The organism is Kitasatospora sp. NPDC088351 (assembly GCF_040685575.1).
Lineage (GTDB): Bacteria > Actinomycetota > Actinomycetes > Streptomycetales > Streptomycetaceae > Kitasatospora.
This window is the reverse complement of the sequence record NZ_JBFBIL010000001.1, coordinates 1-57,671: the sequence shown is the minus strand read 5'-3', so window position 1 is coordinate 57,671 and position 57,671 is coordinate 1. Positions and strand designations below refer to the sequence as shown.

Annotated in this window: 37 protein-coding genes, 1 tRNA gene and 2 pseudogenes; 20 read left to right on the top strand and 20 right to left on the bottom strand. The window is 69.3% G+C overall.

The window, feature by feature from the left end; translation table 11 throughout:
* Positions 1 to 36: 36 nt before the first annotated feature.
* On the bottom strand, positions 37 to 1,836 hold the full coding sequence (locus tag AB0P06_RS00200) for a hypothetical protein (protein WP_363603846.1): 1,800 nt from the start codon (positions 1,834 to 1,836) through the stop codon (positions 37 to 39).
* 353 nt (positions 1,837 to 2,189) lie between these two features.
* Between AB0P06_RS00200 and argS the strand changes: the two genes are divergently transcribed.
* A complete protein-coding gene (gene argS, locus AB0P06_RS00195) occupies positions 2,190 to 3,950 on the top strand; it encodes an arginine--tRNA ligase (RefSeq protein ID WP_363603844.1) in 1,761 nt (586 codons plus the stop codon).
* 412 nt (positions 3,951 to 4,362) lie between these two features.
* Here argS and drmC read toward each other — a convergent pair whose 3' ends face one another.
* The 10 genes and pseudogenes from drmC to AB0P06_RS00145 form a co-directional block, all read right to left on the bottom strand.
* Complete coding sequence (gene drmC, locus AB0P06_RS00190) at positions 4,363 to 5,208, bottom strand: DISARM system phospholipase D-like protein DrmC (RefSeq protein ID WP_363603843.1); 846 nt, start codon at positions 5,206 to 5,208, stop codon at positions 4,363 to 4,365.
* Positions 5,205 to 7,079, bottom strand: a complete 1,875-nt coding sequence (locus tag AB0P06_RS00185; protein WP_363603841.1) for a DUF1998 domain-containing protein — start codon at positions 7,077 to 7,079, stop codon at positions 5,205 to 5,207. Before AB0P06_RS00185 ends, drmC begins: the two co-directional genes overlap by 4 nt.
* Positions 7,076 to 10,537 carry a DISARM system helicase DrmA gene (gene drmA / locus AB0P06_RS00180; protein ID WP_363603840.1) on the bottom strand — a complete coding sequence of 1,154 codons (3,462 nt, stop codon included), beginning with the start codon at positions 10,535 to 10,537 and terminating at the stop codon, positions 7,076 to 7,078. Before drmA ends, AB0P06_RS00185 begins: the two co-directional genes overlap by 4 nt.
* 155 nt (positions 10,538 to 10,692) lie before the next feature.
* Positions 10,693 to 14,775: a DNA methyltransferase gene (locus AB0P06_RS00175; RefSeq protein ID WP_363603839.1), complete on the bottom strand. Its 4,083-nt coding sequence runs from the start codon at positions 14,773 to 14,775 to the stop codon at positions 10,693 to 10,695.
* Entirely contained in the window at positions 14,775 to 18,050 is a 3,276-nt protein-coding gene (drmD, locus tag AB0P06_RS00170; protein WP_363603838.1) for a DISARM system SNF2-like helicase DrmD, read from the bottom strand. The genes AB0P06_RS00175 and drmD overlap by 1 nt, the downstream gene beginning before the upstream one ends.
* Positions 18,051 to 18,234: 184 nt before the next feature.
* On the bottom strand, positions 18,235 to 19,407 hold the full coding sequence (locus tag AB0P06_RS00165) for a Wadjet anti-phage system protein JetD domain-containing protein (RefSeq protein WP_363603836.1): 1,173 nt from the start codon (positions 19,405 to 19,407) through the stop codon (positions 18,235 to 18,237).
* Positions 19,404 to 22,616, bottom strand: coding sequence for an SbcC/MukB-like Walker B domain-containing protein (locus tag AB0P06_RS00160; RefSeq protein WP_363604191.1), 3,213 nt, complete (start codon positions 22,614 to 22,616; stop codon positions 19,404 to 19,406). Before AB0P06_RS00160 ends, AB0P06_RS00165 begins: the two co-directional genes overlap by 4 nt.
* 3 nt (positions 22,617 to 22,619) lie before the next feature.
* Positions 22,620 to 22,832, bottom strand: a pseudogene (locus AB0P06_RS00155) (ATP-binding protein); the annotation flags it as partial.
* On the bottom strand, positions 22,829 to 23,413 hold the full coding sequence (locus tag AB0P06_RS00150) for a DUF4194 domain-containing protein (RefSeq protein ID WP_363603835.1): 585 nt from the start codon (positions 23,411 to 23,413) through the stop codon (positions 22,829 to 22,831). The pseudogene AB0P06_RS00155 and the gene AB0P06_RS00150, both read right to left, overlap by 4 nt.
* On the bottom strand, positions 23,410 to 24,894 hold the full coding sequence (locus tag AB0P06_RS00145; protein ID WP_363603833.1) for a DUF3375 domain-containing protein: 1,485 nt from the start codon (positions 24,892 to 24,894) through the stop codon (positions 23,410 to 23,412). Before AB0P06_RS00145 ends, AB0P06_RS00150 begins: the two co-directional genes overlap by 4 nt.
* Positions 24,895 to 25,180: 286 nt before the next feature.
* Between AB0P06_RS00145 and AB0P06_RS00140 the strand changes: the two genes are divergently transcribed.
* Positions 25,181 to 26,200: a GIY-YIG nuclease family protein gene (locus AB0P06_RS00140; RefSeq protein ID WP_363603831.1), complete on the top strand. Its 1,020-nt coding sequence runs from the start codon at positions 25,181 to 25,183 to the stop codon at positions 26,198 to 26,200.
* Between the two features lie 449 nt (positions 26,201 to 26,649).
* Entirely contained in the window at positions 26,650 to 27,555 is a 906-nt protein-coding gene (locus AB0P06_RS00135) for a site-specific integrase (RefSeq protein WP_363603829.1), read from the top strand.
* Between the two features lie 584 nt (positions 27,556 to 28,139).
* Here AB0P06_RS00135 and AB0P06_RS00130 read toward each other — a convergent pair.
* Positions 28,140 to 28,213: transfer RNA gene (locus tag AB0P06_RS00130), tRNA-Gly, on the bottom strand.
* A 279-nt stretch (positions 28,214 to 28,492) separates the two neighbouring features.
* On the opposite strand from AB0P06_RS00130, the gene AB0P06_RS00125 reads away from it, so the two are divergent.
* Together AB0P06_RS00125 and dcd are read left to right on the top strand one after the other, a co-directional pair.
* Complete coding sequence (locus AB0P06_RS00125) at positions 28,493 to 28,714, top strand: hypothetical protein (protein WP_363603827.1); 222 nt, start codon at positions 28,493 to 28,495, stop codon at positions 28,712 to 28,714.
* Positions 28,715 to 28,785: 71 nt separating this feature from the next.
* Positions 28,786 to 29,361, top strand: a complete 576-nt coding sequence (dcd, locus tag AB0P06_RS00120; RefSeq protein WP_363603826.1) for a dCTP deaminase — start codon at positions 28,786 to 28,788, stop codon at positions 29,359 to 29,361.
* A gap of 76 nt (positions 29,362 to 29,437) precedes the next feature.
* Here dcd and AB0P06_RS00115 read toward each other — a convergent pair whose 3' ends face one another.
* The 4 genes and pseudogenes from AB0P06_RS00115 to AB0P06_RS00100 all read right to left on the bottom strand — a co-directional run bounded on the left by AB0P06_RS00115 (position 29,438) and on the right by AB0P06_RS00100 (position 35,269).
* Positions 29,438 to 30,328, bottom strand: coding sequence for a metal-dependent hydrolase (locus tag AB0P06_RS00115; protein ID WP_363603825.1), 891 nt, complete (start codon positions 30,326 to 30,328; stop codon positions 29,438 to 29,440).
* A gap of 124 nt (positions 30,329 to 30,452) precedes the next feature.
* The gene (locus AB0P06_RS00110; RefSeq protein ID WP_363603824.1) at positions 30,453 to 31,457 is read right to left on the bottom strand and encodes a YIP1 family protein; all 1,005 of its coding nucleotides are present in this window, start codon (positions 31,455 to 31,457) and stop codon (positions 30,453 to 30,455) included.
* A gap of 192 nt (positions 31,458 to 31,649) precedes the next feature.
* Positions 31,650 to 32,723 (bottom strand): annotated as a pseudogene (locus AB0P06_RS00105) (NDP-sugar synthase); the annotation flags it as partial.
* Positions 32,724 to 33,049: 326 nt separating this feature from the next.
* Positions 33,050 to 35,269 carry a (Fe-S)-binding protein gene (locus tag AB0P06_RS00100; RefSeq protein ID WP_363603822.1) on the bottom strand — a complete coding sequence of 740 codons (2,220 nt, stop codon included), beginning with the start codon at positions 35,267 to 35,269 and terminating at the stop codon, positions 33,050 to 33,052.
* A gap of 316 nt (positions 35,270 to 35,585) precedes the next feature.
* Between AB0P06_RS00100 and dnaK the strand changes: the two genes are divergently transcribed.
* The 6 genes from dnaK (at position 35,586) to AB0P06_RS00070 (ending at position 42,195) form a co-directional block, all read left to right on the top strand.
* A complete protein-coding gene (dnaK, locus tag AB0P06_RS00095) occupies positions 35,586 to 37,424 on the top strand; it encodes a molecular chaperone DnaK (protein ID WP_363603821.1) in 1,839 nt (612 codons plus the stop codon).
* Positions 37,421 to 38,047, top strand: a complete 627-nt coding sequence (gene grpE / locus AB0P06_RS00090) for a nucleotide exchange factor GrpE (protein WP_363603820.1) — start codon at positions 37,421 to 37,423, stop codon at positions 38,045 to 38,047. Before dnaK ends, grpE begins: the two co-directional genes overlap by 4 nt.
* A 141-nt stretch (positions 38,048 to 38,188) precedes the next feature.
* Entirely contained in the window at positions 38,189 to 39,343 is a 1,155-nt protein-coding gene (dnaJ, locus tag AB0P06_RS00085) for a molecular chaperone DnaJ (RefSeq protein WP_363603818.1), read from the top strand.
* 7 nt (positions 39,344 to 39,350) lie between these two features.
* Positions 39,351 to 39,857 carry a helix-turn-helix domain-containing protein gene (locus AB0P06_RS00080; protein WP_363603817.1) on the top strand — a complete coding sequence of 169 codons (507 nt, stop codon included), beginning with the start codon at positions 39,351 to 39,353 and terminating at the stop codon, positions 39,855 to 39,857.
* 205 nt (positions 39,858 to 40,062) lie between these two features.
* Entirely contained in the window at positions 40,063 to 41,067 is a 1,005-nt protein-coding gene (locus tag AB0P06_RS00075; protein ID WP_363603815.1) for a hypothetical protein, read from the top strand.
* 501 nt (positions 41,068 to 41,568) lie between these two features.
* Positions 41,569 to 42,195, top strand: a complete 627-nt coding sequence (locus AB0P06_RS00070; RefSeq protein WP_363603814.1) for a hypothetical protein — start codon at positions 41,569 to 41,571, stop codon at positions 42,193 to 42,195.
* Between the two features lie 13 nt (positions 42,196 to 42,208).
* Here the strand turns inward: AB0P06_RS00070 and AB0P06_RS00065 are convergent, their stop codons facing one another.
* The 3 genes from AB0P06_RS00065 to AB0P06_RS00055 form a co-directional block, all read right to left on the bottom strand.
* The gene (locus tag AB0P06_RS00065) at positions 42,209 to 43,207 is read right to left on the bottom strand and encodes a LuxR C-terminal-related transcriptional regulator (protein ID WP_363603812.1); all 999 of its coding nucleotides are present in this window, start codon (positions 43,205 to 43,207) and stop codon (positions 42,209 to 42,211) included.
* The gene (locus AB0P06_RS00060) at positions 43,200 to 44,189 is read right to left on the bottom strand and encodes a LuxR C-terminal-related transcriptional regulator (protein ID WP_363603811.1); all 990 of its coding nucleotides are present in this window, start codon (positions 44,187 to 44,189) and stop codon (positions 43,200 to 43,202) included. The genes AB0P06_RS00065 and AB0P06_RS00060 overlap by 8 nt, the downstream gene beginning before the upstream one ends.
* Positions 44,190 to 44,901: 712 nt before the next feature.
* Complete coding sequence (locus tag AB0P06_RS00055; RefSeq protein ID WP_363603810.1) at positions 44,902 to 46,002, bottom strand: TDT family transporter; 1,101 nt, start codon at positions 46,000 to 46,002, stop codon at positions 44,902 to 44,904.
* Between the two features lie 71 nt (positions 46,003 to 46,073).
* On the opposite strand from AB0P06_RS00055, the gene AB0P06_RS00050 reads away from it, so the two are divergent.
* The 4 genes from AB0P06_RS00050 to AB0P06_RS00035 all read left to right on the top strand — a co-directional run bounded on the left by AB0P06_RS00050 (position 46,074) and on the right by AB0P06_RS00035 (position 51,900).
* Positions 46,074 to 47,078 carry a LysR family transcriptional regulator gene (locus AB0P06_RS00050; protein ID WP_363603808.1) on the top strand — a complete coding sequence of 335 codons (1,005 nt, stop codon included), beginning with the start codon at positions 46,074 to 46,076 and terminating at the stop codon, positions 47,076 to 47,078.
* 151 nt (positions 47,079 to 47,229) lie between these two features.
* Positions 47,230 to 49,836, top strand: coding sequence for an ATP-dependent chaperone ClpB (gene clpB, locus AB0P06_RS00045; RefSeq protein WP_363603807.1), 2,607 nt, complete (start codon positions 47,230 to 47,232; stop codon positions 49,834 to 49,836).
* 219 nt (positions 49,837 to 50,055) lie between these two features.
* Positions 50,056 to 50,616: a YbjN domain-containing protein gene (locus AB0P06_RS00040; protein ID WP_363603806.1), complete on the top strand. Its 561-nt coding sequence runs from the start codon at positions 50,056 to 50,058 to the stop codon at positions 50,614 to 50,616.
* Between the two features lie 123 nt (positions 50,617 to 50,739).
* The gene (locus tag AB0P06_RS00035) at positions 50,740 to 51,900 is read left to right on the top strand and encodes a pyridoxal phosphate-dependent aminotransferase (RefSeq protein WP_363603804.1); all 1,161 of its coding nucleotides are present in this window, start codon (positions 50,740 to 50,742) and stop codon (positions 51,898 to 51,900) included.
* Between the two features lie 365 nt (positions 51,901 to 52,265).
* Here the strand turns inward: AB0P06_RS00035 and AB0P06_RS00030 are convergent, their stop codons facing one another.
* Positions 52,266 to 52,697, bottom strand: a complete 432-nt coding sequence (locus AB0P06_RS00030) for an NUDIX domain-containing protein (protein ID WP_363603803.1) — start codon at positions 52,695 to 52,697, stop codon at positions 52,266 to 52,268.
* Positions 52,698 to 53,454: 757 nt separating this feature from the next.
* On the opposite strand from AB0P06_RS00030, the gene AB0P06_RS00025 reads away from it, so the two are divergent.
* From AB0P06_RS00025 to AB0P06_RS00005, 5 genes are all read left to right on the top strand, one after another.
* Positions 53,455 to 53,985 carry a DUF2617 family protein gene (locus AB0P06_RS00025; RefSeq protein ID WP_363603802.1) on the top strand — a complete coding sequence of 177 codons (531 nt, stop codon included), beginning with the start codon at positions 53,455 to 53,457 and terminating at the stop codon, positions 53,983 to 53,985.
* Positions 53,986 to 54,113: 128 nt separating this feature from the next.
* The gene (locus AB0P06_RS00020) at positions 54,114 to 55,748 is read left to right on the top strand and encodes a polyamine aminopropyltransferase (RefSeq protein ID WP_363603801.1); all 1,635 of its coding nucleotides are present in this window, start codon (positions 54,114 to 54,116) and stop codon (positions 55,746 to 55,748) included.
* 105 nt (positions 55,749 to 55,853) lie between these two features.
* On the top strand, positions 55,854 to 56,960 hold the full coding sequence (locus AB0P06_RS00015; RefSeq protein WP_363603800.1) for a hypothetical protein: 1,107 nt from the start codon (positions 55,854 to 55,856) through the stop codon (positions 56,958 to 56,960).
* 56 nt (positions 56,961 to 57,016) lie between these two features.
* A complete protein-coding gene (gene pyrE, locus AB0P06_RS00010; protein ID WP_363603798.1) occupies positions 57,017 to 57,553 on the top strand; it encodes an orotate phosphoribosyltransferase in 537 nt (178 codons plus the stop codon).
* 37 nt (positions 57,554 to 57,590) lie between these two features.
* On the top strand, positions 57,591 to 57,671 hold an 81-nt coding region (locus tag AB0P06_RS00005; protein ID WP_363604189.1), incomplete at its 3' end, for a hypothetical protein.

The following is a 57,671-nucleotide window of genomic DNA, read 5'->3' as shown; positions in this document are numbered from 1 at the left end:
AGGTGGAGATGGCGCGGATCGGGGCGGAACGGAAGATCACGGGAGTCGGGGACCAGGCAGCCCGAGTCGTTGGCGCAGCCGGTCCAGCCGTCCGGCGAGCCGGGAGCACTCGCGCTCCGCATCGCCGCCAGCCTGTTGAGACGGGTCGGCCGCCTCCCGCAGAGCGAACGTCTCGTGGACGAGGCCGCGCAGCTCGGCGGCCTCACGGTCGCCGATTAGCCCAGGCAGGACGGCCAGTTGCTGCCCCAGCGTCACCGGCCGCGGTGACAACGTCGGGGTGACGAAAACGAGGCGCGCCAGCGCGGCCCGGGACTCGAACCAGAGGTACTTGGCGGTGTCCTCGCGGCCCTGCACCTCGTACTGGCTCGGTCGGCCGAGTACCTCGGTGGAAGGGGTGGGCAGGAGGGCGGCGGTCCAGCCCGGGTCGTGGTGCGCGGAGCCGGGCCGCCGGAGCTCGCACCACTCGTGCAGATCCCGGCTCACCCGGCCGTCGGCGCTGACGAGATCGCGCTCGACCGGCCGCGCGGCGGACCCCTCCGCAGCCAGCCCGAGGCAGCCGAGCGCCTCGATCACCAGGTCCTCCGCCGGCCGATACCCGGTCGGGCACTCGGCGGAGCTCAGCTCGAAGTCGACGTCACTATTGAGACCCAGGACCCCCTGGGCACACGAACCGCGCAGGAGAAGATCCAGATCGTCGCGCCCCAGGACAGCAAGAACGACACGAGCGAGACGGCTGGTGAGCTCCTCGGCGACCTCGGCCCGCTCACAGGCCGCCGCCCACCCGCTCGTCGATGCCAACCCGGTCAGACGCCCCACGAGTTGTGGCAGCGGCTGCGCCCCACCCGGACGTTGGCTCTCGACGGCGGAGAACAGCGCAAGCATCCAGCCCCGCCGCAGCGCGTCCACGCGGGAGCCGGTCGGTCCAGAACGCTCCGCCAGAGTGTGCAGCTGCCCGAGCAGGACCGCGTAGGCGGTGTCCCCGTGCTGCTCCCGCAGCCGCGCGGTCAGCAGGGTGTGGAAGACACCGAGCCGCTGCGGAAGGACGTCCTCGGCGAGGTGGCCCAGGTCGGCCGCGCTGGCCGGTGCGGCTTCGGAAACCGGGAGCTCGCTGGCCAGCGTCGCCTCGATGCCGTGCCGGCGTACCTCTTGCTGCGACGTGGCCGCCGACATCCAGGTGGCCAGGACGGTCTCGAAACCGTCCAGCGCCGGCTCGTCCCGGGGCGCGGAAGCAGGGATGTGTTCCCTGAGTCGTAAGTCGTCCCCGAAGAGGTCCGACCAGGCGATATCCCACTTCATCAAGGTCAGCCGGTCAGGCGCGGCACAGGGTGGAACGAGGAGCGCGTCCTCCCAGTCGATCAGGACCGTCCGGCCGCCGTGGCAGAACATGTTCCGAGGGACGCACCCGGATGCTTCGACTCCACGAGCGAGCAGCGCCGTGAGGAGTTCTGCGACCGCCTCGGCGGACAGTCCCAGGCGTGTAGCCGACGGTGCGGAGAGTGGGGTGCCGAGATAGGGGGACACCAGCGCGGCTCTGCGGCCAGGCAGGTGGACCACCTCGGGTACGCACACCGTCACAGCTCCGAAGCCGGCGCTCATCAGCCCGCTGAGGCGACGGGCGGCCTCGGCGGCCAACCGCTGCTCGGAGATTGCCTCCTCCGCGGAGCGGATCTTCGCGACGACGTCGCGCCCCTGGTGGCGCAACCGACGCACCAGTCCGCTGACGTCGAAGAATCCAGGGTGCTCGAAAGCCCTCTCCCCGCCCTGTACGTCGAACGCCCGCTGGACCGACACCGCCAGGTTCCGCGAACCATCAGCACCACTCAACAAGCCGCTCACCCCGCTCCCCTCCCGAGCGCCGTACGCAGGCTTGCCACCGTAGTCGCTCGGTCACGTTGTGTTCGATCGAATTATCGGATTCACCGAACGGCCTTCGCCGGATGCCGCCGATGGGAAGCGGAATGGGCGGAGCTATTTGCTGATGATCAATCAAGGGCACTGTGGTGGATGCCCGTTCGGTTGGCGCTCGGCTAGGGTCGAGGGGCTCGGGGCCGGGGTTAATGAGTCCGCCGGCCGAGAGGGCGTGGGATACTCAAGGCGCGGCGCCGACCGTCCAGGGGGTGCCGCCACTGTTTGACTCCGTGCGGCTCAGTACACGGCTCCGCCTTCTCACAGAAGTGGTCCCTCCTTCTATGGCTACGGTCCTCTCCATCGCCGACGCAGTGCAGCAGCGCTTCACCAAGGCGCTGTCCACCGCGTTCCCCGACGCCGCGGACAGCGACCCCCAGCTGCGACGAAGCGACCGTGCGGACTTCCAGGCCAACGGCATCATGAGCCTCGCCAAACCCCTGCGGGCCAACCCGCGAGAGGTCGCCGCACGAGTCCTGGAGAACCTGGCCGCCGATGAAGTGATCGCCGACCTGGAGGTCTCAGGACCGGGCTTCATCAACGTCACCGTCACGGACACCGCGATCCTCGACCGGCTGGCCGCCCGCGCGGCGGACACCCGCCTCGGAGTGGGCAGCAACGCCGCACCCGGGGTCACGGTGATCGACTACAGCCAGCCGAACATCGCCAAGGAGATGCACGTCGGCCACCTGCGCTCGACGATCATCGGCGACGCCCTGGTGCGGACCCTGGAGTTCTCCGGCGAGAAGGTCATCAAGCGCAACCACCTCGGCGACTGGGGCACCCAGTTCGGCATGCTCATCCAGTACCTCGTCGAGCACCCGGGCGAGCTGGACGAGGGCACCGAGCCGGCCGAGTCCGGCCCTTCGATGTCCCGCCTGAACCGCCTCTACAAGGCCTCCCGCGTCCTGTTCGACAGCGACGCCGACTTCGCCGACCGCTCCCGCCGGCGTGTTGTCGAACTCCAGGCCGGCGACGCCGAGACCGTCGCCTCCTGGCAGCGCATGGTCGACGAGTCGAAGCTGTACTTCGAAGCCGTCTACGCCAACCTCGGCGTCCTCCTCGAAGACACCGACGCCATCGGCGAGAGCTACTACAACCACATGCTCGCCGACGTGTGCGCCGACCTCGAAGCCTCCGGCGTCGCGGTTCGCTCCGACGGCGCGCTGTGCGTCTTCTTCGACGACCTCAAGGGTCCCGACGGCGAGCCGACCCCGCTCATCGTCCAGAAGAGCGACGGCGGATTCGGCTACGCCACCACCGACCTCGCCGCCATCCGCGACCGCGTCGGCATGCTCGGCGCCGACCAGCTCCTCTACGTCGTCGACAGCCGGCAGGCCCTCCACTTCCAGATGGTCTTCGAGACCGCCCGGCGCGCCGGCTGGCTCCCCGAGAGCGTCCGCGCCCTGCACCTGCCGTTCGGCACCGTCCTCGGCAAGGACGGCAAGCCCTTCAAGACCCGCTCCGGCGAGACCGTCCGCCTCATGGACCTCCTCGACGAAGCCGTCGACCGGGCCCGCACCGTCGTCGCCGAGAAGAGCCCCCAGCTCGCCGCCGAAGAACTCGAAGACCGGGCACGACAGGTCGGCATCGGCGCGGTCAAGTACGCCGACCTCTCCACCTCCCGCACCCGCGACTACGTCTTCGACACCGACCGCATGGTCTCCCTCAACGGCGATACCGGCGCCTACCTCCAGTACGCCTACGCCCGCATCCAGTCGATCCTGCGCAAGGCCCCCGAAGGCGCCACGCCGACCGCACACCAGGGCCTGGCCCTGGAGCCGGCCGAGCGCGCCCTCGGCCTCCTCCTCGACGAGTTCGGCGCCACCATCAACCAGGTGACCACAACGTTCGAGCCCCACCGCCTCTGCGCCTACCTGCACAGCCTCGCGTCGGCGTACACCACCTTCTACGAGCACTGCCCCGTCCTCAAGGCGCCGACCCGTGAGGTCATGGAGACCAGGCTGCTGCTCTGCCAGCTCACCGGTCAGACCCTGCGACAGGGTATGGACCTCCTCGGCATCGGAACACCCGAGCGGCTTTAGATCATGCTGGCTGCGGGTAACGCCAACTTCAACACCCTTTCCAGCCCGTGCGGCTGGGCCGATTCAGCAGTGGTGAGGTCCGTGCGCACTGGATTGCTAATTCTCGGGTGCTGAGATGGACGAAGTAGGCGCCCTCGGGAGGGTGGCTGAGGTCGAGGTGATCGGGAGCCTGGAAATCTCGGGTCCAGGCTTCTTCAACCTCGCGATCTTAGATGCAGTGGCCCCTGAGGGGCTGGTCGTGCGATGACCCTCGCGGCCGAAGCCGTGTTTCTGCTGGCGGTGGGAACTATAGATCCCGCGTCGTCAAACGTGCGATCTCCAAGAGCAATGCCAGAAACATCATCGCCCGATCAGCTACATGGCCAGCATCTATCCAGTGCTGATGCTTAATCAGTTACCTAGCCGAGGATCCTCACTGGTGATTGGTCCAGGGGAGTCGAACCAAAGGGCCGCCCCCCGAATGCATCAGAGCCCTGAAGTGATCAACGAGGTGGGAAACTGCCTTGTTGTCACGGATAATCGCGCCAACCTCCAGGTTGTCGCTGTACGCGCTGTCGGTGAGATTGGCGCTTCCTATCAGAACGATGCTTTGGTCAGCGGCAATAACCTTGGCATGCATGCTGCCGCGTCTGCCACCGGGTCCGTGCCGCTCATCATTCGCCCATTGCCAGAGGCGAACATCTGGATGAAAGCGCAGCTCGTGGAGCGCAGTCCGCCCGTCAGTGCTCCCATGCAGTCTGCCGCCGGAAGTGTGTGCAGTCTCCAGGACCAGGTCCACACTGACGCCGCGATCTGCCGCGGCTTGGATCTCGCGGACAATCTCCCGGATGCCGAAGGCAGCGTAACTGGTGACCAGAAGCGTGCTGATGGCTGTCCGGATCACATCGATCGCCACGGATGCAGTGAGCCTAACCGGCACTGCGTCGCTCATGGGGCCCGAGACTGCGATCTCGACATGGTGCGTGGCAAGGTCCTGCTCGTACCGGATGCTGGCAGTTTGGAGGGCCAGGGCGAGTGCCGGCCCAGGCAATTGCGGATCCGTTGCTGTCCAGGAGGACAGCAGCAGGGCGGCGCGCGGCCCGAGGCCCGCGCCTGGGTGCGCGGCGATGAGACGTGCCTCGGTCCGTTCGTCGGGGGTGGCGAGGGTACGTAGGACGCCGATCCAGGCGGTGAGGTGCGTCGTCGGGAGGCTGGTGACGAGCTCGGAGAGTACTTCGGGCAGGACCGGTACGGTTCGGCCCGTGTCACGACCGGTCATGTTGTGAAGAATCCTCCTGGTCGGCCGCTGAACGTCTCGACAAGCAGTTCGCGGTCCAGGAAGTGGTTGCCTCGTTCGCATGATGTCTCCGCAGCGAACAGGCAGGCGTGGCAGGCTGCGCCGTGCAGACGGCCGTGGGCGACCGGGTTGTGGTCAGCGCACAAGGGGTCCGAGCCGCACAACCGCGCGGCCTCGAGGGCTTGGTCGATCAGCGCGCCGAGCCGATGCTGTCCCCCGAGAGTGACCAGGCCACCGAGGGTGCCTTCGCTATCGGGGGCTGCCGTGTAGAGCAGGATTCCGGCCATGGGATCACTGCCGGAGCGGGCGTAGATCCGCTCGCCGATTCCGGAAGCGCCGTAACCGCATTCCAGGGCGAACTCGCGGATCAGGACGTGGGCGAAGGTGTGAAGGAGGAGGTAGCGGATGCCAGGCCATTCCGCATCGGTCCGACGCTGGGCGCACCACTTCTGGTGCGCCGCCATCAGGGTGCCGGCACGTCTGATGACGTTCGGGTCCTGCTCCCAAGCCGCGACCTGCTGCTCGTCGAAACGCAGGAAGATGCCCTCCCCACGGGTTTCCGCACACGGCACCCAGCTCGGCACTGAGCTGGAGAGCGGTGCGCGGTTCTCCTCCAGCGCCAGGCCGCCGCTGGTCGCAGAACCCCATTCCGGTGCGTCGATCCGGCTGAACCCATAGAGGGCGGATACCTCGCGCAGCCGCTTGACGAGGCGTACCTGACTGAGCCAGTCGCGGTGCGAGGACGGTACGGCTTCGTTGCTGACACTGAAGTCGGGGTGGTTCTGCGGGCCGCCGGTGAAGGCAAGCCATTCCGGCCCAGCGATGTCCAACGCGTCAGCGGTCTCGACGACACCGCTCCGGTTCCCGGCCTGATGCCGCGCGATCGAGTTCAGAACTTCGTCCGCACCGAATCGCTCGAGCTGAGGCCACATCACCTGAGTCGGCAGGACCAAGCGCGCTGTCTCGTGCGGCAGTTGTGCCACGACCTGCAACCCGGCCCAGTGCTCTGCGACTGCACTGTCCACGGGGTTCTCAGCGTGCGGAAGGGAGAAGACCCGGAGCTGCATCGCAAACCAGCCGTTTGTGGCACCCAAGGCCATGGTTCGCGTCTGCTCGGAGCAAGGCTCGAAAGTCCCCAGATGCGGGTGCCGCCCTCGGCAGGCCGGCAGCACCATTTCACTGCGAGTGCCGATTGCCTCTGCCATGGACCGGGCCTTGACCCCGTCACAGGAGCATTCCACGAAGATGTTCGCAGCCTCACCCGTCGTGCCCCGCTCGACCAGCTTGAGCGTGTGGTCCGGTCCGTACGGCTCCCCGCGGTGGACGAAGTACATCCATGGGAAGTCGTCCACGTGGCCGGCGGGGCAGGCGGAGACGAATCGGGCCGGCACAGCGGTCGGCCGTTTGCGGCCGGTCTCGCGGCAGGAGTGGACGAACCGGGTCTGGTCGGGAGCCACGCTGTTGGGCAACAGATGAAAGAGCCCGGAGTCGGCTGGAGCCAACCGGTTGCAGCGGTTGTCGGTGCATCGCAACCAGCCAGGGAAGACCGCGACCGGGACGCCGATCCGCGACCACGCGCCGCTGAAGTCGTTCGGGTCCTCCGGGGTGTACGGCGGCATCCGCAGGTTCTGCACCTGGGGGCCGAGCTTACTGCGCACCGCGGCGAGCAGCCGCTCTTCCGGCACGATTGCTGCCTGCTCCAACTCCCACTCGTCGAGCCCGAGGATCATCACCGAGAGGTTCGGCAGGTCCGCGACTGCGCCGACGCCGTACGTGTGGAGCAGTTGGCTGGGCCTCAGCTCCCCGACCCGCAGGTCGGTCGTCGACCGCGATCCGCTTGCCACGCTCGTCATGAGAAGTCCCCTTCGTGTGCGGCGCCGCCGACGTCCGTGCTCGTGCGTGGGAGAAACGGATGCTGTTCATGGTCCTCGGCGCTGCCTGGCGCAGTTCGTAGAACCAGTCGGATGCCTGGCTCGACTTCGCGTAGCGATGTCGGACAAGTCGTGCGCTTCCACGGGCCGGAGTCTGGGCTATGGAGCAGGCTGACGATGTCGTCGGCCTTGCCCTTCGCGTCGAAAACCAGCCGAGTCGCCGGGCGTCGCTGCTCGCGGGCCCACAGATCCAGGATGTTGTCGAGTTCCTCCCGTACCCGGGCCGCGATGTTGCGATCGGTTGCTACCTCGCCGGCGCGGCGTTCCAGGTAGCGCACGATGTGGTCGGCCGTCCGGCTCCGTGTGTCGAAGGTCTGCGCGCCGAGGTTTCCGTTGTCACTGGCCTCCAGGTTGCGGGCCAGCGCTACCAGGACGCCGGTCAGGCCACGGTCTATGGCTCGCTCGGCGAACGGAGTAACTGACAGGGCTTCGACGTGCCGGTACACGGTGGCGTGAAAGTGCTCGAAGGTCTCGTAGTGGGAGAGGTCACGTGGCCGGGCCCAGTTGAAGACCGTGAAGACAAGACCGGGGGCGGCACGGCCGACGCGGCTCGTTGCCTGGATGTACTCGGCCGTGGACTTGGGCTGGTTGGCGACGACCATCACGCCAAGCCGGGAGACGTCGACTCCAACGGCGATCATATTGGTGGCGAGGAGAACGTCGATCGGCGTCAGCCTGTTTGCCCTGGGGAAGGTGTACTCGAGCTGTTGGAGAATATCCGGGATCTTCTCCGAAGTCAGGCGTGAGGTGAGTTCCTCGAGCCGCAGGTCGTAACGCCTGGACAGACCGCGTTCGTTGATGCGTTCAAGTCGGGTGGAGACGTCGTCCTCGACCGAGAGGCGCATGCCGCCGAGATCCCGCAGGCTGTTGAAGTAGCCAACCAGCGTCATGTACGGATCGGTCACCGGATTGTGTCCGTACTTCTTATGCACGGTCTGTGCAGCGGCGAGTACGGCGACATACACCCGGATCATCGTGGACTTCGTGCGCACCCCCTGCGCACAGATCCCGATGTAACGACGCCCGGGGTGAGACTCAGTAGGCCGCTGCCGAGCGAAGAAGCTGTCGCCAATCTCCAAGCCCTGCGGCGGGAAGACTTCGGTACGCCGGTCGAAGAGCGCATGGATCTGCCGCTCCGCGCGGCGGACAGTGGCCGTCGAAGCAATCACCTTGGGCCGCGCGGTCTTGCCCGGCGCATACTCCCAGGTGGCCAATCGGTCGACTGCTGCCTCGTACAGGCCGGTCAGTGAGCCAAGGGGGCCGGAGATCAGGTGCAACTCGTCCTGCACGATCAGGTCCGGCGGACGCACCCGCGGGGCTGCGGTGAGTTCTGCGGAGGGATGACGCCCCTCCGCGAGATGGCTGCTGGCTTCCCACTCCTCCTCCGCGATCTGAGCCGTGACGTACCCATGCCGGGAACAGAGCCGTGAGGCCCGCCCGAACAAGGCCTGTGTGCGCCCGTTCCACGCCAGCTGTGCGAACTTGTCGACTGTCGCGATGACCAGACTCGGCAGCACCCGATAGATCTCCTCGTCGACTACGACGACTGGCAGGCCTTCCCCATGCGGGTCCCAACGGCCGAAGGGACAGGAGAACATGTCCGGGCACCGCAGGTAGGTGCGGCGAAGGGTCATGTCGACATCGACGTCGCGCCCCTTCTCGATCTTCGTACCGCACCATGGGCAACTGGTGAGCTGGTAAGGCGTGCCCGAGTTCTGGTTGGGCCGTCCACTGGCCCGACGCACGTCTTTGACCCAGTCATTGGCCTTGTCGGTCGTGTTCGGGGAGACCTTCCCGCCGACCCACAGGCCGATTCGGAACGGCTCCGCTCCCCATCGCGTCTCGTCTGCTCGACGCAGGACCTCGCACGCGCAGATCAGTGCGGCAGCACGCTGGAACTGCTGGATTGTCAGCAGCCTCAGGGTGTAGCGCATGAGGACCGCAATCCCGTGGCCGGCGTCGAGGCCACCGAGGTTCGGTCGCAGCCTACGGATGGCGAGGGTGTAGGCGGTCAGGCCGAGGTACGCCTCCGTCTTGCCACCACCAGTGGGGAACCACAGTAGGTCTGCCACCGCCTCGGCCCCCGTGGCGCGCTCCGGGTGGGCCGGATCTGTCAGAGCGGGAAGGTTCAACAGCAGGAACGCGAGCTGGAAAGGACGCCAAGACCGGTTCTTCGGCTGGTCCTCCTCAACAAAAATCTCTTGTGCGTCGCGATGTTGATCACGACGCCGGGCCGCGGCGACCCGGGTGTGGATGCGCTGCAGGTGCATCGCGCTGTTCGCGAACCGGAACGCGGCCAAGGCGTCAGCATCCCTGAGAACCAGCTCGATACCCGCCTCAATTCGGTCAGCTGCTCGCTTTGCCTCCGTCAGCGCCTCACCGGCCTGGACCCTGTACTCGTCGAGATGCTGACCTTTCTGTCCAATCCGTTCCTCGGCCTGGCTGATCCACGCTCGATATCCGCCCACCAATGGCATCAGCCCCGCACGCAGCTCCTCCGTTCCGCCGGCGGCCAGCAACTTCATGTCGACCAACAGGTTGGCCAGCTCCGGCAGGTCTGGGTCTGCGTCAAGGGACGGGGCGTCGGTGTGCGCAATGTCGTACTCCGGCGCGGCCTTCGTTTGAACCGTGATGGCCGTCATGGGATCAGCGCTACTCGCTGTTGCGTGTACGCCGGTGGCGTGCCCCACGGCGAACTCCGGGCTGAAGCGGTACGCCATCGCCAGACGCCGCTGCTCACCCCGGTCGGCAGTGTCGCCACCGGAACCGGGTTCGTGCCGAGGCAGGAATACGGCCGCGCCATCCACCCCAGTCGCCGACAGTTCGGCCTGGAAGGCCCAGTGCAGCGCGGAGTTGGAGTCGGTCTCGGTGGTGTTGACCAGGAACAACGTGACCAGCCAGTCGCTCTGGAAGCGGCGGACGCGTCCGCGCAATACCATCTGCGCGTCCTCGGTGTCGAGTACGAGCCGCTCGACGGACCCCTCAACGAGCTTGATCGGCACGCTGCCGGAGTGCTGCTTGCGCCGCCAGATCAGCTTCTCGATGCTCGGGTCCGTCGAATGCGCGCGAATATAGCGTGCCCATGCGCCGGCCACCTCAAGGGACTCGACGTCACCTCGCACGCGCGCCGTGAACCCGATCGAGGAGGGGCTGAGGCTCGGCACGTTCGGCGCATCCGCGTCCGGTGATCCTTCATCAGCACCTGGCAGTCTGCTGTCACTGAGCGAGGCGTCCTGCTCCTCCGGAAGGATCGCGGTGCCGTTCGGCGCAAGCCGGCCGAGGACGTACCAATCGGTCGGTGAGTCCGCGACCTCCTCCACGTCGCCGCCCACCGGCCCGAGCAGGTCCCGGACCACCAGCTCGGCCAGCTCGTCCCGCACTACGCCAGGGGACGGGACAGTCAGGACCGGCTCGCTCGACGTCGTAGACGGCAACTTAGCGCTCATAGGTCACCACAATAGGACGCTGCAGTGACAGAGCGGGGCAGATCACAGCCGAGGTGTGAGCTGCACGTGACGTTGGGGGGTGGGCGCCGCTACCAGAGCCCCGCCCCGGGGTCTTGGGACGGCTTCGGGGCGGTGGTCTTCTTCGGCTTGGCAGGCCCCTTCTTGCTGTGGAGGCCACGGCGGACCTCGTCCTCATAGAGGGCGTGGTTCAGTTCGAGCAGACGGTCGTTCATCTCGATCTGTACATCGGGGTCAACGGTCCAGCGCAAGCCGTGGACGGTCTCGTGGAAGTCATGGTTCAGCGCGAGCGGCGTCCAGCCGAACTGCGCGGCGAGGGGGTGCGCGAGGTATGACTCGGCGACGGCCTCGTCGATCTCGACGTGGATCTCGCGTAGCCGCTGAATATCGGCGTCAAGATTCGCCGGGCGGTGCACCTCGTTGTAGAGGTCGGTCATGCCGAGTTGCGGGTTTCGCGTCAGCTGAACATGGCGACGGTAGATGTTCAGGTCATCGCCAGCTGCGCGGATGCGGGGAGTGAGGTCCGGTTGAGGGAAGGTGTCGAAGCCGTCAGAAGGGGTGTAGCGCGGGTCTGATTTCATCGTCGACTCGCCCTTGACGGTCCACCAGTTAAAGTGCCAGGCACTCGTCAGGAGCGCGAGCATGGATTCATGGTGAGGCGTATAGAAGACCACCAGCTGGTCAGAGAAGACCTGCCCGTTTGGGATGATGCTCGGCATTCCATATTTGCTCATACGTCCCATCACGAGTACACGACGATAGCTAGCGATGGCCTCGCGCAACTCAGGACGTCGACGGTGGTGCTGCCACCAACGGGAAGCGCTTTCCGTCCCGGACGTTAGACTCGGTTGAATTCGATGTTCGAGAAAGCTGAAAACCTCCGGGAAATCCCGAGCTCTCTCGATTGGCATGTCATTGAAGTCAATAGCCCAACGCGTTGCCGATGAATCGGGGCGGTTATTTACCTCATCGCCGGTGATGTATGGAAAGATCACTTGCATATTGCTGGTGTTCGCGGCAAGCATCTTCTGGGCCTGCGTGTCATCAATAACAAATGGTGAGCGAACCTGATATCCATTGGGGGCCTGGCCGGTGTAGGCGGCTAGCAAGCGGGGCGCCCCCGATACTCGGGACGGCTTAGTCAAATTCGAGCTGATGCTGGGGGAAGAAATTCCACCAAGAATAGCCTCTTCATTTTCTCCAGTATCACCGAGCCAGATTAGTGAGACATAAACGCTCGCCTCGCCAGGCCAGGGCTGAGATTTGATCGCACGGAAGATCTTCCTGTCATGAGTTGCTGCCCTCGCGAGGCCGACTTCCCTCGAATCACCCTGTGCGATGGTGTTTACGGCGATGAGTCCAGTCCGCCGCCCCTGGGCCAGTTGCAAGTTCCTCAGCAGGAAATAAGTGCAAAGGTCAGCACGTCCGCCAGCAGTAAATCCGTCAGAGACTACCTGCCCAATGTAACCGAGAACGTCCTTGCCAATTCGGCCGCTGATCTCGGTGCCACCGATGAACGGCGGGTTGCCCACCACCGCGTCGAAACGACGGTTTCCACGAAGGGGGTCGGCGATGATCTCCGGGAACTCCAGCGGCCAGTGTAGCGGGCGCAGGCGGGTGTTTCGCGGCCCGTCACTGGGGCCAAGTAGCCAGTCGTCGACGATGGCGCGTGCCTTGACGGTTGAGTCTTCGTCGCCCAGGAGCGCCCGCTCGACGAGGTCGGCAATGGAGGCGAGGCGATCGTTGTAGGCATCGTCGGACTTGGTAGTGGCGGTAGACAGTTTTGCACCGACCACGGTATCCGCGGCAAGCCGCAGTCTTTCGGTCAGCGACTCGGCCTTGGCGAGCTTCGCTGCCTTCGTCCGCGCATCTCGGATGTCGATCACCTCGTGCTCTTCGATGTCACGGCGCAGTTCCGCGGCCTGCGACAGCAAGGGGCCGATGACCTTGTCGAGCTCATCAGTGAGGCGGAGCTTCATCCGACCCTCGCTGGGCTTGAGGTGAAACGCCTCGATCTGATCGACCGTTAGGCAGCCAATGAGCGAATCCCCACACCGCAGAGCGTGATCAACAAAGTTGAAAGGTCGCCCCTTCGCGAGGGTCACCAGCCACAGCGAGAGCTTCGCGAGCTCAACCGCCATCTCGTCGATGTCGACACCGTACAGGCAGCGGTCGGCGACCATACGGCGAGCTTCGAGGAGCAGGGCGTCCCGGTCGTCACGCTGCTCACCCAAGCGCTCGGAGACTCCTGTCGGAATCTCGTCGCGCTCCCACGCCTCGACGACGCGCTCTGACAGGTACCGACAGGCGGAGACGAGGAATGCGCCAGAACCCATTGCAGGATCGAGGATCTTGAGCGCCAACAGTTCCGAGGCCGGCCGCACTCGCCACTCCGCTGGCTGGGTGCCGTCGGCAGGCCTCGGGATTCCCTCTGGTGAGCCGGGTGAGAAACAGAGCGGGTCGAGGGTGTGGAGGACAATCTCCTCGGCAAGGACGCGTGGGGTGTAGTGGGTGCCGGAGTCACGGCGGTCGCCGACCTGGGTGACGATGACCGTCCCCTCAGGGTGGACGATCGGCTCATCGCGAAGGTCGGAGCGCAGGAGGCCGAAGAACGGCCGGACGCGAGCTGCGAGCTCGGGGTTGTTGTCGCAGGCCGCGTCAAGTGTGCCGATCGCTGCGCCGGTCGGTTTGGTTGTCAGCGCAGAGGTGAATTGCTTTGCCGTCAGGTCGGCGAGCTTGGTGGTCTCGGCCTGAAGACGTCCGCTCGTTTGCCAGGCTTCGAGGTCGGCGAGCTTGACGTTGATGCTGGCCTTGCCCTTGAGCCCGAGATGGGTTTCGTTGAGCCGGACGGCGGAGTGTTCGAGCAGGCCTTCGTAGACGTGGCCGATCTGTTCGACATCAAGGCCCTTATAGGACAAGTGTTCCGTCGAAGTGACCTTGCCTGCCAGTGTAATGCGCTTGAGCTTGATCAGCGCGTCGAGCATGGCGAATACGACGCGATCGGTGACCTTCAACCGTTCCAGCCACGGAAACCGGTTCGGATCGAACAGTGATCCGCCGTATGCGGGGATCCACATGTCCGGGTGGCGCGCGCCACCGTGCACAGCACGGAAGGTGGCAAGCAGAGTAGGCCACGCAGCCTGCCAACGGTCCGCGATCGCGGCGTCGTCCTGGTCGAGACGATCGTAGAGCTTGGTGACCGCGTACGAGTCCGCATACAGCTCGTCGTCGGCAGGCAACAACCCCTGTTCTTCCGCATAGAGGAGGAAGACGATGCGCATCATCACCGTCAGGGCTGCACGGTAGACAGTTCGTGGAGCGACACCTTCCAGCACTGTGCCATCAGCCTCGCGGTCAAGCCGGGAGAGTTCCGCCACGAGGAGTTCCACGGCTGCCCGGACCTGCCGGCCGAGGGTCTTGGTGACGGTGGTGGTGTCGGCGGCGGTGCGGGTGAACAGGGCGGCGAGGGAATCGGTGTCGTTGCCATCGCGGTCCTTCGGCGCGATCGCGGCGCAGCGGGCGCCGAGGAGCGTGACGAAGGCGCGCAGGAGCAGCGGCTCATCGAACCAGATGTCGGCGTCGAAGATCGCGACAGAGGTCGGCACTGACGGGCGGGCGTGGACGAGGACCCACAGACGGCCGTTGCTAAGCAGTGCGAGGGGCACGGCCCGTCGCCGACAGAGCTCGGCGGCCTGTTCTGCCAATGACGGCAGGCCCTTCCGGGCGCGGGTGAGGGACTCGCCCCACGGGCGCCGGTAGATCAGGGCGCGTTCGGCAGCGCCGTGCAGGCCGCTGGTGGGGTCGGCCGGACCCATGAGCAGCGCGTCGGGGGCCGTGCCGGAACCGTCGGACAGCTCGCGCGGCAGCATCGAGCCCTGGCGCAGTACCTGGCCCCGGTAGTCGAGCAGCTCGTCCAGGACCAGATTCTGCCAGACGGAGCAGAGGGTCGCCGGGTCGGCTTCGAGCTCCGCCCACGCCTGTCGGGTGCGCGCGCGCAGCGGCGTTTCGACAACGCCGAGACCCTGAGGAAACGCCTCGGCAAGGATCTTCGCCGTGAGGAATGGGCCGTCCGGGCGCAGCAGGTTGAGCCACTCGGCATGTTGCTCGATCGGCTTCTGCTGGGGCGACTTCGGAGAGCGAGTACGGGGTGGCATCAGCGACCTGCCTGGTGTGCGGGAGTGCCTACGGTCAATGAGGCAGGGACGAGGAAGGTGACCGCGGCGGGGAATCGGCGGGCGACCGGATCGGCGTAGCGGTGGCGCAGGGCAGCAGCCTCGGATTCGCGCTGCCCGGGGATGGCGGTGAGGCGTGCATTCAGTTCGGCGTGGTCCTTCGTCAGCTGCTCGCGTTCCGGTTCGAGAGTGAGCAGTGAACCCTGGCGCCATTGCGGGTTCTCGTCGAGGGACTCCCGGATGTTGCGTTCCAGCTCGGTCAGGACCGTCTGCATCGCCTTGACGTCCTCCTCGCAGCGCTTTTCGAGGACCTTGCCCTGCTTGCGTGCGATCTTGTTCGACTCGGCTGCCAGGGCCTTGCGCAGCGGGGTTTCCAAGGCCCCCCACAGCCCGGTGAGTCGTTCGAGGACTTCGGCCGGTGGTGCGTCCTGTGAGGCGGCAGCGAGCCAGCGCTCCAAGACGTCAGGATTCTTCTCCACGGCCAGTTTGCCGTGCTCGATCAGGCCGCCGGCCAGAGCGATCTGCTCGTGCAGGCGCACACCGCGGTTCCCGGTCAGCACGACACGGCCGTGAGCAATGACTGCCGGGCTGCGCAGCAGATCACCGGGGACGACCCGGGCGGTGACACGGGATAGGTGTGCGCCGTATTCACCCTGGGACCACAGTTCGGCGCGCAGCAGGCGCAGGCACAGGTCGACCAGGCGGTGGTTCAGGTGCAACAGGACGACGTCGGTGCGTCCGGCATAGTCCTGTTCGAAGGTGACCGGGCGTTCCTTGCCGCTCACCGGATGCCGCAGGCCGTCGTTTCGGGCCTGGGCCCACCCCGCTTTCAGCTCCGGGAGCTTGAAGCAGCGTGCGTTGACCCCCTTGGGCGACGGGACGTCGATCAGGTCCTTATTGTGGGCCAGACGCAGTGCGGTACGCACCACACGCTCAATCGTCTGTGCGTTCAGATTCAGCTCGGTGCGGCTGCGGGTGAGCTGGTCCTGGGCCTGTTGCAGGTCGTGCGCCAGGTTCCGTTCGATCTTCAGCACGGCCTTGCCGGCCCGCCGCTGGATCTCCCTGTCGGTTGTCTGCCAGCTGGAGCGCTTGCCGAGCATCTTCTGTTCGACCTGACTGGCGATCACTTCGCCGGCGCTGCCGAGGTCGGTGCGGATCTGTTCGACCTTACGCACCGCGACGCCGAGGAATGCCATCGCGTCCTCAAGGGTGCCCTCGGTGAATCCGGTGTCCTCCTCGCGCTGGCGGTCCCAACCCTGAGGGACGAAGTGCACGATCTCGACCTTGTCGGCGGTCTGGCCGTGCCGGTCCACTCGACCGTTGCGCTGCTCAAGTCGGTTGGGATTCCATGGGATTTCCCAGTGCAGTACGCGATGGCAGTGGTTCTGCAGGTTGATGCCCTCGCTTGCCGAGTCGGTTGCGAGCAGGATCCGGACCGGGTCGACGTCGAGGTCGTCCTGGAAGACATTCTTGACGCGCTCGCGCTCGTCGAGGTCCTGGCCGCCGTAGAGCTGAGCAATGGCCTCGCTCGGAACTCCGGCGCTAATCAGCCGTTCATGCAACCAGCGTTGCGTGTCGCGGTATTCGGTGAAGACGATGACCCGCTCACCGTCCCAGCGGCCAGCCACGCCGTCGGCTCCGTCATGCTGCACGATTCCACGCAGCCAACCGAGGAAGGCGGTGAACTTACTATCGGCCTTGTCCGAGTTGGTCAGACCCCAGTCCCTTAGCCCCTCCAACAGGGCCTTCTCGGTGGCGGACAGCGGGGGGGAGAACTTGCGGGCAGTGGCGAGAGCGCTCCGGGCAGCAGCCTCGAATGCGGTGTCGTCCTCGGCTGTCTCCTCCAGCTGCTCGATCATCTTGGCGAGGACCTTCTCCAGCGCCGTATACGAGCTGTGGTCGTCATCACGTTCGGCCGTGTCCTGCCGCGCCCGGGCGAGCATCGTCCCCAGATGGGCCTCCACCGTGTTGGCAAACGCCTTCGGGCTGGACAGGAAGCGACGTTTGAGCAGTGTGACCACGAAGTCCGCCGCGCGGCTCGGTGCCATACCCTCCAACATCAGCTGTCCGGAGATCGCTTCTCGGCGGGACTGGGCGTACAGGTCGAGCTTCGCATAGGCATCACGTGTGGCAGCGTCGTAGGCGACCTCCAAAGGGTGGTCGAGGTCCCGTTCCGGAAAGCGTGGACGGCCGTCCCACATCGGCGGCAGGTCCCGCTTCAGTCGGCGCACCATCACCTGCGCCTTGGCCTCCTCCGAAGGCTCCAGGGTGCGGGCGAAGCGGTGACTGTCGAGCAGCGCCAGCAGCGCGGTGAAGGATTCCAGGTAGCCGTTGTGCGGGGTCGCCGATAGGAACAAGCGGTGCTCGGTGTGCGGAGCAAGAGTTTTGATCGCGTTGGTGCGTTGCGAGTCGACCGCGTACTTTCCAGAACCGGAGGGCGCACAGGTGTGCACTTCGTCGACCACGAGCAGATCGAAGGTGCGCGGGTACTGAGGCACCGACGGCAGGATCGAGCGCAGCAGCGCCAAGGGCCGATCCCGCTTGAGCCAGTCGATCGAGACGATCAAGCGCGGGTAGTGCGTCCACGGGTTCGCGTACAGGCTGCGTGACCTCCGCAACTCCTTCAGGAGCTCCGCATCTACGATCTTGAAAGGGAGCCCGAACTTGTCCCGCATCTCATCGCGCCATTGCAGAGTGAGCGAGGCAGGGCAGACGATCAGCATCGTCCGCGCGCGATGCCGCAGCATGAGTTCCTGCATTACAAGACCTGCCTCGATGGTCTTGCCAAGACCGACGTCATCCGCAATCAGCAGGTTCGTACGAGGCATCTGCAGCGCCCGTACCACCGGGTCGAGCTGGTAGTCCTCCGGCTTCACCCCGGAACGGAAAGGGGCCTGCAGCAGAGTCTTGTCCGCCGTGGCCACCGAGCCCCAGCGCACCGCGTCCAGGAAGGCATCCAACTTTGCCGGATCGTCGAACCCAGCCTCGGGAGACGGCAGGGTGTGCTGCTCGCGAGCTGTGGCGCCGGGCTCAAGCTCCCACAGGACGCGAAGCTCCTCGTTGCCGGCGTCGCCGTCCACGGAAACCAAGGAGACCAGGTGCTGTGCTTCGGCGAGCAGAGGACTGCCGGGCTGCTCGACTGTGATGGAGGACCGTTCCACAGCTGTAGCCACCCATGAGCGATTACGCACCGTGACAAGTTGGCCAACGGTCGGCACTGTCACGTCCTGCGCGAACAGGTCCGTCTCGTTAAGCACGTCGGCTCGGCCTTCCTGGTCTTCTGGTTGGTGCGCACCCTCTGGCACACAGACACCGAGGACTTCACCCCAGTCCCGCCGAGCCAGCGGAAGCATCCAGCAAGCTTATCGTTCGAGGCCAGTGTTCCGTGTGGTTAAGCCTCATGAAGGTGTTGGGTGCGTCCGGGCCAGAGCAGGGCCCTCTTCACGATGCGGTGAGGGCCCACAGGATTGTTCGGATCGGGATGCGTTCCTGCTCCAGGCGTAGGCGTGGCCGGTGGGTGCCGAGGCGTAGCTCGCGGTCCACCTCGGCTTCGTCCGGGGTGAGGTGGGCAGGTGTCTCGGCTGTCTGGGTCTTCTCCTCGCCCCAGTGTGCTCGGTGGGCGAGGAGGGTGTCGCGGTCCATGAGGAACGACCGGGTGTGGGGGAAGTGGCGGCGGACCTGGCTGAGGATGGCGAAGCCGTGGGTGTCGATGTCGCCCCAGTACCGAAGGTCGATGTCGGCGAGCCAGGGTAGGTAGCGCAGGAGTGCGGCGGCGTAGCCGGCGCCGAGGATGGCGATGGCGCCGGGGACGTCAGGCAGGGACAGGTAGGTGATTTCGTTTTCGAGGACGAAGACGGTGCGGATGCCCGGGGGTGGTGCGGTGAGCTCGTTCGCGCGGACGGTGATCTCGCTGAACGGGCCCAGCTGGTTGCCGAGGTAGCGCAGGCGTACGTAGGGTGGCTTGGTGAGGAAGCCGTAGCGCGCGGCGAAGTCGCCCTTCGGAGCGTTGGCGTGGATGCGGCCGGTGGGCAGGGCGTGGTCGAGGAGCTCGCCGAGAATGCCCTTGCTGCTTTCGATGAACTTGGTGTCGACGCCGGGGACGTCGACCTGTCGCAGGTAGATCGGGCCGCTTTCGTGGTCCCGGATCCAGTGCACGGTGTCGACGAGCTGCTGCCAGTGGGTGTGGGCCTGGAGCACTTTCATCGGGTGGGTGGCCATCCACTGGGCGAGGTGGGGGTTTTGCCGAGTGGTGCGGGCGTGGAGATCGTCGAACAGGCCGACTTGTGCGCCGACTCCGAGGAGGGACCAGAGGTCTTCGCGGGTGTCGACCCAGACCCGCTCGGGGATGGTGTTCGCTGCGGTGTTGTTGCGACCCCCGATGTTCTTCGTCTGGATCCGCAGCCGGGGGTGCCGGCCAGCTGCCCAGGATTCCGCCCACTCCCGGGCCTGTTCGTAGTGCTGGGTGGCGTCGGCCGCGAGGGGGCCCTTGAGTGGAATGCCGATGGGCTCGAAGGGAAGATTCTGCGCGGCCGCGGCGAGGTGGAGCCCGCTGGTCCACCTGCGGCGAAGTACTGCGACGACCTGGTCGGGACGGGTCCACTGCGGCGGGGTCACGACCGGGCCTCCGGCTGAGAAGCCGACTGGTGAATCGCCGCCTTCTGCTCGCGGTACTCCTCGATGGTGAGCGTGGCCAGCCGTGAGTGGATCTCGTCGGACTTGTAGACGTACCCGACGCGGCTGACGTGGGGTTCGATCACGTGGAGCTTCTGCAGCGGGGTGACGACGAGGAGCTGGAGCCCGAGCCGGTGGAACAGGCCCAGGCCGAAGTGGGCGGCGTCGTCGTCGCCGCGCCCGAACGCTTCGTCGATGACGACGAAACGGAACGTCTTGTCGTTCTTCGCCTCGGGGTCGATGCGGAACTGGTAGGCCAGGGAGGCCGCCAGGATGGTGTAGGCGAGCTTCTCCTTCTGGCCGCCGGACTTGCCGCTGGAGTCCGAGTAGACCTCGTACTCGGTGTCGTCGGCACGGCTGCACTCACTGGCGGAGAAGGTGAACCAGCGGCGGACGTCGGTCACGCGGGCGGTCCACTGCGCGTCCCTCTCGGTCTCGTCGGGGCGGCCCTTGAACCGGTCGATGAGGCGCTTGACCTGGAGGAACTTCTCCTCGGTGTACGCGTTGTCGGTCTCGGTGGCGAGTGCGTCGGTGGTGCATTCGAGCAGGTCGCGCCGGAAGTCCCGGATCTCGACGTTGGCGGTGGGCACGGCGTTGAGGCGGACGTAGCGGCCGGGGCCGTAGTCGATCTCCTTCAGCGATTCGTTGATGACGCCGATGCGTTCACGGATCTCCTGTTCCTGGACGCGCAGGCGGGCCTGGAACGAGGCGATGTCGCGGATGACGTTGGTGCGCAGGTAGTGCTGGAACTGCGCCTCGAACCTGGGAAGGTTGTCGCTGACCAGCTGGTCGTGGAGCGCGCGGTAGTTCTTGGCGGAGCCGAGGGTGTTGTCGAGGTCGTTCGCGTCCTGGCGGTATGTGGCGCGGAAGGACGTCATCAGCGCCGTGGCGTCGCTGGCGGCGTTCTGGAGGGCTCGCTGCTGGCTCTCGACGGTGCGGCTGATACTGGCGAACGCCTGGGCCTCCGCTGTCTGCAACAGTTCCAGGTGCCGCTCCTCCGGAGCTGAAGGCGGCAGGAAGGCCGCCAGCGCGCCCGTGTGGCCGGCCAGGGCGGCGAGGTCGGACTGTTCGAGGACCGCGGAGGTCGCCGAGAGCTGGGCCGTCACCTTGCTGCGCTCGTTGCGGATGCCGCCGAGCTTCTCGCCGCCGGCGCGGACGGCGTCTTGGCCGCTCTTGATCTTGGTGTTCGTTCGGTGGAGTTTCGCAGTGAGCTTGTCGAGGCCGATCTCGGCCTCGAGGTCGTTCTTCTGCTGCTCCACCTGTTCGAGCTCGGCAACGGACGTCCGCCAGTCGATGTCGTTGTAGGAGGAGACGTTCCCAAGGAGCGTCAAGGCCTCACCGATGCCGGCCCGTTCCTTCTTCCGCCGCGCGATCTCGCTGGTTCGCGTGGTGATGGCCGCGCTCTCCTTGGTGAGTTGGGCGGCCTTGGCGAGGAGCGCGTCCAGCTTCGCCTGGTTGGACCAGCCGAGAACCCAGGAGCTCCGGTCGTCGATGCGGGTGGCGTCATTCTTCTCGTGCCGGCCGCCGCCGCCCTTGATCAGGCCCTGCCACGTCACTGCGGGCCGGGCGGAGCGGGTGAAGGCGTCCAGGTCGGCCGCGCACACGTAGTCGGCGCGGGTCTTCAGCTGTGTGGCGAGCCAGTTGCGCGCCCAGCTGTCGTGCCGGAGTTCGAGCTTGCCGGTCAGCACGTCCCGGTCCTGCGGCAGCTCCGCGGCCGGTACCTGGGCGGGCACCTTGTAGTACACCAGGCGCAATCCGAGGTGCCGTCCGTTCACCCACTCCGAGACCCGGGAGTACTGGGCTTCGGGGACGAGAAGGGACAGCGCGAAGCCGCGCAGGACACGTTCGGCCGCGCCGGCCCAAACGGCTTCGTCGTCGCGGACCTGGATCAGTTCTCCCGCGAAGGGGAGCTCATCGACAGAGACGCCCGCCTCGGCCGCGAGGCTCTGCCGCAGCGCGAGGAGCTTGGCGGGGATGCTGGAACGCTGGCTCTGCAGGCTGGTGATCTCCTGCCGGATTTCGCCCGTCTCCTTGTCGTTGTTGTGGCGACCCACTGCCAGCGTGTCGAGTTCCTCGCGTTCCCGCTCCTCCAGGCGCGTGGCGTGCGCACGCGCCTCGGCGATCTGGCCGGCGCGTTCACCGAACGACACCGCGTCGCTGACCGGCTCCAGGCCGGCCGTTCCGAGCCAGCCCGCGTATTCGCCGGCTCGGCCGCGGCGCCGGTCACGCTCACCTCGCAGCTCCCCGATCCGGGCGTCCAGCCGGACGAGCTTCTCCCCGCCGGCTCCGTCGATCTGGCGCTGAAGGGTATCGGCGCTCTGACGGAGCAGCTCAAGGTCCGCCTCGCGCCGCTCCTGCTGCGCGGCGAGCTCCTCGATGCGGCCGTGCAGTTCGGTGTCGCGCTTCCCCAGGGCGTCATGGCGATGCTGGGCGAAGAAGACCGGGAGGACGTCGCGGCGCCGCTTGAGCGCGTCGATGTCACGCTGGATCTCGTCACACTTGTCGCAGGCCTGCACGATCGGCCCGAGAACGGCGATCATCGCCTTCGCCCGCACGACCTCGCTGTGGCTGGCGGTCAACGCGTTGGAGTGCGTGACGATCTTGTCGACCTCGGTCTCGGCGTCGAACGGTTCGAGCATCCGCTCGCGGACGAACTCGTCCAGGCTCCCCACAGCCTTCATCGACACCGTCTGGTGGAACAGGTCCAGCGCCTGGTCGCTGGGGATGCCGAGGCCGCGGCGCAGGGTCTTCGCGTAGGGCGGATAGCTGTTGTGGATCGTCGCGCCGTTGCGCCGCAGGCGCTGGCGCAGGTCGTTGATGTCGTTCCCGAAGTCGGTGAAGTGCGCGCCGATGGACATCGGGGTGTCGGCGGTGACGTAGAACCGGTCCGGCTGTCCCGTGTTGGCATCGGGAACCCAGAACACCTGGGCGAGTGTGACGTGGAGTCCGAGGGTGTAGTTGGTGAACACGCCCAGGACCACGCTGTGGGAGGAGGAGCCGCGAAGAGGGATCGGGCGGGTGCTGTTCGTCGCCTCGACCCGCTCGGTCTTGTAGTGGCCGAGCACGTACGAGCGCAGGTTCCGCTCCTTCGCGTCGGCGCCGGCGGCCTTGTTGTAGGCGATCTTGTTGGCCGGCAGCAGCAGGGTGGTCATCGCATCCACCAACGTGGACTTGCCGGAACCGACTCCACCGGTCAGTAGAGCGCTGCGGCCATCGATCCCGAAACTCCAGATGGTCCGGTGGAACGTGCCCCAGTTGAGTACCTCCAGACTGGCCAGCCTGAAACCCGGGCCAACGCCGGGAAACCCGTCGGCGGGCCCTGACTGCCGGGGAATGAGGGACGCTGCCGTGGTGGTGGTAGTGCTCATTCGTCGCCCTCCGGCGTGATGGTCTCGCGGTAAGTGGAAAGCAGGTCGTTGAAGTCGCTGAGGACCTGGGCGTCGACGAGAGCCTTGATGTGCCGTCGGACCTCGTACAGGCCGGGCTGCTTGGTCTGGCGCAGCGCCTTCAGGTCGCACAGCTTCTTGATGTGGCTGTCGATCTGGTCAACCAGCTGCGCCTCGTTGCTGCGCGGCGGCAGGAAGCCGCGGACCATCTCGACAAGGTCGTCGCGGGACAGCAGCAGGCGGGTGTCGCCGGAGGTGGCGTCGCTCTCCGCGAGACGCCCGCGCAGGAGGACCAGCATCAGGCTGACGGCGAAGGAGAGCCGGTGGCGTGTCACCAGCCGCGGCATCGTGACACCGTCGTCGCGTGCCTCGGGGTCGAGCTGCCGGGTGTAGGCGTAGCCCTCCGCGACGTCGACCACGACGTCCAGGCCGATCACCCGGAGGTAGTCGCCGATCGCTGTCTGATGCGCGGTGATCTGCTCCCAGACCGCCGGCGCGTCACTCTGGTACAGCACACCGGCTTTCAGCAGATGCACGACGGGCACGGACAGTGCGTCGCTCACGCTTGTTCCACCTCTCCGGCGGCCGTGCCGCCCTCGTTGAGCACGAAGGTCACCTGCGGCACCGTGGCCACGGTGTGCGTAGCTGCGCTCTGCCCCGGTGCGTCGACGCGCTCGTACACCACCTCGCGGGTCTGCTCGGAGTCGATCACCACGTCCAGACCCGGCCGCTGCAGTTGGAAGTAGGTCAGGAGCTCGGCGAGCCCCAGTGTCAGCGGGAAGCGGTCCACGACCGCTGCCAAATTCGCCTGACCGCTCGGGCTCTCTTCGAGCAGCGCCAGCACCTGTCCGGCCAGCACCTCGCCGTCCACATGCAGGCCTGCGAACAGCTCCGAGACGTCCACGTCCGCCACGTCGGACGACTCGTCCACCGCGCTGTCCAGCTCCGCCCGCTCGACCGGCATGTACAGGCGCCGCTCCATCGGCAGGACCAGGTCCACCTGCGGGACCTCCAGCTCCATTCCCGGAAGGTCGCGCCGGCCGTCCAGCGCCGTGACGTGGCGCTGGATGGAGCGTGCCAGGACCAGAACCCGGCGGTCCTCCTCCCGCCCCCGATCGGTGAGGAAACGGCGCAGCTGCTCGGTGAGCTGCCGGACCGTGTCCTGGGTGCTCTCGGCCGCTTCGAGCCACGCCCGCGGGATCTTGAGGAGATTCTTGTTGGTCTTGCCGTCCAGTTGCGGCAGCTGGTTCACCTCTTCCAGGAGATCCAGCAGCTCCTCCTGACGGCGGGGCGACAGGAGGTAGTCGAAGAACGCCTGGAAGCTCTGGCCCTGCTCCGAGTCGGCGATCATCTCCCGGTCCATGAGGATGGAGGCCAGCAGCTCGCCCTTGCCGCCCTCGGCACCCGCCACGTCCTGGCGGAAGCCCCGGTCCAGCTCCCGCAGGTTCCCCTCGACCTCCCGGAAGTCCCGCAGCAGGTCGATCGCCATACTCTCCACCTGCTGGTACCGGTCCAGCAGAGCGAACGGCGTCAGCACCTCGAGCTCACCCGCACGCAGCCGCGCGATCCGGGCATCGATCTGGTCCCGTTCACGGCTGAGCTCGTCGATGCGTGCCTGCGGATCCATCTCCGTACCGAAGGCCATCTGCCGCAGCAGGTCGACGATGGTGCCCAGGCGGGACTCGGTACCGATGAACGAGCGCGCCGGCAGGGACCGGACCCAGGCGACGGCCTTCTCCAGGGCGCTGGTCGCGTCGAAATGCGGCTCGTCCTCGCCGGGCGGGTAGTACTTGCGCAGCCAGCCGTTGTTCGTCCACTCAGTCAGGTACTCCGAGGCGGGACGCGGGAACGGGCCCAGCCCCCGCTCGTTGAGGTCGTACAACTGGTCGTCCAGACGGGAGACCAGGATGCCCTCGGGCACCCCCCGCTCGTTCTCGTCAACGAAGACCGTGCCGCAGAACGCCAGCACCAGCGGCGCATGCTCCGCACACAGCAGCCGCCACGCCGGGTGGTTGGACAACCCGGCAACATCGTCGTATTTCACGCATACCTACCCTGCACGATGGATTCAGCGCCGTACCCGGCTCGCACCCCGGGTGGTGGCGCCCACCCTAGAAGCAGCCACTGACAATCAAGGCAAATAGAACATGTGAACCATTTTCCCCAATCGGAAATCTCCTGCGGCGATGGACGTCGGAACCGCAGGCCGCCGGCCGGGCCGACAGGTGTCGGTCACGCGACACCGCACCCGTCTCCATGTCCGTGGCCGGGCATAGGCTGGCTGGCATTCGAACGCATCGCGATGCGTTGTTCGGTTGGGGGAGCGGAAGATGCCGGGGAAGCAGCAGGTGCCTGGCTACAGGGCCAAATTTGTATATGTACTGGTTAATCCGGAGATGCCCGGTCTTGTCAAAATCGGCTGGTCCGGCCGCCTTCCGGAGGACCGGGCCCACGAACTGTCGAGGACAGCAGTCCCGCTGCCCTACCAAGTCGCCTACCGCACGCGGACGCTGAAGCACGAGGCGGTCGAGAAGCGGGCCCACCAGCTTCTTGTTGACTACCGAGTCTCCTCGAAGCGGGAGTTCTTCCGGGTTCCCGAGGCGACTGCCGTTCAGGCCGTCCAGCTCGCGCAGGAGCAGGTAACCGGAATCGCCTCGTGGGCACCCTCACCGCACCGTCATCCCGTATCCCCCGATGACCGTGTGGTCATCCCGCTGAGAGCAGGGCAGATCTTTGCTCTGATCGCATACTCCTTCCCTAGCGACGACGCCCCGGAGATCCACGACATCCAGCAGGGCGACGCTGAAGGCAATGTTCTCGAAGTCGGCGAGCCGGAGATCCTCGACATCTGGCAGGCTCACGCCGACGGAGACGTCCTTGAGATCAGTGGAGCTGATCACCCCGGGCATGTGGCCGGCTTCAGCAACCAGGACCCCGGCGGTGACGACGACCCGGTGCCCTACCTCGACCGCTACGGCGAGGTTCGCAACGGAACCCTGATCGGACGGGAGCGCCTCGCCCCCGGCACCCGGCTCGTTTGGCTCGGAGACATAGAGAGCGCGACGCACTGCGAGAGCGTCATCTTCGAAGCCTACGGGCACTGCCAGGTCGTCTGCCGGACATGGAACCCGCAGCCCAACCCGTTCGGCATGCCGCTCCTGCTGAACGATCTTGTTCGAGACCCCTCCCCAGCGATGGCAGCAGCACTGCGGCGTGTCCTCGACCTTGACGACCCGCCCACCCGTGACCCCCGCAACCCAGATCCGCAGAGAGACTGGGCCACAGCGGCGGCAGACCTCCAGCCGCCCGAGTACTGGATGCCTCAGCTGAAGCATCGCCCGAAGAAGTGACACCTCGAACAGCCGACCCCGTGATAGCTGATTCGAGGCCGGCTGGAGTGATGCCTTTCCATGCAGCCCGCCGAAGGTATTCACTGGAATCAGGTGATCGGGACGGTTTTGCCACCGCCCCGCGGCGAATCGGTCGGCAATGGCGCGGCCCCTCGGCTCGACGCCCACCCTGGAGGGCAGAATCATGACTGGCAGGAAGAAGCAGAGCCGCCGACGGTTTCGGCAACACCCGCCAGTACCGCTCCGGCCGCTGGAGCGCGAGCTACACCGACCGTAACGGCCAGACACAGCGGTCCCCGGAGACGTTCGACACCGAACTTGAAACCATCACCTGGCTGGCCCTCGTCAAGGACGATCTCGCCCATGGCCGCCGGACACCACGCACGTCCCCCCTCCAAGGCGTCCTGTTCAAGGACTACGCGCAGGACTGGATCGACAACCGTCCCCTGATGCCCACCACCCGCGGTCTCTACCAGCGCCTGCTTCGGACGCGCCTCCTCCCCACCTTCGGCAACACACCCGTCACCCACATCACCTATGCGAAGGTCCGGGCGTGGAACTCCGAGCAACGCAGTACCACCGCCCCCTCCGTCACCCCCAAGGCGTACCGGCTGCTCAAGTCCATAATGGAAACCGCCGTTGCCGACGACGAGACGCTCCCCCGCAACCCGTGCCGCATTCGCGGTGCGGGCAGCGAGTACCCGGCCGAACGCGGTGTCGCCACCGTGGAGCAGGTCTTCGCGCTCGCCGACAACGTCGGCGACAGGTGGCGGCTCCTCATCCTGCTCGGCGCGTTCGCCACCCTGCGGCCCGAGGAACTGGCAGCCCTGCGCCGGGAGAACATCAACCTCGACAAACACCTGATCAGGATCCGCTCCGCCTCACCGGAACTCCCCAACGGCAGGCGCGTAACCGGCCGCCCCAAATCGAGGGCCGGAACGCGCGTCATCCACCTGCCGGCCTTCCTCGACGACGCACTATGCCTGCACATGGACCGCTACGCCGAACCCGGGCCCCTCGGGCTGGTCTTCGTCGGAGAGAAGGGCGCCCCGTACCGACGCTCAACCTTCGGCCGCAGGTTCAAGGCGGCTCGCACCCTCGTCGCGGACCTGCCCGCGAGTTTCACCTTCTACGACCTGCGCCACACCGGAAATACCCTCCTCTCCCAGGAGAACACCAGCCTCAAGGACCTCATGGTCCGCATGGGCCAGAGCACACCACGCGCAGCCCTCATCTACCAGCACTCCAACGACGACCGCCAACACGAACTCGCCGCCAAACTCGACCACCGCGTCCGCACCGGGATCGGCCGGCCGGAGGAGAACGGCCAACGCCCCGGATCGCCGGCTCTGTGATCCGGGGCCCCGAACGTCCGGGGCCTCTGCAACGCGCGGAGGGCGGCCATGGCTTCAGAGACGGCTTCGGTGGTGAGGATGCGGGCCCAGCCACCGGGCTTACCTGCAGTCCGGACCTGGCGCTGCCACACACCGTACGCACCCGACCAGAACCGACGTTCCCTCCGAGGACATGAGCCTGGAAAGCTCATACCCCAGACCCGGCCACAGAGGCGGCGGGACACGGGATCCGCTGCCGTCGGCGGGTCCCTTGCGCTACTCGTGCGCTACTCGTGCACAACAACGACCGGACCGCCGTCACCCACCCACCAAGGGCCGGATCAGGACGCACACGGGAGCGGACATGCGCTGGCAAAGCCTCAGAAACACCTCTAAGAATCCGATCAAGTCTCTACCCAGGAAGGGCATATGACTTGGATACAGGTTCTCTTCTGGAAGCCGGGCGGCACCCGGACTTGGTGGCACCGGCGGCGAGAATCACGCCGGAACCCCAGAGAAATGGCGAGAACCCAAGCTCATAGCTCAAACGCCCGAATTGATCTAGGAATGAACAAGCCCCAGGCCGCTGACCTGGGGCTTTGCACTGGAGCGGGCGACGAGAATCGAACTCGCGCTATAAGCTTGGGAAGCTCATGTTCTACCATTAAACTACGCCCGCCTGATGAGCTGTCAGAGACCGCTCGATCCAGCATCACTGTACCCCATCCGTGACGCCCGTTGCACAGGTGGCGGGGGGACGTGGCGGAGCCGCGGGAGGTGCGGTGGGGGGCGTACTGTGTGGGCCGCGTGAGAGTGCTCCGGTGGGTGGACTTCGGGGCGGCGAGCCGCGGTGTGGAATGTCCGGAACATCCCCTAATGTGACGTCGTCCCGGGGGCTCCGCCGTTCGGGGCACGATGAGTACGGGTGAGTACTGGGGTAAGGATGGGAAGGGGACCGATGGAGCAGCGCGCCGTCGTTCGTTGTGCCGAGGGGCACCTGTTCAGCACCACCACGTTCCCGATGCAGAACCTCGGGCCCGGCCGGCTGGGGCCCGGCAGGCTGATCCGCTGTCCGCAGTGTGGACGGCTGAGGAGTTCGGTGCTGGCCGATGTACGGGAGCTGTCGGCGCCGCAACTGGCCCGGGCGATGCGGCTGGAGGCCGCGGAGTTCCTGGCCTGACGGGCGGCACGAGGACGGAACGGGCCCCGGGCGATTCGTCCGGGGCCGCGTCGTGCACGTAACCTCGAAGCGTGCTGCTCTCTGACAAGGACATTCGGGCCGAGATCGACAAGGGCCGGGTCATGATCGACCCGTTCGACCCCGCGATGGTCCAGCCCTCCAGTATCGATGTGCGACTGGACCGCTTCTTTCGCGTGTTCGAGAACCACCGCTACCCGCACATCGACCCCTCCGAGGAGCAGCCGGACCTGACCCGGCTGGTCGAGCCGGAGGGCGACGACGCGTTCATCCTGCACCCGGGCGAGTTCGTGCTGGCGTCGACGTACGAGGTCATCACGCTGCCGGAGGACGTCGCCTCCCGGCTGGAGGGCAAGTCCAGCCTCGGCCGGCTCGGCCTGCTGACGCACTCCACGGCCGGCTTCATCGACCCCGGCTTCAGCGGGCACGTCACGCTGGAGCTGTCGAACGTCGCGACGCTGCCGATCAAGCTGTACCCGGGGATGAAGATCGGGCAGCTCTGCCTGTTCCGGCTCTCCTCGCCGTCCGAGCACCCGTACGGCTCCGAGCGGTACGGCTCGCGCTACCAGGGGCAGCGCGGCCCGACGCCGTCCCGCTCGTACCTGAACTTCCACCGTACGCAGGTCTGAGGACGCCGGAACACGGAGCGCACGCACAGCGGGCGGTCACCCCTCTCGGTGAGGGGTGACCGCCCGCGGCGTCGTTTCAGGCGCGCTTGGGGCGGGTGACGGCGACCAGTTCGCTGCCGTCCTCGGACAGGCGCAGCTCGGTGCGGAGTTCGGCCAGCTCGCCGAGGTGGTGCAGGTGGGTGCCGCCGCAGAAGATCCGCGCCGGGCCCTCGGGCAGCTCGCAGTGCCACTGGCGGCGGGCGGTCAGCTCGGGGCCGGGGACCTCGATGCGGACCGGGGCGTCGGCGGCGACCCAGGCGGCGAGCTGCTGGTTGACGGCCTCGGTGAGGGCGGGCAGGGCGTCGGCGAGGGCGGGGAGGTCGTCGGTCGCCTCGGTGGTGAAGCCCTTCTTCCGCAGCGACTTGCCGAGCCGGTAGGTGTCGGTGCTCGCCTCGGTGTCCATCACGGAGGTGGCCATCGCGAGGCTGTCGAAGTCCGGGTGGCCGAAGGCGTCGGAGCGGCCCGGGTCCTTGCGCCAGCGCGGGGCGAGCGCGGCGTTCAGGGCGAGGGCGAGCAGGTGGCAGCCGCTGTGCGAGGCACAGAGGGCGGCCCGGCGCTCGGGGTCGACGGCGAGGGCGGCCGGCCGGCCGACGAGGTCGCCCGGGTCGCCCTCGACCACGTGCAGCACCAGCCAGGACCACTCCTCGTCGCCGCGGCGGACCGGGATGTCGCCGCCGACCAGCGGCGCGCCGCCGTCCGGGCCGACGGCGCCGGTCAGGCAGTCGACGACGGGCAGCTCGGTGCCGTCCACGGTGAGGGTGCCGAGGTCGGCGGGCTGGTCGGGCCAGGTGTGGTCGAGCGGGTGGAACGGGGTCGCCGCGGTGACGACCGCGTAGCGGCCGTCGGCGAGCGGATGCACCGCGAGCACCGGTGACTCGCCGGTCACCGCCCCGGCCGGGAAGCTGACGTGGGTGGTGGGGAGGGTCATGCCTGGCTCCGAGCGGTGAAGGTGAGGGTGGGGGAAGGAAGGGGCAGGGGGAGGGAAAGCGGAACGGGCCCCGAGGCGGGGCCCGTCGACCATTCTCCCCCGGCCGGTCGGGGACCGGCCCTGGTCAGCCCAGGGTCGGCAGCTTGATCAGCACCAGCAGCGCCGCCAGCTGCAGCGCGGCCGCGCCGGCCGCCTTGCCCCAGGGCAGGTCGTGCACCCGGCGCACCATGGTGGTCAGCAGCACGGCGCAGAGCAGCCAGGTGGCCCAGCCGACGACCTGGACCACCAGGTTGTCGGACGGCAGGAAGAGGGCCAGCAGCAGCCGGGGTGCGTCCGTCGTCCAGCCGATCAGGACCGCGAGGCCGACCGTCGACTTCCACGGGCCGTCGCCGCCGAACTGGCGGGCCAGCGCGTACGTCACGGCGCCGAGCGTCGCGCCGGCCAGGGTGAAGGCGATCGCGGCGGCGACCATGGCGGTGATCGCGACGGTGAAGGTCGAGTCGACCACGTCGTCGTGGGTCATGCCGATGCCGAGCACGGCGAGCACGCCGTACAGCAGTGAGACGGTGAGCGCGGGCAGCCAGACCTGGTGGTCGCGGGTGCGGTCGAAGGTCGCGGTCGGGGTGCGGAGGATACCGACCAGCAGCTCGCGCCAGTGCGGGCGCGGGCCTGCCGCGTGCGGGGCGGACTGACCGCCGGCCCGGTAGACGCCGACGTTGCCCTGGCCCTGTTCCTGGTAGCCCGTCTGGTAGGGGGCCTGGGGGTACTCCGGGCTGTATTCCTGGCCGTACTCCGGCGGGTGGCCCTGGTACGGCGCGCCCGCGTGCGGGTCCCCGGCGTACGGCGTACCCGCGTACGGCTCGCCCGCGTACGGGTCGGTGCCGACCGGGAACGCCCGGGTGTTGCCGGGCCGGTCGGCGGCGTAGCGGTCGTGACCGCCGGCCGCGCCCCCCGGTATGCCACCCGGTACGTCACCCGGCGCGCCGTTCACCGCCGCGTGCGGGGCCGTGAAGTACTCCGGCCCGTCCGTCTGCCCGTACCCCCCGGGCGCCCCCGCCGAAGGCGGAGGAGCCGACCACCCGCCGGGGGCGTCGGCGCCCTGACCGCTGTCGTATCGATTACCAGCCACGTTCCGACGGTACCCGCCCGGCCGCGCCCGTGGAGGCCGCGCACAGAGCCGGTGCCGGTTTGCAGCGAGCCTGTGACGACGGACGCACCCGGCACCCGGCACCCGCCCGCCGGAGCCCTACCGCTGGGCGGTCACCGCCGGCGCGTGCACCGCCGCCGCGGCCGAGGCGCCCGCCGGGCAGCCGCCGGGGCCGGCCGAGGTCCGGACGGCGCCGACCGGCAGCAGCGTGCCGCAGGCGATCCGGACGCCGTTCGGCAGCTCGTTGTCCGACTCGACGATCGCGCCGTCGCCGATCACCGCGCCGTCCAGCGCCGAGCGGTCGCCGACGGTGGCGTACGCGCCGACGATGGAGTCCTTGACCAGGGTGTCCGGGCCGATGACCGCGCCGGGCAGGATCACACTGCCCTCGACGATCGCGCCGGCCTCGACCACGGAGCCCTCGGAGACCACCGTGCCGCCGCTCAGCACCGCGCCCGGGTGGACGGTCGCGCCGGGCAGCAGCAGGGCGTCGCCGGTCGGGCCGGGCACCGCCGGGGAGTCGACCTTGCCGAGCACCAGGTCCGCCGAGCCGCGGACGAACGCCGCCGGGGTGCCGAGGTCCAGCCAGTACGAGGTGTCCACGACGCCGCGCAGCAGCGCGCCGGTGGCCAGCAGTTCGGGGAAGGTCTCGCGCTCGACGGACACCTCCCGGCCGGCCGGGATGCGGTCGATGACCGACCGGGTGAAGACGTAGCAGCCGGCGTTGATCTGGTCGGTGACGATCTGCTCGGGCGTCTCCGGCTTCTCCAGGAACTCCAGCACCCGCCCGTTCCCGTCGGTCGGGACGAGCCCGAAGGCGCGGGGGTCCTCGACCCTGGTGAGGTGCAGGGTGACATCGGCCCCGGCGGCCAGGTGGCCGTCGCGCAGGGCGGCGATGTCGACGCCGGAGAGGATGTCGCCGTTGAAGACCAGGACCGGGTCGTCGGGGCCGCAGGTGAGTCCGGAGGCGGCGTTGCGGATGGCGCCGCCGGTGCCGAGGGGCTCGCGCTCGGTCAGGTAGACCAGCTCGATGCCGTACGGGGTGCCGTCCTGGAAGTGGTCCTCGAAGACCTCGGCCAGGTAGGACGTCGCGAGCACCACCCTGGTGACGCCGGCGGCGGCCGCGCGGGCCAGCTGGTGCGCGATGAACGGGACGCCTGCCACGGGCAGCATGGGCTTGGGGGTGTGGGTGGTCAGCGGACGCAGTCGCGTGCCCTTACCACCGACCAGCATGATCGCCTCGGTCATGGTCTGCGCTGTTCCCCTTGTGGTCTCTTCGGCCCGGCCCGGCGGGCCGATACCTCCGTCGGTGGTCTGGACCCCTCCGGAGGGCCGGAACGGGTCGACCGGCGCGGGACCGGTCTGGCGCCTACTGTATTTGCTTCCGACACGGGGCCCGTCCGGCGGTCGGGTGGTTGGCGCTCGGGCCCCGTGGATCCCGCGCCGCCCGCGCCCGAAAAACCCGGCCCGGCGGGTGCGTTGCGGCACCTGCCGGGCCGGGCGGTTGTAGCAGAACTGTCGAACAGGGGTCCGTCAGGTGTCCGGCGGCCGACGGGCGCCCCACCCGCCGGCTGTCAGGCGTCGACCGGCTGGGCCCCGTTCTCGGCCGACGGCGCGGCCTTCACCGAGTCGAGCAGCAGCTGGGCGACGTCCACGACCTTCAGGTGCTCCTTCGCCGCGCCCTCGTTCTTCTTCCCGTTGACCGAGTCGGAGAGCATCACCAGGCAGAACGGGCAGGCGGTGGAGACGATGTCCGGGTCGAGCGACAGCGCCTCGTCCACGCGCTCGGTGTTGATCCGCTTGCCGATGCGCTCCTCCATCCACATCCGCGCGCCACCGGCACCGCAGCAGAAACCGCGTTCCTTGTGACGGTGCATCTCCTGCTGGCGCAGACCGGGGACCTTGTCCATGATCTCGCGCGGCGGGCTGTAGACCTTGTTGTGGCGGCCCAGGTAGCAGGGGTCGTGGTAGGTGATCAGGCCCTCGACCGGGTTCACCGGGACGAGCTTGCCCTCGTCGATCAGGTGCTGCAGCAGCTGGGTGTGGTGGATGACCTCGAAGTGGCCGCCCAGCTGAGGGTATTCGTTGGCGATGGTGTTGAAGCAGTGCGGGCAGGTGGCGACGATCCGCTTCTTCGGAGCGTCCTCCAGCGCGGCGTTGAGGGTCTCGACGTTCTGCGCGCCGAGCATCTGGAACAGGAACTCGTTGCCCAGCCGGCGGGCGGAGTCGCCGGTGCAGGACTCCTCCTTGCCGAGGATCGCGAACCGCACGCCCGCGGTGTGCAGCAGTTCGGCGAAGGCCTTGGTGGTCTTCTTGGCGCGGTCCTCCAGGGCCCCGGCGCAGCCGACCCAGTAGAGGTACTCGACCTCGGCGGGGTCGATGTCCTCGCCGATCACCGGCACCTCGATGCCGGTCTCCTTCTTGAGCTCCTTGACCCAGTCCAGGCGGGCCTTGGTGGCCATGCCCCACGGGTTGCCCTTGTTCTCCAGGTTCTTGAGCATCGTCCCGGCCTCGGTCGGGAACGAGGACTCGATCATCACCTGGTAGCGGCGCATGTCGACGATGTGGTCGACGTGCTCGATGTCCACCGGGCACTGCTCGACGCAGGCGCCGCAGGTGGTGCAGGACCAGAGGACGTCCGGGTCGATGACGCCGTTCTCCTCGGCGGTGCCGATCAGCGGGCGCTCGGCCTCGGCCAGGGCGGCGGCCGGGACGCCGGCCAGCTGCTCGGCGGTGCCGGTCTCATTGCCCTCGGTGTCCTTGCCGCCGCCGGCCAGCAGGTAGGGCGCCTTGGCGAAGGCGTGCTCCCGCAGGCTCATGATCAGCAGCTTGGGCGAGAGCGGCTTGCCGGTGTTCCAGGCCGGGCACTGCGACTGGCAGCGGCCGCACTCGGTGCAGGTGGAGAAGTCGAGGATGCCCTTCCAGGAGAAGTGCTCGACCTGGGAGACGCCGAAGACGGCGTCGTCGGCCGGGTCCTCGAAGTCGATCGGGACGCCGCCGCTGGTCATCGGACGCAGCGCGCCGAGCGCGACGTCACCGTCCTCCTCGCGCTTGAAGAAGATGTTGAAGAACGCCAGGAAGCGGTGCCAGGCCACGCCCATCGAGGGGTTGATGCCGATGGTGATCGCCCAGGCGAAGGAGATGCAGATCTTCAGCATCGCGAAGAGGTAGACCAGGTTGACCAGGGTGCCGTGCGCCAGGCCGTTGAAGGCGGCGGTCAGCGGGTACGAGACGAGGTACGCCGGGTCGTAGGAGTCGACGCCCGCCAGGGCGCCCTCCAGGCCGCGCAGGATCATGATGCAGAGGCCGATGCCGAGGATCGTGTACTCGACGTAGAAGGCCTGCCAGGCGATCGAGCCGGCGAAGCGGGACTTGCGGCCCGCCCGGCCCGGCAGGCTGAGCAGCCGGATCACGATCAGGGTCGCGATACCCAGCGTGGTGAGGGTGCCGATCAGTTCGGTGAAGACCTCGAACGGCAGCCAGTGGCCGATGACCGGCAGCACCCACTCGGCGTCGAAGAGCTGTCCGAAGGCGTTGACCAGGGTCAGCACCAGGCTGAAGAAGCCGACCGCGACGAACCAGTGGGCGACGCCGACGACGCCCCAGCGGTTCATCCGGGTGTGGCCGAGGAACTCGACGGCGACCGTCTTCGTCCTCTGTACGGGCTGTCCGGTCCGGGTGGCGTCCGGCTGGCCGGTCATCACCACCCGGTAGATGTGCGCGGCCGCCCGGGCGGCGAGCGCGGTGCCGATCACAGTGGTGACCAGCGAGATGACGATCGCTGCAAGCTGCATCGGCTCTCCGTCTCCTGCGGCTTTCCTAGTGCGGTCCTGGCGAGTGCTGCGGTCCTGACGAGCGAGTGTACTGGTCGGTAACTTCCCATGCCGACGGCCCGGACATTACCGCTCGTCAACACTTCCCCAGAAGACGCTCAAGGTATGGCGGCAGTCACGTAAGCCCGCACCCGGCGCGCACGGGACGCGAAACCCGTTCAACGCGGGATGCCACTCAGCAAAGTTGAGTGAACTGGACTCATGGCTGTTGACGCTACCCCTCGGGTCGTGCATCCTTGAGCCTGTAAAGCTCAACTCTTCCGTGGAGGTATTTACGATGGCACGCGCGGTCGGCATCGACCTCGGCACGACGAACTCGGTCGTCAGCGTTCTGGAGGGTGGCGAGCCCACCGTCATCACGAACGCCGAGGGCGCTCGGACCACGCCGTCCGTCGTCGCCTTCGCAAAGAACGGCGAGGTTCTGGTCGGCGAGGTGGCCAAGCGCCAGGCGGTCACCAACGTCGACCGCACCATCCGCTCGGTCAAGCGCCACATGGGCACCGGGTGGAAGATCAACCTGGACGGCAAGGACTTCAACCCGCAGCAGATCAGCGCCTTCGTGCTGCAGAAGCTGAAGCGCGACGCCGAGGCGTACCTGGGCGAGACCGTCACCGACGCGGTCATCACCGTCCCGGCGTACTTCTCCGACTCGGAGCGCCAGGCCACCAAGGAGGCCGGTGAGATCGCGGGCCTCAACGTCCTGCGCATCGTCAACGAGCCGACCGCGGCCGCCCTGGCCTACGGCCTGGACAAGGACGACCAGACCATTCTGGTCTTCGACCTCGGCGGTGGCACCTTCGACGTCTCCCTGCTGGAGATCGGCGACGGGGTCGTCGAGGTGAAGGCCACCAACGGTGACAACCACCTCGGTGGTGACGACTGGGACCAGAAGGTCGTCGACCACCTGGTGAAGGTCTTCCAGGCCGGCCACGGTGTCGACCTGTCCAAGGACAAGATGGCCCTCCAGCGTCTGCGCGAGGCCGCCGAGAAGGCCAAGATCGAGCTGTCCTCGTCCTCCGAGACCTCGATCAACCTGCCCTACATCACGGCCTCCGCCGAGGGCCCGCTGCACCTGGACGAGAAGCTCACCCGCGCCCAGTTCCAGCAGCTCACCTCCGACCTGCTGGAGCGTTGCAAGGTCCCGTTCCACAACGTGATCAAGGACGCCGGCATCGCGCTGTCCGAGATCGACCACGTGGTCCTGGTCGGCGGCTCCACCCGGATGCCGGCCGTCGCCGAGCTCGTCCGCGAGCTGACCGGCGGCAAGGACGCCAACAAGGGCGTCAACCCGGACGAGGTCGTCGCCATCGGCGCCGCGCTCCAGGCCGGTGTCCTGAAGGGCGAGGTCAAGGACGTCCTGCTGCTCGACGTCACCCCGCTGTCCCTCGGCATCGAGACCAAGGGCGGCATCATGACCAAGCTGATCGAGCGCAACACCACGATCCCGACCAAGCGCTCGGAGATCTTCACCACGGCCGAGGACAACCAGCCGTCCGTGCAGATCCAGGTCTACCAGGGCGAGCGCGAGATCGCCGCGTACAACAAGAAGCTCGGCATGTTCGAGCTGACCGGTCTGCCGCCGGCCCCCCGCGGCCTGCCCCAGATCGAGGTCACCTTCGACATCGACGCCAACGGCATCATGCACGTCGGCGCGAAGGACCTCGGCACCGGCAAGGAGCAGAAGATGACCGTCACCGGTGGCTCCGCGCTGCCGAAGGACGACATCGAGCGCATGATGCGCGAGGCCGAGCAGTACGCGGAGGAGGACCACAAGCGCCGCGAGTCGGTCGAGACCCGCAACCAGGCCGAGCAGCTCGTCTACTCGACCGAGAAGTTCATCGCGGACAACACCGACAAGCTCCCGGCCGACGTCAAGACCGAGGTCGAGACCGCCATCGGCGAGCTCAAGGAGGCCCTGAAGGGCGAGGACATCGCGGCCATCCGCGAGGCCTCCGAGAAGGTCTCCACCACCGCCCAGAAGCTCGGCCAGGCGCTGTACGCCAACGCCGACGCCGCCTCCTCCGGCCCGGCCGGTGACGCCGCCGGCGCCAAGGACGACGACGTCGTCGACGCCGAGATCGTGGACGACGAGAAGCCCAAGGGCGGTGCGGCATGACGGAGAAGCCGCAGGGTGCTGAGCCCGGCGACGACTCCGCCGCCGAGGAGGCCGTGATCAAGGCGGCCGAGGAGGCCGCCGCGGCCGGGGACACCTCCGGTGGCGCGGACGAGCTGGCCAAGGCCAAGCGGGAGCTGGCCGAGCGGACCGGCGACCTCCAGCGTCTCCAGGCCGAGTACCAGAACTACCGCAAGCGGGTCGAGCGGGACCGCCTGACGGTCCGTGAGATCGCGGTCTCCAACATCCTGGAGTCCCTGATCCCGGTCCTGGACGACATCGGCCGGGGCCGCGAGCACGGCGAGGTGACGGGCGGCTTCAAGTCCGTCGCCGAGTCGCTGGAGACGGTCGTGGCCAAGCTGGGCCTCCAGCAGTTCGGCAAGGAGGGCGAGCCCTTCGACCCGACCATGCACGAGGCGCTGATGCACAGTTACTCCTCGGACGTCACCGAGGACACCTGTGTCCAGATCCTCCAGCCCGGCTACCGGATCGGCGAGCGGATCATCCGCCCGGCGATGGTGGCGGTCGCGGAGCCCCAGCCGGGCACCCAGACCACCCCCGCGCCGGACGCCGAATCGGCGAAGTCCGCGGAGTCGGACAAGGCCGACGGTGGCGCGGACAGCTGACAACCTGTGCGCTGCGGAGTCGTACGCCGGCCAGTACGGCGGCCGGCTCCGCAGCGCCTTGTCGATGGGCGCTCCGTCGACGGACGGCAGACCCGCCATTGACAGCACAGTGACTATGGACTTCGGGAGGTGGCGGCAGCCATGAGCGGCAAGGACTACGTGGAGAAGGACTACTACAAGGTCCTCGGCGTGCCCAAGGACGCCTCCGCCACCGAGATCAAGAAGACGTACCGCAAGCTGGCGCGCGAGTTCCACCCCGACGCCAACAAGGGTGACACCAAGGCCGAGGACCGGTTCAAGGACATCTCCGAGGCCTATGACGTCCTGTCGGACGAGAAGCGCCGCAAGGAGTACGACGAGGCGCGCACCCTCTTCGCCAACGGCGGCTTCCGCTCCGGCGGCCCCGGCGGCGGCAACTACAGCTTCGACTTCGGCGACCTGTTCAGCGGCAACCAAAGCGGCCCCGGCGGCAGCGGCGGGCTCGGCGACGTCTTCGGCGGCCTGTTCAACCGCGGCGGCCGGCAGGCCCAGCCGCGGCGCGGCGCCGACGTCGAGACCGAGGTGACGCTCTCCTTCGAGGAGGCGGTGGACGGCGCGACCGTCCCGCTGCGGATGACCAGTCAGGCCCCCTGTCACGGCTGCAACGGCACCGGGGCCAAGTCCGGCACCACCCCGCGGGTCTGCCCGACCTGCGTGGGCGCCGGCACCGTGAGCCGGGGTCAGGGCGCCTTCGCCCTCTCCGAGCCCTGTCGCGACTGCCGCGGCCGGGGCATGATCGTCGACGACCCGTGCCCCGACTGCCACGGCAGCGGCCGGGCCAGCTCCGCCCGCACCATGCAGGTCCGGATCCCGGCCGGGGTCCAGGACGCCCAGCGCATCCGGCTCAAGGGCAAGGGCGCGCAGGGCGAGCGCGGCGGCCAGCCCGGCGACCTCTACGTCACCGTCCACGTCGACTCGCACCCCGTCTTCGGGCGCAAGGCCGACAACCTCACCGTGACGGTGCCGGTCACCTTCCCCGAGGCCGCGCTCGGCGGCACCATCGAGGTGCCGACGCTGGGTGGTCCCTCGGTGAAGCTCAAGCTGCCCCCGGGCAGCGCCAACGGCCTCACCCTGCGGGCCCGCGGCAAGGGCGCCACCCGCAAGGACGGCACCCGCGGCGACCTCCTGGTCACCGTGGAGGTCGTGGTGCCGCAGCACGTCACCGGCGACGCGCTGACGGCTCTGGAGCAGTACCGCGAGGCCACCGCCTCCGACGACCCACGAGCCGCCCTGTTCCGGGCGGCGAAGGGAGCGTGACGACCAGATGATGACCCCCGACAGCCCGATCGGCCCCGGTATCGGCGAAGGCCTCCCCGGCGGCGGCCCCCGCCCCCGCCGTACCGCCGCGGCCCCGCACTACGTCCTCACCGAGGACACCCCGGTGTACGTGATCTCGGTCGCCGCCGAGCTCTCCGGCCTGCACCCGCAGACCCTGCGTCAGTACGACCGCCTCGGCCTGGTCTGCCCCGACCGCACCGCGGGCCGCGGCCGGCGCTACTCCGCCCGGGACATCCAGCAGTTGCGCGACGTCCAGCGGCTCTCCCAGGACGAGGGCATCAACCTGGCCGGGATCAAGCGGATCATCGAGCTGGAGAACCAGGTCACCGCCCTCCAGTCCCGTATCGCCGAACTCGCCGACTCGCTCGAAGGCGCCGCCAGCGCACTCCAGCAACGCGAGGCCGCCGTCCACGCGTCCTACCGCCGTGATCTCGTGCCGTACCAGCCGCCGACCCAGTCGAGCGCCCTGGTGGTCTGGCGTCCCAAGCGCTGACCGGCCAGAACGGCCACCGCCGCCGGTTTCCCTCCTGATCGGGGGGTGGCCGGCGGCTCGCGTTACTGCGAGAGTGCAAAGCGAGCAGGATGGGCCCCCGCAACGGACACCGACCTGATCTGTGCGTCGAGTTGCATATCATCCGTACGAATTCAGGCGGCGTGCGCGCACGGCCCAGGGGTCTGACGCCGGAAAGGAGCTGAAAGTGAACCCAGTCGACGACCGGGACGACTTCCAACCCGGGGGGCAGATCCTGTCCGACGCGGCCCGAGCGCTGTACCTGGCCGCCGTGCGTTCGGAAGGGCGCCTGACCGCCTCGAAGCAGGAGGCCGCGAAGTCGGAGGTCCAGGAACTGCTCGACCTCGGGCTCCTGGTGCCGGATCTGGACGACCCGGAATCCCTCGTGGTCGCCGACCCCAACCGGCTGTCGACCACGCTCAGCGCGACCTGGCAGCGCCGGGCGCTCCAGTTGCTCTCCCGCTCGACCAACCTCGTCAGCGAGCTGCAGGACCTCGGGGACGTCTACAACGAGCACGGCAAACAGGTCGAGACCGGCGGCCGGATCGAGTACATCAGCGGCAAGGTCTCCATCAACCAGCGCCTCGGCGCCCTGGTGGAGCGCTGCTCCAAGGAACTGTTGACCGCTCAGCCCGGCGGCGGGCGGCGGCCGGAGACGGTCCGCACCGCGATGAACCGGGACCTCGGGGTGCTCCAGCGCGGTGGCACGATCCGGACGATCTACCAGCCGAGCGCGCGGTACTCCAGCCCGACGCTGGAGTACGTCGAGACGATGACCCACGAAGGCAGCCAGGTCCGCACGCTGGACGAGCCGTTCAACGTGATGATCGTGATCGACAGAAAAGTCGCGATCATACCCGCGAGCGACGACATGACCGTCGCGGCATTCGTCCGGGACGACGCGGTGGTGAGCTATCTGGTCCACACCTTCGAGGCACTCTGGGAACGGGCCATTCCGTTCCCGGGAAGCCGGGAAGTCCCGCCCCAGGTGCTTTCCAGCCTGCGCCGTCAGATCGTCAGGCTGATGGTCCAGGGCATCGGCCACCGCGTCATCGCCAGGAACCTCGGACTCAGCGAACGGACGCTGGCGCGCCACATCGCGGAGATGCGCGAGGACCACGGCGTGGACACGCTATTTCAGTTGGGCTGGAAGCTCGCCCAAAAAGAAGGCGATTCCGAATCCACGGACTGACCGGACCAGGATTGGCGGTCCTTCTACTGCCAGCCACTGTCCATGGTGGACAGCGCCGACGTCGTGGGGTTCGTGCTCTGCCAGCCACTGTCCGCATCCGTGGAAGCGCCCAGGAAGAACGCGAAACCCAAAAGAACCGCGGAGACAACGAGGCGACGCGCATAGCGCACGACAGCACCCCTTTCAGAAGGACGCAGCAGACTCTCGGCAGGACGGCTGATACAGAATAGATCCTGACCTACTGCACGTCAGTACGGATAGTCGGAGAGTGTGTCATCTCGCTGCCATGCAGGGAGATGACATCTGGTGATGCTGGACCGAAGTACAGCGCCAGATGGACGATCAGTTCGCTGTCGACGGGTCTGGGCAATTTTTGCCCGTGTTCATTCAATTGCAGGTCAGCGACTGCGAGGCCCGGCCTTCCGCGACACGGCACCACACATATCCACAGGCCAGTCAGGCACCGACCCTCTCTCGCCGACTACTCCCCCGGAGTCGACAATGACCGAGCCCTACCTGCGCCACCACGACAGCCAGGCCCCCGAGGGCCGGCGTGCACGAGTCTTCCTGGCCGCGCCGTTGATGCGACTGACCGGGCCGGCCGACAGTGTCGTGACGCTTGCCAGCCGGACGCGGCTGACGACGCTCCGCACCACCCTGCTGCGCAGCGGTGCCGCCGTGTACAGCGCGCACCACAGCGACGCCTGGACGGTGGCCGGCCGGGCGCCGGAGCCGCGGGTGCCCTCCGACTTCCGGGCGCTGCAGTCGGCGGACCTGGTCTTCGCCTACGTCGGGGCGCCGCTCTCCGCCGGAGTGAGCCTGGAGCTGGGCTGGGCCTCGGCGCTGCGCAAGCCGATCGTCCTGCTGGTCGACGAGGCCATCACGCACAACCCGCTGATCGCCACCATCGAGCAGGTCGCCCCCGTCCTGCCGCTGGTCTTCGACGACACCTGGTCCCAGGAGGCCCTCCACCACACCGTGGAGACCGCCCTCGACTGGGCCGGTATGGCGCTCTCCCTGCGCGAGGGCTTCTGGACCGCCCCCGGCGAGCAGTTCAGCGTCCCCCGGCAGCAGCCCCCGGCCGTCGGCCCGACCGGCTACTGGCCGACCGGCGCGGCGACCGGCTGACCACCGCGGCGGCTCAGCCATCGGACTCCCCGGTCCTGGCTCCCCGCATCTGCCAGCCGAGCTGGAACAGCGTCTGAGCGTCGTACAGCTCGCGCAGCCGCGAGATGTGACCGGCCACCGTCCGCTCGCTCAGCCCCAGCCGGCTCGCGATCGCCCGCTGGGTCAGCCCCTGGGACAGCAGCCGGCCGACCTGCTCGTGCACCAGCGGCTCGGTGCCCCCGTCGGCCAGCGCCGCCCAGTTCACCCCCTCGGCCTGCTGCCACTGCTGCTCGAAAACGCCCACCAGGAAGGCGACCGTCGCCGGGTCCTCCACGAAGGCCGCACTGGTGTTGTCCGCGGCGGCCGGGATCACCGCCACCGTGCGATCGAAGATCAGCAACCGGGAGAACGGCGCGGCCAGCACGCGGATCGTGCACCCGAGCCGGGTGACCTCGACCGCGAACTCCACCGTGGGTCCGTCCACCCGGGCGGCCGGCTCGTAGACCGCCCGCATGGTTCCGCCGTGTTCGAGGTAGCGGAGGGCGTGGTTCAGCCGGTCGGGCAGCGCCGCCACCGGGCAGGCGCCACCGGGCGTCGCGGTCAGGTACTCGTCCCGGAACTCCAGGGCCAGCTGGTCGACCTGATGCCGGATCTGTTCCATGCCCGACACGTACCGGACCCCGGTGGGGCGGTTGCCGCGATGCGAGGCGGCGTCATACGCCTGGGTCAGATCGCCCAGCAGGTCCGGCAGTTGCTCCGCCTCCGCCAGCAGCCGGGCGCTCATCAGCCGGATGTCCGCGCCGATCCGGTCGGTGACCGACCGCGGGTCCACCGCGCTGTACGAGGCGTCCATCAGCTGCGGCACGACCAGACCGGTCTCGACCAGCCGCCGCAGTGGCCCGGCCTCGCCGGTGCCGACCTCGGCGGCGCGCAGCCGGCCGCCGTTGCGGAGGATCGCGCGGTAGAGCGCGCGGGCGTCGTCGTCGGGGAGCGCCGCGGTCAGCAGGTCCGAGGGCGTACGGGTGTCAGCCATCGTGCTCTCCCCTCATCAGCCAGCCGAGCTGGTACAGCGTCTGGGCGCCGTGCCGGTCGCGCAGCCGGGAGATGTGGGCGGCGACGGTGCGTTCGCTGAGGCCGAGGCGGGAGGCGACGGCGCGCTGGGTGAGGCCCTTGGCGAGCAGCCGGCCGACCCGGTCGGGGGCGGCGCGGGTGGGGCCGTGGGTGAGGGGCGCGGCCCAGTCGGTGGTGTCGGCCCGGGCCCAGTCGCGTTCGAAGCCGCCGACCAGGAAGGCGATCGCGGCCGGGTCGGAGATGAAGGCGGCGGTGCTGTGGTCGTCGTTGGCGGAGATCACCGCGACCGTGCGGTCGAAGACGATCAGGCGCTGGAACGGCTCGTCCAGGGTCCGGATCAGCGATCCGTGCCGGGAGACCTCGTCGGCGTAGGCCCGGGCGGCCGGCTCGGAGAACGCGATCGGCTGGTAGACGGTGCGCAGCGAACAGCCCCGCTGGAGCAGTTGGACGTCCTGGCGGACGGCGATCTGCAGGGCGTCGGCCGGACGGTGGCCGGGCTGGGCGGTGAGCACCTCGGTACGGCAGTCGGAGACCAGCTGGGAGATGCGCTGGCGGATGTGGACGTGGCCCTCGATGTAGACGGCGCCGCCGGACCGCTCGGGCCGGCGGGGCATCGCGTCGTAGGCGCGGGTGAGGGTGTCGAGGGTGCCGGGGAGGTTCTCGGCGCGGACCAGCAGGCGGGTCGCCTCGCTGCGCAGCTCGGCGCCGAGGCGGTCGCTGACCGAGCGCGGGCTGACGGCGGTGTGGCAGGCGTCGACCGGGTTGGGTATCAGAAGGCCGATGGCCACCAGCCGGCGCAGGGCGGGCTGGTCGCTCTCCGGGACCTCGGCGAAGGGGATGCGTCCGCCGCGGCCGACCACGGCCAGGTAGAGCCGACGGGCCGCCTCGTCGGGCTCGCCGACCGCCGCCGTGGTGCCAGGAGCGGCCGTCGGATCCGCCGTCACCTCGAACACTCCCTGCCGGATGGATCTCGGATGTGTCTTCGTCTCCCGCGCGGCCGATGCTTTCCGGTCATGGGCTCGGCACCGTGCAGCGCACCCGATCACGGTACTGCGAGCCGGCGGGCCCCCGGGCCCCGGGTGCCGTCGCACACGGGTTCCCCGGGGGCCGCCGGTGCACGTCGAGGCCACGGCGCTTCCGGCGAGGCGGAGCAGCAACGCCTCGCCGACTCCGGTCCCGGGCGCCATCACCACACATGGCACCCGGCCGACGCTCTTCCCCCCGATATGCAGGTACTGACGTACCTCACGCATCCAGTACTGAAGAGCAAGTCGCCACCATCGGGCTGCGGTTGCCCGGACGGCCTGACGTGACTCCACCCTCACAGCGTGACGGCCGGTGAACAAGGCCAGCCCGAGTGCATGTTCTCGCAATTGCAGGAACCTGCAGCGGCCGGCCGGCGCGGGGCGCCGGGCCCCGACGTGGCTCCACGCGAAACCGCTGGTCACAGCGGTGCGGTGGCGGAGTCCTCCCGTCCGTTCATTCGTCTCCGGACGACCGCGCTCCGCCTGTGCGCACCGTGCGCGGAGCTTGTACGCCGTCTCCGTGCGCGGAGCTCGTACGCCGTCTCCGTGCGCGGAGCTCGTACGCCGTCCCCGAGCGCCGTCCGGGCCGTTCGCGAAACCGCAGCAGGCGCGCGTCCTGCGGCCGGAGCACTCAGCGCGCCAGCAGGCGGCCGCCCGCCAGTCCTGCCGCGGTGCCGCAGGCGGCGACGGCCCAGGCCGCGATCAGCAGCACATAGAGCCCGGCGGCCAGGCCGGTGAAGCCGGCGAACCCGGTGTGGCGGGCGAGGCCGGCGGCGCCGGTGACGCAGGTGCCGACCGGGAAGGTGTACGCCCACCAGGTCATCGCGAACGGCATCCCGGCCCGGCGGGCGCGCAGGTTGGCGGTGACGGCGATGACCAGCCAGAGCATCGCGACGCCGAGCACCGCGACCCCGTACAGCTCCGCGAAGGCGAGCGCGGCGGGGGCGAGTTGCGGCAGGACCGGCCGGGCGGCGTCGGCGAGCTGGTGGACGGCGGTGGTGGACTGGCCGAGCGGCCCGAGCACCAGGAACAGCGAGGGGGTGAGCACCAGCGCGGGCAGCTTGCTGTGGACGAGCCCGGTGAGCACCACCGGCAGCAGGGCGAGGGTGGCCAGCAGGCCGACGCCGAGCAGCGCGTAGCAGCCGTACAGCATGGCCTGCTGCGCGGTCCCGGCCGGCAGGTGCGGGACGAGCGCGGGGCCGGTCGCGGCGGCGACCAGCGGGGCGACCACCGGCAGCAGCCAGGTCGGGTTGGCCTCCAGCGCGGAGAGCGAGTGCCTGGTGATCATCAGATACGGGATGCCGGCCGCGACGGCCAGGGCGTACAGCGTGCCTGCGCTCCAGAGCACGGCGTCCAGGGCGACGGCGGGGCCGGTGCCGATCACCCGGGAGCCGAGCAGCAGGGTGCCGAGGCCGACCGCCAGCAGGGCCATCGGCGGACAGCCGTAGAAGACCGCGGTGGCCGGGTTGTCCAGCAGCTGGGTGCGGGCGGCCGCGCGGTGCCGGGTCAGGTGGACCGCCCGGGCGCCGCCGAGCAGCAGCAGGCCGGCCAGCCCGAGCGCCCACATCAGCTCGCCGAACCCGATCAGCCCGGGCAGCCGGACCGGAAGCACGGCCGCCCCGTTGCCGACGATCGCGGTGCCCATGATCGCGGCGTACCAGTTGGGGCCGAGCTGGGCGAGGTCGAGGCGGGGGGTGCGGGTGAGCGGTCGGACGCTGAGAAGGGTGGCCATGAGACCCACCGTGCCCTCGGCCGACCGGCTCCGGTAGCGCCGGGCGATCTATGAGGACATAGCCTGGATCTATGGCCCTCTCCCCGCGTGTCCCCGAACTCGGAGCGCTGGAGCTGCTGCTCGCAGTGGCCCGGCTGGGCAGCGTCGGGCGGGCCGCGGCGGAACTGGGGGTGAGCCAGCCGACCGCCAGCGCCCGGATCAAGGGCATGGAGCGGCAGATCGGCGTCCCGCTGCTGGACCGCTCCCCGCGCGGCTCGCGGCCGACCGAGGCGGGCCGGCTGGTGGTCGAGTGGGCGCGGCATGTGGTGGAGGCCGCACAGGCGCTGGACGCCGGGATCGACGCGCTGCGGGAGCGGCGGGACGCCCGCCTGGTGGTGGTGGCCAGCCTGACCGTCGCCGAGTACCTGATGCCCGGCTGGCTGCTGGCGCTGCACACGGCCAGCCCCGGCACGGCGGTGACGCTGCGGACGGCGAACTCGGCGGACGTCGCCGGACACGTGCTGGCCGGGGAGGCGGACCTCGGCTTCGTCGAGGGCCCGTCCACCCCGCCGGGGCTGGCCGGCGCGGTGGTGGCCGCCGACCGGCTGGTGGTGGTGGTCGCGCCCGGACACGCCTGGGCCCGCCGCCGGGCACCGCTCACCGGGGCCGAGCTGGCCGCGACGCCGCTGGTGCTGCGCGAGCCCGGTTCCGGCACCCGGGAGGTTCTGGAGATGGCGCTGGCGCCGTACGGGGGCGCCGCGAAGCCGCGGCTGGAGCTGGCCTCCTCCACGGCGCTGAAGGCGGCGGCGATGACCGGGGCCGGGCCGGTCTGCCTGAGCGAGCTGGCGGTGGTGGAGGAGCTGGCGACCCGGCGGCTGGTGGCGGTGCCGCTGGCGGACGGGCTGGACCTGCGGCGCCCGCTGCGCGCGGTCTGGCCGGCCGGGCGGCGGCCGAGCGGGCCGGCCAGGGAGCTGCTGGGGCTCACCCGGCAGAGCGCACCGTACCCGCGGGTGCGGGTAGGGGCAGAGGCCGCGGGCGCGGGCGCGGGCGCCGCAGGGGCCGGTCCGCGTCCACGGAAACGTTCATCTGAAAGTTGAGCGGAATAGACTCAACTTAGTGCATGCTGTAGTCAGCAGCACCGAAAGCCCGAAGACCGGAACGCGGAGACCGGCGCCCGAGACCGGCGCCCGGAACCCGTGGACCGGAACCCGGAGTACCGACAGCGAGTCCGAGGAGGACACCCCAGCAGTGGACGCCAGCAAGTTCACCACCAAGACGCAGGACGCCCTGTCCGCCGCGATCCGGCAGGCCGGCGGCGCCGGGAACCCGGACGTCAAGCCGGTGCACATCCTGATCGCCCTGCTGGAACAGCCCGAGGGCATCGCCAGGCCGCTCCTGGAAGCGGTCGGCGCGGACGCCGCGCAGACCGACGCCGAGGCCCGCCGCCTGCTGACCGCGCTGCCCAGCGCCAGCGGCTCCACCGTCGCCGCGCCGCAGCTGTCCCGCGACACCCTGGCCGTGCTCACCGAGGCCGGCCGGCGCGCCGACGACCTGGACGACCAGTACGTCTCCACCGAACACCTGATGGTCGGCCTGGCCGCCGAGGGCGGGGCGGTCGCCGAGCTGCTGGCCCGGCAGGGCGCCACGGCGAAGGCGCTGCTCGCCGCGTTCAAGGACGTGCGCGGCAGCGGCCGGGTCACCTCGCCCGACCCGGAGGGCACCTACAAGGCGCTGGAGAAGTACGGCACCGACCTCACCCAGGCCGCCCGGGACGGCAAGCTCGACCCGGTGATCGGGCGGGACCAGGAGATCCGCCGGGTCGTCCAGGTGCTCTCCCGCCGGACCAAGAACAACCCGGTGCTGATCGGCGAGCCCGGCGTCGGCAAGACGGCCGTGGTCGAGGGCCTGGCCCAGCGGATCGTCGCCGGCGACGTGCCGGAGTCGCTGCGCGGCAAGCGGCTGGTCGCCCTGGACCTCAGCGCGATGGTCGCCGGCGCGAAGTACCGCGGCGAGTTCGAGGAGCGGCTGAAGGCCGTTCTGAACGACATCAAGCAGAGCGACGGCCAGGTCGTCACCTTCATCGACGAGCTGCACACCATGGTCGGCGCGGGCGCCGGCGGCGACTCCGCGATGGACGCCGGCAACATGCTCAAGCCGATGCTGGCCCGCGGCGAGCTGCGGATGGTCGGCGCCACCACCCTGGACGAGTACCGCGAGCGGATCGAGAAGGACCCGGCCCTGGAGCGGCGCTTCCAGCAGGTGCTGGTCGGCGAGCCCAGCGTGGAGGACTCGATCGCCATCCTGCGCGGCCTCAAGGGCCGGTACGAGGCGCACCACAAGGTGCAGATCGCGGACGCCGCCCTGGTCGCCGCCGCCACCCTCTCCAACCGCTACATCACCTCCCGCTTCCTCCCCGACAAGGCGATCGACCTGGTCGACGAGGCGGCCTCCCGGCTCCGGATGGAGATCGACTCCTCCCCGGTGGAGATCGACGAACTCCAGCGCGCCGTCGACCGGTTGCGGATGGAGGAGCTGGCCCTGGAGAAGGAGTCCGACCCCGCCTCGGTGGACCGGCTGGCCCGGCTTCGGCGCGACCTGGCCGACAAGAACGAGCAGCTGAGCGTGCTCACGGCACGCTGGGAGCAGGAGAAGAAGAGCCTCAACCGGGTCGGCGAGCTCAAGGAGCGCCTGGACGACCTGCGCGGCGCCCTCGAACGCGCCCAGCGCGACGGCGACTTCGAGCGCGCCTCCAAGCTGATGTACGCCGAGATCCCGTCCGCCGAGCACGAGCTGACCGAGGCCCAGGAACGCGCGGCGGACCAGGACGCCTCCGCGTCCATGGTCAAGGAGGAGGTCGGCCCGGACGACGTGGCCGATGTGGTCGCGTCCTGGACGGGCATCCCGGCCGGCCGGCTGCTGGAGGGTGAGAGCGCCAAACTCCTGCGCATGGAGGATGAGTTGGGCCGGCGCCTGATCGGCCAGCGGGAGGCCGTCCAGGCCGTCTCGGACGCGGTGCGCCGCACCCGCTCGGGCATCGCCGACCCGGACCGCCCGACCGGCTCCTTCCTCTTCCTCGGCCCGACCGGCGTCGGCAAGACCGAACTCGCCAAGGCCCTGGCCGACTTCCTCTTCGACGACGAGCGGGCGATGGTCCGCATCGACATGAGCGAGTACGGCGAGAAGCACTCCGTCTCCCGCCTGGTCGGCGCCCCGCCCGGGTACGTCGGCTACGAGGAGGGCGGCCAGCTCACCGAGGCGGTCCGCCGCCGCCCGTACAGCGTGGTGCTGCTGGACGAGGTGGAGAAGGCCCATCCCGAGGTCTTCGACGTGCTGCTCCAGGTCCTGGACGACGGCCGGCTCACCGACGGCCAGGGCCGCACGGTGGACTTCCGCAACGCGATCCTGATCCTCACCTCCAACCTGGGCTCGCAGTTCCTGGTGGACCCGGCCATCCCCGAGGAGCGGAAGAAGGACCTGGTGCTGGAGTCGGTGCGGGCCGCCTTCAAGCCGGAGTTCCTCAACCGGCTGGACGACATCGTGGTCTTCGAACCGCTGGGCACCGCGGAGCTCACCCGGATCGTCGACCTCCAGGTGGCCCGGCTGGGCGAGCGGCTGCGCGAGCGCCGGCTCACCCTCCAGGTCTCCGAGGCCGCCCGGGACTGGCTGGCCCTCACCGGCTACGACCCCGCGTACGGCGCCCGTCCGCTGCGGCGCCTGGTGCAGTCCGCGATCGGCGACCAGCTGGCCAGGTCCATCCTCTCCGGCCAGGTGCACGACGGAGACACCGTTCTGGTCGAACGGGACGAGGAGGGCGACCGCCTCACCGTCCGTGCCCGCGGACCGCTGGAGAAGTAGCGCCCGGAGCACGGTGGGCCGCCCTCGCACGGCAGGGCGGCCCACCACCGTGTTCACCCTCGGTGGCCGCCGCCGGCGCCCGGGCTCCGGCATGATCCAACAGGCCCCGGCCCGCCGCCGGGTGCCCCTGTAAGGCGCCGCCCGGATGAGGCAGGATGGAAGGTGGAAAGGGCGGCCTCTCATTGCCGGCCACCACGTGCACTGAGGAAGAGGACCCCCATGAGCATCGACCCGTCGTCCATCCCGTCGTTCGGCGCACCGCAGGGCGGTCAGCCCGGCGGTCAGGGGCGGCCGGCCGGCCCGCCGCCCATCATCGTTCCGGACCAGGCCCTGGTGACCCAGCTCCTGGACCAGATGCAGCTCAAGCACGTCGTGGACGAGGAGGGCGACCTCACCGCCCCCTGGGAGGGCTTCCGCGTCTACTACATGTTCCGCGGCGAGCAGAAGGAGCTCTTCGCGGTCCGCGCGTTCTACGACCGCGCCTACCCGCTTGAGGACAAGGGCGAGATCCTCGACCTGATCGACGAGTGGAACCGCGAGACCCTCTGGCCCAAGGTCTACACGCACACCCACGAGGACGGCGTGGTCCGCCTCATCGGCGAGGCCCAGATGATCGTCGGCACCGGCGTCAACCTGGACTACTTCGTCACCACCACCGCCAACTGGACCCAGGCCGCCGTCGGTTTCGAGCAGTGGATCGTCGAGCGCCTCGGCCTGCAGAAGGACATCGAGGGCGAGGACGGCGAGGGCGGCGCCCCCGAGGGCACCGACGAGGCCTGAGCCCCTCACCGCGTCCGGCCTTACGAACGGCCCGCCACCGGCAACCCCCGGTGGCGGGCCGTCCTTGTCCCCGGCCGCCGGCTGCCCCCAGGATGGGGCGACGCCAAGGTGTGAGGAGCTGTAATGGGTACGAGGCCGCTGCTGAACCGCCGGCTGGACGGGATGGGCACGACGGTCTTCGCCGAGATGTCCGCCCTCGCCACCGCCACCGGTTCGATCAACCTCGGTCAGGGCTTCCCGGACACCGACGGACCGCGCGAGATCGCCGAGGCGGCGGCCCGGGCCGTGCTGAGCGGCCAGGGCAACCAGTACCCGCCCGGCCCGGGCATCCCCGAGCTCCGGCACGCCATCGCCGAACACCAGCAGCGCTTCCGCGGCCTCACCTACGACCCGGACACCGAGGTCCTGGTCACCGCCGGCGCCACCGAGGCGATCGCCGCCGCGCTGCTGGCCCTGCTGGAGCCGGGCGACGAGGTGATCGCCCTGGAGCCGTTCTACGACTCGTACGCCGCCTGCATCGCGATGGCCGGAGCGGTCCGTGTGCCGCTCACCCTGCGGGCCCCGGACTTCCGGCCCGACCTGGAGCGGCTGCGCGCCCTGGTCACCCCGCGCACCCGGCTGCTGCTGCTCAACTCGCCGCACAACCCGACCGGCCTGGTGCTCAACCCCGAGGAACTGGCCGCGATCGCCGCCCTCGCCGTCGAGCGCGACCTGCTGGTGATCACCGACGAGGTGTACGAGCACCTGGTGTTCAGCGGCGCCCACCACCCGATCGCCGCCCTCCCCGGCATGCGGGAGCGCACCGTCTCCATCTCCTCGGCCGGCAAGACCTTCTCCTTCACCGGGTGGAAGGTCGGCTGGGTGACGGCGAGCGCGCCGCTGGTGGCCGCCGTCCGTACGGCGAAGCAGTACCTGACGTACGTCAGCGCCGGGCCGTTCCAGTACGCCGTCGCCGAGGCGCTGCGGCTGCCCGGGAGCTACTTCGACGACTTCCGCGCCGACCTGCGTCGCAAGCGCGACCTGCTCGCGGACGGGCTGAGCGCGGCCGGCTTCCGGGTCTTCAACCCCGAGGGCACGTACTTCATCACCACCGACATCACCCCGCTCGGAGAGAAGGACGGCATCGAGTTCTGCCGGTCCCTGCCCGAGCGCTGCGGCGTCGTCGCCATCCCCAACGCCGTCTTCTACGACAACACCGAGGCCGGGCGCTCGCTCGTCCGGTTCACGTTCTGCAAAAGGGTGCACGTCCTGGAAGAGGCGGTGGCCCGGCTCCAGCAGCTCTGACCGATGCCGGTGAGGCCGCCGCCAGGGCGGTCCCACCAGCGCCTACCCTGCCGCGCCGGCCACCTGCCGACCGACGTCCAGCCCGGCCCTGGCGGCACGGAGTGCGGTGCGGGCCCGATCGCCCCGGTCCCGCCCAGCCGCAGGCTCGGCTCCGGCCGGATCACCCGAAACAGCGTCGCGACCGCCTCGCGGACCTGATCGTCCGGTACTGCCAAGGGCGTTGGGCCCTCCTCCCGCTCTCCTCCCGCTCTCCGGGCGGGTCGAGTGCCTGGTCGGCGACGGCCGACGGCCGGTCGGCCCGCTCGGTGGGGAGGGTGGGTTCTGGTAGCCGGGCCGGTCCACTGGCCCGGCCATCCCTTTTGCGGTTACCGGGCGGCGAGGAGTTCCCCGCGCTCGACAGCCTCGCGCAGGACCGCGGCGAACTCCTGGGGCAGGAGGCTGACCGCGTCAAGAGCGTCGGCGGTCAGGGGGATCTCCTCCAGGAGGTACTCGCCTCGGCCTTCCTGGCTGAACTCCGGGCCGGTGCGGTCGTCGAAGCTCCACTTCTCGATGGTGGCGAGGTAGAAGTCCTGGCGCTCGTCGTCGGTCTCGATGGTGCGGAGGAGGCTGCCGATCCGGGCTTCGCCGGAGATCTCCTCGCGGACCTCGCGCCGCAGGGCGTCCTCGGGGCCGGCGTCGGTGGGTTCGATCTTGCCGCCGACGATCACCCAGTACGGGTCGACGCCGGGGCGGATGCGCTTGATCAGCAGCATGGTGTCGTCCGGGGTGAGGAGGACGGCTCGGACGCGGTGCCGCATGGTGGTCTGCTTCCTGTTCGGTGGGACGTGCCGGTCAGTGGAGGAGCCGGCCTCCGTCGGCGTGCAACGACTGACCGGTGATGAAGAACGCGCTGGGGCCGGCGAGGAAGGCAACCGCGGCGTCGGGCACCTGCTTCGCCACCCGCCGGCATCACCCCGCTGGGCGAGAAGGACGGCGGTGAGTTCTGCCGGTCCCGGCCCGGGCGGTGCGGGGTGGTGGCGATCCGGTTCACGTTCCGCACAAGGGCGCACGTCCTGGGGAAGGCCGTCGCCCGGCTCGTTCGGCTCCGGCCTTCCGACCGGCCTCCCGTTCATCACTGACGATCAGTCAACTCTCATGTCCCGGAAGACCGGTCGCCGCCAGCCGGGCGATCGGCGCCGCCCCGACGGCGCGGCGCCGGGTCGGTGCGCCGGGCGCGTGAGGGCCGGAGGCGCGCGAGTCGTGCGGCAGGCTCGTAGCCAGCGCGCACGGCGCGCGACCCGGGGTAAAGGGCGCGCGCTGAGCAGAGTCGCACACCGGGTCGATCAGAGCAGGGAAGCAGGTGTGCTCGAAACAGTGAATGCTTGACAAAGTTGGGTAAATCACCGACGGACCCGGCGTATTCATGCTTCTCTGCTGCTGAATCTCCAGCCGGAATCCTTCCTTCCACGGCCGGCCGCGCCCTGGGCCGTACAGCCACGAACAGCCTCGCCCCATGCCTAGGCCTACTCGCTGCTGCCCGGCGGGCGCGCACGGAGCTGAAACGCGGAGCCGAGCATGCTCACCACACTGCAGACCTCCTACACGGACACCCGCGCCGGTGACCTGGCCTGGTGTCTCGGCGGCGACCCGCTGCCCGCTCTCGCGGTCCGCGACCTGAGACTCGAAGGTGCCGGCCACCCGGGCCCGCCCGGCACGCTCCAGCTGCGGCTGCTGGGCGCCTCGCACCAGGTGGTGATCGCCGCCGGCCCCGGCGAGTGCCTGGAGACGGTCGCCTGCCTGCCCGGCCGCCGCACCCCGCTGCCCGCCCGGGTGGCCAAGCAGGTGGGCGGCTGGGAGTACGAGTTCGCGGCCCGGATCGAGGCGCTGCCACCGCACGACTTCGCCGCCCGCGCGCAGGAGTTGCTGGCCCTGGTCGAGGGCCATCCACGCGGTCTGGCCGGCGTCTTCCCCGGCGATCCGAGCGCCTTCACCGCACTGGTCACCCAGGGCGGCGCGGACCGGCTGCTCTGGCGCACCTGGCACGCCTACCCCCAGGAGGGCCGGCTGGTCTGTACCCGCTCCTCGCTCGTGGTCCCCAGGCCATGACGGCCCCCGCTCCCCCGCCCACCCGCACGCCCCGATTCGCACACAGCGACGATCTGTCAACCTGCCGCACCGTTCTGTCCGCCGAATGGACGCAGCTATCCGCACCGAACGTCGCCTAGCGTTTGTTCGTGATCAACCATCCGGCCGGTCCTCCCGTACAACCGGGACTCGACCTCGACGACGGCAGCCCACCCCGGCCCGGGCGGAGCCTGAACCCTCTGCCCGCCCGCCGTCGGTCCCGGCTGCGCGCCCACCCCCGGCTCGCCCGGCTGACCGTCCTGCTGGCCGCCTTCATCTGCGCCGCCTGCGGACTCGTCTACGAACTCGAACTCGTCGCGCTCGGCGACTATCTGCTCGGCGACTCGGTCACCCAAACCTCCGTGGTGCTCTCCGTCATGGTGTTCGCGATGGGCCTGGGCTCCCTGTTCGCCAAACGCTTCACCCGCCGCCCCGCCACCTCCTTCGCACTGATCGAGTGCGCGCTCGCGCTCACCGGCGGGCTCTCCGTCCTCGCGCTGTACTCCTGCTGGGCCTGGATCGGCCGCTACCAGGCCGCGATGGTCGCCCTGACCTGCCTGATCGGCATCCTGATCGGCGCCGAGATCCCGCTGCTGATGACGCTCATCCAACGGATCCGCCGGGAGGACGCGGGGCGGGCCGCCGCCGACCTGTTCGCCGCCGACTACGTGGGCGCGCTGATCGGCGGCCTCGCCTTCCCGTTCCTGATCCTGCCCGGCTTCGGGCCGGGCACCGGCGCGCTGGTCACCGGGGCGGTCAACGCCGTCGCCGGGGGCGCCGTGGTGCTCTGGCTGTTCCGCGAGGAGCCCGCGCCGCGGATACGGCTGCTGCTCTGGGGCGGCTGCGCCCTCGTCCTCGCCGCCCTCGGCGCGGCCGCCGCCTGGTCCGACGCGATCGAACGGGCCGCCCGGCACGCGCTGTACGGCCCGCAGGTCCGCTTCGCCACCCACAGCCGGTACCAGGAGATCGTGCTCACCGGCCCCGCCGAGGGCCCGCTGCGGCTCTACCTGGACGGGCGGCTCGCGGTCTGCGGACCGGACGAGTACCGGGGCAGCGAGGCGCTCGTCCACCCCGCGATGGCCGCCGGTCCTGACACCCGGGTCCTGCTGCTCGGCGGCGGCGACGGGCTCGCCCTGCGGGAGGTGCTGCGCCACCGCGGGGTCCGCTCGGTGCTGGTGGTCGACACCGACCCGGCGCTCACCCGGCTCGCCCGGACCGACCCTGGCCTGACCGCGCTCTCCGGCGGCTCGCTGGACGACCCCCGGGTCAGGACGGCCACGGCCGACCCGCTGGCCTGGCTGCGCGACCGCGGCCGAACGGACCGGGCCTTCGACGTCGTCCTCGCCGACCTGCCCGCGCCGGCCGACGGCGGCCCGGTGAAGTTCCACTCGCAGGAGTTCTACGGCCTCACCACCCGGCTGCTCTCGCCCGGCGGGCGGCTCGCCGTCCGGGCCGGCGGCGACCAGAACGGCCTCTGGCAGGTCGAGTCCGGCCTCCGCGCGGCCGGCCTGCGCACCGTCCCGTACGCCGTCCAGGGCAGCGCCACCGCGAGCTGCCGCCCCGGCCCGGAGAGCGGCCAGGACTTCCTGCTCGCGGCCGCGGCCGAGCCCCCGCTCACGCTCGCCCCGGACGCGCCGCCACCGCGCGCGCTCACCCCGGACGGGCTCCGCTCCTCCGCCGCTCTCCTCGCCGCCCAGCGCCCGGCCCGGCCGCCGGCCGCCCTCACGCTGCTCGGACCGCGCTGACCCCCCCTGCGGCGGGTGGGGCGGGGCGGGCTCCGCGGGACGTCCGGGCAGCCGACCGGGGCCACCACGGGGACCACACGGGCTTCGGTCGGTAGGCTCCGTGACATGGAGCATGAGGTTGTCGTCCCGATGCCGGCCGGGCTGGTCCGGCAGGCCCTGCAGGATCCGGCGCTGCTGGCCCGTTCCGTGCCCGGACTGAGCACCGAACCGGCCGCCGTCGGCAGCGGCCCCGCCGAGGAGATCGGCGGGCGGCTGCGGCTGCGGATCGGCGCTTCCACCATCACGTACAAGGGCGTGCTGTCGCTGATCGAGGGGCGCGAGGGCGTGCTGACCGCGTTCGCCGAGGGCCAGGAGGCACGCGGCAGCGGTGAGGCCACCGCCACCGTACGGATCAGCGTCGCCGACGGCGCCGGGGCCGGCACCGCGGTCGTCCGCTTCACCGGCGACCTGAGCGCCACCGGGCGGCTCACCGAGTTCGACGAGGAGACCCTCGCCGCGACCGGCCGGAGGCTGCTGGACCGTTTCGCCGCCGCCCTCGTCTCCCCGGACGGGGAGACCGACGCCGACACGGACACCGAAGCCGAAGCCGACGCCGACACGGATGCCGACGCGGACTCCGGCACCGGCACCGACGCGGCTCCGAACGCCGCCGACGGCGAGAGCACCGACGAGAGCACCGGGGACGGCACCGAGGAGGCCGACGAGGCCGAGGAGACCACCGCCACCGTGCACTTCCTCGAGGACCGCCAGGACGAACCCGGCGACGACCTGGAGGACGACCTCTCCGACCTGATCGCCTTCTCCGACGCCGACGCCGAGCGGTTCGGCCTCCCCACCGGCGACCGCGACGGCCAGGACGAGCAGGCCGACACCGGGCAGCCGGCCGCCGAGTCCGAGGACCTGCCCACCGATCTCCCCGCCGACCTGCCCTTCGCGTACGAGGAGGAGCCGGTGCTCAGCGGCCCGGTCCGCCGCAGCATCGTCGGCCGCTCCGCCGAGGAGGTCGACCACGCCCCGCCGCGCGGCCGCTACGCCCCCGCCCTGCCGGCCCGCAGCGCGCGGGCCCGGGCGGCGTCCCGCTGGGGCGGCGAGGCCGGCGGCATCGTGGTCCCGGGCCCGGGCGGCCGCAGCGCGGTCCCGTGGATGATCGGCGGCGGTGTGGCCCTGCTCGGCGGCGCCGTGGTGCTGGTCAGGGCCCTGCGCCGACGCTAGCCGCCCCATCACGCCGGGCACCCGTCCGGTGTGGGCAGGGCCTAGACTGAACGCTCATGAGCAACGACCGCGACGCCCTGCTGGCACAGATCAAGGACAAGGCCGTCGTGCACGGCAAGGTCACCCTTTCCTCCGGCAAGGAGGCCGACTACTACGTCGACCTGCGCCGGATCACGCTGGACGCCCAGGCGGCCCCGCTGGTCGGCCGGGTGATGCTGGACGCGACCGCCCACCTGGAGTACGACGCCGTCGGCGGTCTGACCCTCGGTGCCGACCCGGTCGCCGCCGCGATGCTGCACGCCGCCGCCGCCCGCGGCCGTGAGCTGGACGCCTTCGTGGTCCGCAAGGCGGGCAAGGCGCACGGCCTGCAGCGCCGGATCGAGGGCCCGGACGTCAAGGGCCGCCGGGTGCTGGCGGTCGAGGACACCTCCACCACCGGCGGCTCGGTGCTGACCGCCGTCGAGGCCCTGCGCGAGGCCGGTGCCGAGGTGGTCGGCGTCGCGGTGATCGTGGAGCGCGGCGCCGCCCCCGCGATCGAGGCGGCGGACCTGCCGTACGTCACCGCCTACACCCTGGACGACCTGGGCCTCTGAGCCCGGTGGAAACGGCCGGGGCCGGGTCCGGGCCGGGGTGGGCACCGATCACGTTGAGTTGGCAGCGGCCGCCCGGCACGGGGTCGCTGTCACCCATACCCCGGGTTCCAACGCGAAC

What these genes read in the sequence shown, in the direction of transcription:
- drmC (WP_363603843.1), bottom strand. Translation starts at nt 5,208, where the DNA reads ATGACCGGTCGTGACACGGGCCGAACCGTACCGGTCCTGCCCGAAGTA.
- AB0P06_RS00080 (WP_363603817.1), top strand. Translation starts at nt 39,351, where the DNA reads ATGATGACCCCCGACAGCCCGATCGGCCCCGGTATCGGCGAAGGCCTC.
- AB0P06_RS00160 (WP_363604191.1), bottom strand. Translation starts at nt 22,616, where the DNA reads ATGACCACCCTGCTGCTGCCGGCCAACAAGATCGCCTACAACAAGGCC.
- AB0P06_RS00035 (WP_363603804.1), top strand. Translation starts at nt 50,740, where the DNA reads ATGGGTACGAGGCCGCTGCTGAACCGCCGGCTGGACGGGATGGGCACG.
- AB0P06_RS00175 (WP_363603839.1), bottom strand. Translation starts at nt 14,775, where the DNA reads ATGCCACCCCGTACTCGCTCTCCGAAGTCGCCCCAGCAGAAGCCGATC.
- AB0P06_RS00050 (WP_363603808.1), top strand. Translation starts at nt 46,074, where the DNA reads ATGGCCCTCTCCCCGCGTGTCCCCGAACTCGGAGCGCTGGAGCTGCTG.
- AB0P06_RS00055 (WP_363603810.1), bottom strand. Translation starts at nt 46,002, where the DNA reads ATGGCCACCCTTCTCAGCGTCCGACCGCTCACCCGCACCCCCCGCCTC.
- dnaJ (WP_363603818.1), top strand. Translation starts at nt 38,189, where the DNA reads ATGAGCGGCAAGGACTACGTGGAGAAGGACTACTACAAGGTCCTCGGC.
- AB0P06_RS00015 (WP_363603800.1), top strand. Translation starts at nt 55,854, where the DNA reads ATGGAGCATGAGGTTGTCGTCCCGATGCCGGCCGGGCTGGTCCGGCAG.
- AB0P06_RS00030 (WP_363603803.1), bottom strand. Translation starts at nt 52,697, where the DNA reads ATGCGGCACCGCGTCCGAGCCGTCCTCCTCACCCCGGACGACACCATG.
- AB0P06_RS00115 (WP_363603825.1), bottom strand. Translation starts at nt 30,328, where the DNA reads ATGACCCTCCCCACCACCCACGTCAGCTTCCCGGCCGGGGCGGTGACC.
- AB0P06_RS00070 (WP_363603814.1), top strand. Translation starts at nt 41,569, where the DNA reads ATGACCGAGCCCTACCTGCGCCACCACGACAGCCAGGCCCCCGAGGGC.
- dnaK (WP_363603821.1), top strand. Translation starts at nt 35,586, where the DNA reads ATGGCACGCGCGGTCGGCATCGACCTCGGCACGACGAACTCGGTCGTC.
- grpE (WP_363603820.1), top strand. Translation starts at nt 37,421, where the DNA reads ATGACGGAGAAGCCGCAGGGTGCTGAGCCCGGCGACGACTCCGCCGCC.
- AB0P06_RS00100 (WP_363603822.1), bottom strand. Translation starts at nt 35,269, where the DNA reads ATGCAGCTTGCAGCGATCGTCATCTCGCTGGTCACCACTGTGATCGGC.
- AB0P06_RS00065 (WP_363603812.1), bottom strand. Translation starts at nt 43,207, where the DNA reads ATGGCTGACACCCGTACGCCCTCGGACCTGCTGACCGCGGCGCTCCCC.
- argS (WP_363603844.1), top strand. Translation starts at nt 2,190, where the DNA reads ATGGCTACGGTCCTCTCCATCGCCGACGCAGTGCAGCAGCGCTTCACC.
- AB0P06_RS00125 (WP_363603827.1), top strand. Translation starts at nt 28,493, where the DNA reads ATGGAGCAGCGCGCCGTCGTTCGTTGTGCCGAGGGGCACCTGTTCAGC.
- AB0P06_RS00135 (WP_363603829.1), top strand. Translation starts at nt 26,650, where the DNA reads ATGCCCACCACCCGCGGTCTCTACCAGCGCCTGCTTCGGACGCGCCTC.
- pyrE (WP_363603798.1), top strand. Translation starts at nt 57,017, where the DNA reads ATGAGCAACGACCGCGACGCCCTGCTGGCACAGATCAAGGACAAGGCC.
- AB0P06_RS00140 (WP_363603831.1), top strand. Translation starts at nt 25,181, where the DNA reads ATGCCGGGGAAGCAGCAGGTGCCTGGCTACAGGGCCAAATTTGTATAT.
- AB0P06_RS00025 (WP_363603802.1), top strand. Translation starts at nt 53,455, where the DNA reads ATGCTCACCACACTGCAGACCTCCTACACGGACACCCGCGCCGGTGAC.
- AB0P06_RS00185 (WP_363603841.1), bottom strand. Translation starts at nt 7,079, where the DNA reads ATGACGAGCGTGGCAAGCGGATCGCGGTCGACGACCGACCTGCGGGTC.
- AB0P06_RS00040 (WP_363603806.1), top strand. Translation starts at nt 50,056, where the DNA reads ATGAGCATCGACCCGTCGTCCATCCCGTCGTTCGGCGCACCGCAGGGC.